This is a genomic window from Clostridium sp. ZS2-4 (assembly GCF_026719745.1).
Taxonomy (GTDB): domain Bacteria; phylum Bacillota; class Clostridia; order Clostridiales; family Clostridiaceae; genus Clostridium_H.
The window spans coordinates 1-57,671 of sequence record NZ_JAPPRQ010000135.1 but is presented as its reverse complement, the minus strand read 5'-3'; the positions used below and the strand labels follow the sequence as shown (position 1 = coordinate 57,671).

At 29.8% G+C, this 57,671-nt stretch carries 60 protein-coding genes and 1 riboswitch (1 of these 61 running past the window's edge); of the genes, 56 read left to right on the top strand and 4 right to left on the bottom strand.

Annotation, left to right across the window (positions count from 1 at the left end; all coding sequences use genetic code 11):
- From pnpS to spoVM, 29 genes are all read left to right on the top strand, one after another.
- Window positions 1–657, top strand: partial view of a two-component system histidine kinase PnpS gene (pnpS, locus tag OIO11_RS16445; RefSeq protein WP_268072589.1) — the final stretch only. 1,044 nt of this gene lie to the left of the window's left edge; only the last 657 of its 1,701 coding nucleotides appear in the window; its start codon lies off the left edge, out of view; the stop codon is at window positions 655–657.
- A gap of 306 nt (window positions 658–963) precedes the next feature.
- Complete coding sequence (locus OIO11_RS16440) at window positions 964–1,869, top strand: phosphate ABC transporter substrate-binding protein (protein WP_268072548.1); 906 nt, start codon at window positions 964–966, stop codon at window positions 1,867–1,869.
- A gap of 103 nt (window positions 1,870–1,972) precedes the next feature.
- Window positions 1,973–2,863 (top strand): phosphate ABC transporter permease subunit PstC, encoded by an 891-nt coding sequence (gene pstC / locus OIO11_RS16435; RefSeq protein WP_268072547.1) that lies wholly within the window; start codon window positions 1,973–1,975, stop codon window positions 2,861–2,863.
- On the top strand, window positions 2,864–3,730 hold the full coding sequence (gene pstA, locus OIO11_RS16430) for a phosphate ABC transporter permease PstA (protein WP_268072546.1): 867 nt from the start codon (window positions 2,864–2,866) through the stop codon (window positions 3,728–3,730).
- A 12-nt stretch (window positions 3,731–3,742) separates the two neighbouring features.
- Complete coding sequence (gene pstB, locus OIO11_RS16425) at window positions 3,743–4,495, top strand: phosphate ABC transporter ATP-binding protein PstB (RefSeq protein WP_268072545.1); 753 nt, start codon at window positions 3,743–3,745, stop codon at window positions 4,493–4,495.
- 42 nt (window positions 4,496–4,537) lie between these two features.
- A complete protein-coding gene (gene phoU / locus OIO11_RS16420) occupies window positions 4,538–5,197 on the top strand; it encodes a phosphate signaling complex protein PhoU (RefSeq protein WP_268072544.1) in 660 nt (219 codons plus the stop codon).
- A gap of 164 nt (window positions 5,198–5,361) precedes the next feature.
- A complete protein-coding gene (der, locus tag OIO11_RS16415) occupies window positions 5,362–6,678 on the top strand; it encodes a ribosome biogenesis GTPase Der (protein ID WP_268072543.1) in 1,317 nt (438 codons plus the stop codon).
- 1 nt (window position 6,679) lies between these two features.
- On the top strand, window positions 6,680–7,675 hold the full coding sequence (locus OIO11_RS16410) for an NAD(P)H-dependent glycerol-3-phosphate dehydrogenase (RefSeq protein WP_268072541.1): 996 nt from the start codon (window positions 6,680–6,682) through the stop codon (window positions 7,673–7,675).
- Between the two features lie 124 nt (window positions 7,676–7,799).
- Window positions 7,800–9,278 carry a stage IV sporulation protein A gene (spoIVA, locus tag OIO11_RS16405; RefSeq protein ID WP_268072540.1) on the top strand — a complete coding sequence of 493 codons (1,479 nt, stop codon included), beginning with the start codon at window positions 7,800–7,802 and terminating at the stop codon, window positions 9,276–9,278.
- Window positions 9,279–9,621: 343 nt separating this feature from the next.
- On the top strand, window positions 9,622–10,605 hold the full coding sequence (locus OIO11_RS16400) for an asparaginase (RefSeq protein WP_268072538.1): 984 nt from the start codon (window positions 9,622–9,624) through the stop codon (window positions 10,603–10,605).
- An 88-nt stretch (window positions 10,606–10,693) separates the two neighbouring features.
- Window positions 10,694–10,793, top strand: a riboswitch (purine riboswitch).
- Between the two features lie 103 nt (window positions 10,794–10,896).
- Window positions 10,897–12,258: an NCS2 family permease gene (locus OIO11_RS16395; protein WP_268072537.1), complete on the top strand. Its 1,362-nt coding sequence runs from the start codon at window positions 10,897–10,899 to the stop codon at window positions 12,256–12,258.
- A gap of 271 nt (window positions 12,259–12,529) precedes the next feature.
- A complete protein-coding gene (locus OIO11_RS16390) occupies window positions 12,530–13,681 on the top strand; it encodes an aminotransferase class I/II-fold pyridoxal phosphate-dependent enzyme (protein ID WP_268072535.1) in 1,152 nt (383 codons plus the stop codon).
- 131 nt (window positions 13,682–13,812) lie between these two features.
- Complete coding sequence (locus tag OIO11_RS16385; protein WP_268072534.1) at window positions 13,813–14,694, top strand: YicC/YloC family endoribonuclease; 882 nt, start codon at window positions 13,813–13,815, stop codon at window positions 14,692–14,694.
- Between the two features lie 15 nt (window positions 14,695–14,709).
- Entirely contained in the window at window positions 14,710–14,991 is a 282-nt protein-coding gene (remA, locus tag OIO11_RS16380; protein WP_268072533.1) for an extracellular matrix/biofilm regulator RemA, read from the top strand.
- On the top strand, window positions 14,981–15,616 hold the full coding sequence (gmk, locus tag OIO11_RS16375; RefSeq protein ID WP_268072532.1) for a guanylate kinase: 636 nt from the start codon (window positions 14,981–14,983) through the stop codon (window positions 15,614–15,616). The genes remA and gmk overlap by 11 nt, the downstream gene beginning before the upstream one ends.
- The gene (gene rpoZ, locus OIO11_RS16370; RefSeq protein WP_268072531.1) at window positions 15,597–15,818 is read left to right on the top strand and encodes a DNA-directed RNA polymerase subunit omega; all 222 of its coding nucleotides are present in this window, start codon (window positions 15,597–15,599) and stop codon (window positions 15,816–15,818) included. The genes gmk and rpoZ overlap by 20 nt, the downstream gene beginning before the upstream one ends.
- A 1-nt stretch (window position 15,819) precedes the next feature.
- Window positions 15,820–17,010, top strand: a complete 1,191-nt coding sequence (gene coaBC / locus OIO11_RS16365; protein WP_268072530.1) for a bifunctional phosphopantothenoylcysteine decarboxylase/phosphopantothenate--cysteine ligase CoaBC — start codon at window positions 15,820–15,822, stop codon at window positions 17,008–17,010.
- Window positions 17,011–17,068: 58 nt separating this feature from the next.
- Window positions 17,069–19,270, top strand: a complete 2,202-nt coding sequence (gene priA / locus OIO11_RS16360; RefSeq protein ID WP_268072529.1) for a primosomal protein N' — start codon at window positions 17,069–17,071, stop codon at window positions 19,268–19,270.
- Between the two features lie 75 nt (window positions 19,271–19,345).
- Window positions 19,346–19,801, top strand: coding sequence for a peptide deformylase (def, locus tag OIO11_RS16355; RefSeq protein ID WP_268072528.1), 456 nt, complete (start codon window positions 19,346–19,348; stop codon window positions 19,799–19,801).
- Window position 19,802: 1 nt separating this feature from the next.
- Complete coding sequence (fmt, locus tag OIO11_RS16350; RefSeq protein WP_268072527.1) at window positions 19,803–20,732, top strand: methionyl-tRNA formyltransferase; 930 nt, start codon at window positions 19,803–19,805, stop codon at window positions 20,730–20,732.
- Between the two features lie 34 nt (window positions 20,733–20,766).
- Complete coding sequence (locus tag OIO11_RS16345; protein ID WP_268072526.1) at window positions 20,767–21,444, top strand: zinc metallopeptidase; 678 nt, start codon at window positions 20,767–20,769, stop codon at window positions 21,442–21,444.
- A gap of 24 nt (window positions 21,445–21,468) precedes the next feature.
- Window positions 21,469–22,800: a 16S rRNA (cytosine(967)-C(5))-methyltransferase RsmB gene (gene rsmB, locus OIO11_RS16340; RefSeq protein WP_268072525.1), complete on the top strand. Its 1,332-nt coding sequence runs from the start codon at window positions 21,469–21,471 to the stop codon at window positions 22,798–22,800.
- Between the two features lie 8 nt (window positions 22,801–22,808).
- A complete protein-coding gene (gene rlmN, locus OIO11_RS16335; protein ID WP_268072524.1) occupies window positions 22,809–23,837 on the top strand; it encodes a 23S rRNA (adenine(2503)-C(2))-methyltransferase RlmN in 1,029 nt (342 codons plus the stop codon).
- Window positions 23,838–23,885: 48 nt separating this feature from the next.
- Window positions 23,886–24,647 (top strand): Stp1/IreP family PP2C-type Ser/Thr phosphatase, encoded by a 762-nt coding sequence (locus OIO11_RS16330; RefSeq protein ID WP_268072523.1) that lies wholly within the window; start codon window positions 23,886–23,888, stop codon window positions 24,645–24,647.
- Window positions 24,644–26,557, top strand: coding sequence for a Stk1 family PASTA domain-containing Ser/Thr kinase (gene pknB / locus OIO11_RS16325; RefSeq protein ID WP_268072522.1), 1,914 nt, complete (start codon window positions 24,644–24,646; stop codon window positions 26,555–26,557). Before OIO11_RS16330 ends, pknB begins: the two co-directional genes overlap by 4 nt.
- A gap of 19 nt (window positions 26,558–26,576) precedes the next feature.
- Window positions 26,577–27,446 carry a ribosome small subunit-dependent GTPase A gene (gene rsgA, locus OIO11_RS16320; protein ID WP_268072521.1) on the top strand — a complete coding sequence of 290 codons (870 nt, stop codon included), beginning with the start codon at window positions 26,577–26,579 and terminating at the stop codon, window positions 27,444–27,446.
- Entirely contained in the window at window positions 27,440–28,090 is a 651-nt protein-coding gene (rpe, locus tag OIO11_RS16315) for a ribulose-phosphate 3-epimerase (protein ID WP_268072520.1), read from the top strand. The genes rsgA and rpe overlap by 7 nt, the downstream gene beginning before the upstream one ends.
- A gap of 1 nt (window position 28,091) precedes the next feature.
- Complete coding sequence (locus tag OIO11_RS16310; RefSeq protein ID WP_268072519.1) at window positions 28,092–28,727, top strand: thiamine diphosphokinase; 636 nt, start codon at window positions 28,092–28,094, stop codon at window positions 28,725–28,727.
- A gap of 78 nt (window positions 28,728–28,805) precedes the next feature.
- On the top strand, window positions 28,806–28,919 hold the full coding sequence (gene spoVM, locus OIO11_RS17295; RefSeq protein WP_442781316.1) for a stage V sporulation protein SpoVM: 114 nt from the start codon (window positions 28,806–28,808) through the stop codon (window positions 28,917–28,919).
- Window positions 28,920–28,974: 55 nt separating this feature from the next.
- Here spoVM and rpmB read toward each other — a convergent pair whose 3' ends face one another.
- Window positions 28,975–29,166: a 50S ribosomal protein L28 gene (gene rpmB, locus OIO11_RS16305; RefSeq protein WP_268072517.1), complete on the bottom strand. Its 192-nt coding sequence runs from the start codon at window positions 29,164–29,166 to the stop codon at window positions 28,975–28,977.
- A 197-nt stretch (window positions 29,167–29,363) separates the two neighbouring features.
- Here rpmB and OIO11_RS16300 point away from each other — a divergent pair, with 197 nt between their 5' ends.
- From OIO11_RS16300 to OIO11_RS16275, 6 genes are all read left to right on the top strand, one after another.
- On the top strand, window positions 29,364–29,711 hold the full coding sequence (locus OIO11_RS16300; protein WP_268072515.1) for an Asp23/Gls24 family envelope stress response protein: 348 nt from the start codon (window positions 29,364–29,366) through the stop codon (window positions 29,709–29,711).
- Between the two features lie 13 nt (window positions 29,712–29,724).
- Window positions 29,725–31,392 (top strand): DAK2 domain-containing protein, encoded by a 1,668-nt coding sequence (locus OIO11_RS16295; protein WP_268072513.1) that lies wholly within the window; start codon window positions 29,725–29,727, stop codon window positions 31,390–31,392.
- A 50-nt stretch (window positions 31,393–31,442) separates the two neighbouring features.
- Window positions 31,443–33,467 (top strand): ATP-dependent DNA helicase RecG, encoded by a 2,025-nt coding sequence (gene recG / locus OIO11_RS16290; RefSeq protein ID WP_268072511.1) that lies wholly within the window; start codon window positions 31,443–31,445, stop codon window positions 33,465–33,467.
- Window positions 33,468–33,559: 92 nt separating this feature from the next.
- Window positions 33,560–34,117, top strand: coding sequence for a 16S rRNA (guanine(966)-N(2))-methyltransferase RsmD (gene rsmD, locus OIO11_RS16285; RefSeq protein ID WP_268072510.1), 558 nt, complete (start codon window positions 33,560–33,562; stop codon window positions 34,115–34,117).
- A 1-nt stretch (window position 34,118) separates the two neighbouring features.
- Window positions 34,119–34,601, top strand: coding sequence for a pantetheine-phosphate adenylyltransferase (gene coaD / locus OIO11_RS16280; RefSeq protein ID WP_268072509.1), 483 nt, complete (start codon window positions 34,119–34,121; stop codon window positions 34,599–34,601).
- 13 nt (window positions 34,602–34,614) lie between these two features.
- Window positions 34,615–35,142 carry an ATPase gene (locus OIO11_RS16275; protein ID WP_268072508.1) on the top strand — a complete coding sequence of 176 codons (528 nt, stop codon included), beginning with the start codon at window positions 34,615–34,617 and terminating at the stop codon, window positions 35,140–35,142.
- On the opposite strand, the gene ylbJ is transcribed toward OIO11_RS16275, so the two are convergent.
- Window positions 35,122–36,321 carry a sporulation integral membrane protein YlbJ gene (ylbJ, locus tag OIO11_RS16270; protein ID WP_268072507.1) on the bottom strand — a complete coding sequence of 400 codons (1,200 nt, stop codon included), beginning with the start codon at window positions 36,319–36,321 and terminating at the stop codon, window positions 35,122–35,124. The two genes, OIO11_RS16275 and ylbJ, sit on opposite strands and share 21 nt — an antisense overlap.
- 82 nt (window positions 36,322–36,403) lie before the next feature.
- Window positions 36,404–37,609, bottom strand: coding sequence for a nucleotidyltransferase (locus tag OIO11_RS16265; RefSeq protein ID WP_268072505.1), 1,206 nt, complete (start codon window positions 37,607–37,609; stop codon window positions 36,404–36,406).
- A 265-nt stretch (window positions 37,610–37,874) separates the two neighbouring features.
- On the opposite strand from OIO11_RS16265, the gene pta reads away from it, so the two are divergent.
- From pta to OIO11_RS16165, 20 genes are all read left to right on the top strand, one after another.
- Window positions 37,875–38,876, top strand: a complete 1,002-nt coding sequence (gene pta / locus OIO11_RS16260) for a phosphate acetyltransferase (protein ID WP_268072504.1) — start codon at window positions 37,875–37,877, stop codon at window positions 38,874–38,876.
- A 91-nt stretch (window positions 38,877–38,967) separates the two neighbouring features.
- Window positions 38,968–40,161: an acetate/propionate family kinase gene (locus tag OIO11_RS16255; protein ID WP_268072502.1), complete on the top strand. Its 1,194-nt coding sequence runs from the start codon at window positions 38,968–38,970 to the stop codon at window positions 40,159–40,161.
- Between the two features lie 130 nt (window positions 40,162–40,291).
- Window positions 40,292–40,789 (top strand): YceD family protein, encoded by a 498-nt coding sequence (locus tag OIO11_RS16250; protein WP_268072500.1) that lies wholly within the window; start codon window positions 40,292–40,294, stop codon window positions 40,787–40,789.
- An 18-nt stretch (window positions 40,790–40,807) separates the two neighbouring features.
- Window positions 40,808–40,990, top strand: coding sequence for a 50S ribosomal protein L32 (gene rpmF / locus OIO11_RS16245; protein WP_268072499.1), 183 nt, complete (start codon window positions 40,808–40,810; stop codon window positions 40,988–40,990).
- Between the two features lie 131 nt (window positions 40,991–41,121).
- Window positions 41,122–42,120 (top strand): phosphate acyltransferase PlsX, encoded by a 999-nt coding sequence (gene plsX / locus OIO11_RS16240; RefSeq protein WP_268072498.1) that lies wholly within the window; start codon window positions 41,122–41,124, stop codon window positions 42,118–42,120.
- Window positions 42,121–42,210: 90 nt separating this feature from the next.
- The gene (gene acpP, locus OIO11_RS16235) at window positions 42,211–42,444 is read left to right on the top strand and encodes an acyl carrier protein (protein ID WP_268072496.1); all 234 of its coding nucleotides are present in this window, start codon (window positions 42,211–42,213) and stop codon (window positions 42,442–42,444) included.
- A gap of 60 nt (window positions 42,445–42,504) precedes the next feature.
- Window positions 42,505–43,212 carry a ribonuclease III gene (rnc, locus tag OIO11_RS16230; RefSeq protein WP_268072494.1) on the top strand — a complete coding sequence of 236 codons (708 nt, stop codon included), beginning with the start codon at window positions 42,505–42,507 and terminating at the stop codon, window positions 43,210–43,212.
- Window positions 43,205–44,296, top strand: coding sequence for an elongator complex protein 3 (locus OIO11_RS16225; RefSeq protein WP_268072493.1), 1,092 nt, complete (start codon window positions 43,205–43,207; stop codon window positions 44,294–44,296). The genes rnc and OIO11_RS16225 overlap by 8 nt, the downstream gene beginning before the upstream one ends.
- Window positions 44,297–44,358: 62 nt before the next feature.
- Entirely contained in the window at window positions 44,359–44,619 is a 261-nt protein-coding gene (locus OIO11_RS16220; protein ID WP_268072492.1) for a stage V sporulation protein S, read from the top strand.
- A 155-nt stretch (window positions 44,620–44,774) separates the two neighbouring features.
- Window positions 44,775–48,338 (top strand): chromosome segregation protein SMC, encoded by a 3,564-nt coding sequence (smc, locus tag OIO11_RS16215; protein ID WP_268072490.1) that lies wholly within the window; start codon window positions 44,775–44,777, stop codon window positions 48,336–48,338.
- A gap of 35 nt (window positions 48,339–48,373) precedes the next feature.
- Window positions 48,374–49,291, top strand: coding sequence for a signal recognition particle-docking protein FtsY (ftsY, locus tag OIO11_RS16210; RefSeq protein WP_268072488.1), 918 nt, complete (start codon window positions 48,374–48,376; stop codon window positions 49,289–49,291).
- Window positions 49,292–49,372: 81 nt separating this feature from the next.
- Entirely contained in the window at window positions 49,373–49,720 is a 348-nt protein-coding gene (locus OIO11_RS16205; RefSeq protein WP_268072487.1) for a putative DNA-binding protein, read from the top strand.
- A gap of 10 nt (window positions 49,721–49,730) precedes the next feature.
- A complete protein-coding gene (gene ffh, locus OIO11_RS16200; RefSeq protein ID WP_268072486.1) occupies window positions 49,731–51,083 on the top strand; it encodes a signal recognition particle protein in 1,353 nt (450 codons plus the stop codon).
- Window positions 51,084–51,116: 33 nt separating this feature from the next.
- Window positions 51,117–51,374 (top strand): 30S ribosomal protein S16, encoded by a 258-nt coding sequence (gene rpsP / locus OIO11_RS16195; protein WP_268072484.1) that lies wholly within the window; start codon window positions 51,117–51,119, stop codon window positions 51,372–51,374.
- Window positions 51,375–51,393: 19 nt separating this feature from the next.
- Window positions 51,394–51,621, top strand: a complete 228-nt coding sequence (locus tag OIO11_RS16190; protein WP_268072483.1) for a KH domain-containing protein — start codon at window positions 51,394–51,396, stop codon at window positions 51,619–51,621.
- Window positions 51,622–51,705: 84 nt separating this feature from the next.
- The gene (rimM, locus tag OIO11_RS16185; protein WP_268072481.1) at window positions 51,706–52,194 is read left to right on the top strand and encodes a ribosome maturation factor RimM; all 489 of its coding nucleotides are present in this window, start codon (window positions 51,706–51,708) and stop codon (window positions 52,192–52,194) included.
- Window positions 52,191–52,907 carry a tRNA (guanosine(37)-N1)-methyltransferase TrmD gene (gene trmD, locus OIO11_RS16180; RefSeq protein WP_268072480.1) on the top strand — a complete coding sequence of 239 codons (717 nt, stop codon included), beginning with the start codon at window positions 52,191–52,193 and terminating at the stop codon, window positions 52,905–52,907. Before rimM ends, trmD begins: the two co-directional genes overlap by 4 nt.
- Window positions 52,908–53,049: 142 nt before the next feature.
- Complete coding sequence (gene rplS / locus OIO11_RS16175) at window positions 53,050–53,397, top strand: 50S ribosomal protein L19 (RefSeq protein WP_268072478.1); 348 nt, start codon at window positions 53,050–53,052, stop codon at window positions 53,395–53,397.
- A 96-nt stretch (window positions 53,398–53,493) separates the two neighbouring features.
- Window positions 53,494–54,336: a ribosome biogenesis GTPase YlqF gene (ylqF, locus tag OIO11_RS16170; protein WP_268072477.1), complete on the top strand. Its 843-nt coding sequence runs from the start codon at window positions 53,494–53,496 to the stop codon at window positions 54,334–54,336.
- A gap of 13 nt (window positions 54,337–54,349) precedes the next feature.
- Window positions 54,350–55,150, top strand: coding sequence for a ribonuclease HII (locus tag OIO11_RS16165; protein WP_268072588.1), 801 nt, complete (start codon window positions 54,350–54,352; stop codon window positions 55,148–55,150).
- 36 nt (window positions 55,151–55,186) lie between these two features.
- Here the strand turns inward: OIO11_RS16165 and OIO11_RS16160 are convergent, their stop codons facing one another.
- Window positions 55,187–55,555: a YraN family protein gene (locus OIO11_RS16160; protein WP_268072476.1), complete on the bottom strand. Its 369-nt coding sequence runs from the start codon at window positions 55,553–55,555 to the stop codon at window positions 55,187–55,189.
- Between the two features lie 245 nt (window positions 55,556–55,800).
- Between OIO11_RS16160 and OIO11_RS16155 the strand changes: the two genes are divergently transcribed.
- Window positions 55,801–57,321 (top strand): YifB family Mg chelatase-like AAA ATPase, encoded by a 1,521-nt coding sequence (locus OIO11_RS16155; protein WP_268072475.1) that lies wholly within the window; start codon window positions 55,801–55,803, stop codon window positions 57,319–57,321.
- Window positions 57,322–57,671 lie beyond the last annotated feature (350 nt).

Genomic DNA, 57,671 nt, shown 5'->3' with positions numbered 1-57,671 from the left:
GTTGCCAATGTTTCACATGAATTAAAAACACCATTGACATCTATAAAAGGGTTTGCAGAAACTTTAAGATATGTAGAAGATGTTAAAATACGTGAAAAATTTTTAGGAATAATTGATAATGAAACTGAAAGATTAACAAGACTAATAAGTGATATATTGACCTTATCGGATATTGAACAGAATAGAGAAGTAAAGGTTAAAGAGGTTATCAATGTAAATTCTGTAATAAAAGATGCATATAATCTTATGAAGAATACAGCAGATATGAAAGAGATTGATATTGAGCTTATTATTAAAAATTCTCCAAAGATTTGTGGTGATAAAGATAGATTTAAGCAAATGCTTATAAATCTTATTGATAATGCAATAAAATATTCAGAAAATGGAGATAAAGTTTATATTGGAACTGAAATTAAAGAAAAAAAATGCATTTTATGGATTGAAGATACAGGACCTGGTATACCCAAAGAACATATACCAAGATTATTTGAACGTTTCTATAGAGTTGATAAGGCTAGATCTAGAGCTAGAGGAGGTACTGGACTTGGTCTGGCTATAGTAAAGCATATAGTCCTCAATTTTGAAGGTGAAATATATGTGGAAAGTGAACTGGGAAGTGGAACTAAATTCATAGTTGAAATACCATTGCTGAGATAGAATATCTGTCTCAGCTTTTTTTATATGGAATATGTAACTTATGATACTTTTAAAACTTATGTATAAATTAAATTTTATGGCAGAAACTAAAAATGAAGGTAGAAATTTAACATTAGTATTAAAAATTATTAAGTAAAATATTAAGTTGTTTATTCTAAATTAAATAAATTTTTGAACAATTTATTTTACAAGTATTGTTTTGTTAATTTTAATTAACATTTATATAATATATGGTTAACCTTCCTAAGGTATTATATTACTTGTAAGAGCTAATTACGATTAAAACTTGAATGGAGGTTTTTCAAAATGAATAAAAAGTCATTAAAGGTAGTAGTAGCTGCTTTAGCAATAACTGTAATGGGAGGAATGTTTGCAGGATGCGGCAAATCAGGAAGTACAACTAACAAAGAAGCTGCAAAAACTGAAGGAACTAGTGGATCTATAACAGCTTCAGGTTCATCAGCCCTCCAACCTTTAGCTAAGGCAGCTGCAGATATGTTCATGAAAAAAAATACTAATGCACAAATCAATATTCAAGGTGGAGGTAGTGGTACTGGTCTATCACAAGTTGCACAAGGTGCGGTAGATATTGGTAATTCAGATCTTTTTGCTGAAGAAAAATTAACAGGAGATAAAGCGGAATTAGCTAAGTCTTTAGTAAACCATAAAGTTTGTGCAATAGGATTTGCTATTGTTGCAAATAAAGATGTTAAAGTTGATACTTTAACAAAAGCTCAAATTCAAGACATGTTCCAAGGCAAAATTACTAACTGGAAAGAAGTTGGTGGAGAAGACCTTAAAATAGAAATAGTTAACAGAGGTAAATCTTCGGGTACAAGATCTACATTTGTTAAAACAGTAATGGATGGTAAGGAAGAAGCAGAAGGAATAGGTACAACTCAGGATTCAAGTGGAGCTGTTCAAAAGACCATAGAAGCTACTAAAGGATCAATTTCTTATCTGGCATTATCATATTTTGTAAATGAAGAAGCAAAAGATAGTATGAAGTTAATAAAAATCGATGGAGTAGAAGCTACTAAAGAAAACATAACAACAGGAAAATATCCTTTCTGGTCATTTGAACATATGTATACTAAAGGAGAACCTTCAGGACTCGCAAAGGCGTTCCTTGATTATATGATTTCAGATGAAGTTAAACCAGTAATTGAAAGTAAAGGGTACATCCCAGTAAGTGATATGAAAGTTCAATGATCATAGTTACTTGAAAGCTTAGAAATCTGTGATGAAATTAGGACTGGTTGTATTTCAACTGGTCTTAATTTATGTAAAAAATATGAGTTTGGAGTATGATGATATGAATAAAAAGAATGTTTGGCAAAAATTGAAAAATGAATATTTGGGGAGAGGGTTTTCAATTTTTTGTGGCTATTTAATAGTTATATTAACCTTGACTATAATTGGTTTTGTAGCTTCAAAGGGTTTAAGCACATTTTTTAAAGATGGATATTCACTTAAAGAATTTTTATTTACTACTACTTGGAAACCTGATAGTGAAACACCTAAATTTGGAGCTTTAATATTTCTCCTAGGGTCTACACTTGTATCTATTGGAGCAGTAATTATTAGTGCTCCTATTAGTATAGCTTTAGCTATTTTCATGAATTTAATTTCACCTAAAATTGGAAATAAGGCACTGCAGCCAGCTATGGAATTATTTGTAGGAATTCCATCAGTAGTATACGGATGGATAGGGATTACTGTGTTGATTCCAATATTAAAAAAGAGTTTTGGTGGTGTAGGATTTAGCTTGCTTGCAGGTGTTTTGGTTTTAAGCATAATGATACTTCCCACAATTACAAGTATATCTTCTGATGCAATTAAAACTATTCCAAGAGAATATATACAAGGTTCTTATGGACTAGGAGCTACAAGATGGCAAACAATAGTAAAAGTAGTTATTCCTGCTTGCAAGAGTGGAATTTTAACTGGAATTGTTTTAGGGGTGGCAAGAGCTTTTGGAGAGGCACTAGCTGTACAAATGGTAATAGGTAACTCAATAAAAATACCAAATGGAGTGATAGATACTACAGCTACACTTACAAGTATAATTACAATGGATATGGCAAACACAATTTTTGGAACAGCGTGGAATAATGCATTATGGGCTTTATCATTCTTGTTACTAGTTATTTCCTTTATATTTATACTGATTATTAGAGCGATAGGAAAAAGAGGTGAAATATAATTGAACGCAAAAAAAGCTGATAAAATTGCTACTACAATATTATACATGATTTCGGCATTTATAGTATTGCTTCTTGTAGGACTTATTGGATATATTATTTATAATGGAAGACATTGTTTAAATCCACATTTTTTATTTGGACTTCCATCCATAGAGGCTGGAGGAGGAATAGGTCTTCATCTTTTCAATTCATTTTATATGCTTATTATATCTCTACTAATAACAGTGCCTTTAGGGGTAGGTGCAGGAATTTACTTATCTGAATATGCAAAAGAAGGACCACTACTAGACGGTATTAGATTATGTATAGAGACTATGGCATCTCTTCCATCTATAGTTGTAGGTTTATTTGGACTATTAGTATTTGTTAATATGACTGGCTGGGGATATTCTATTTTTGCAGGGGCTATGGCAATAACTATATTAAACTTACCAGCTATGACAAGAGTAAGTGAAAATGCAATTATTACTGCTTCAAAAAAAGTAAAACAGGCCAGTTTAGGATTAGGTGCAACTCAATGGCAAACAATAGTAAAAGTAATTTTGCCTTCAGCAATACCACAGATATTAACAGGTATAATCCTAGCTGCCGGTAGAATATTCGGAGAAGCCGCAGCGCTTTTATATACAGCAGGAATGAGTGCTCCAGGTGTACGTTTAAGTGACGGATCTGCATTCGATTTATTTAGACCTGCAGAAACTTTATCTGTTTATATATGGCAATTGAATTCGGAAGGTATGGTTCCTGATGCTTCAAAAATAGCAAATGGTGCATCAGCAGTGCTTATTATTATGGTACTTTTATTTAATGTACTTGCTAGAATAATAGGTAAAAAGATATACGAAAAGTATGCAGGAACTAAATAAGGGGGAAATTATATGAATATTATGGAAGTTAATGAATTGAATTTATTTTATGGAACCAAACAAGCATTAATAGATGTTAATTTAGCAATAAATAAAAATGCAGTTACTGCATTAATAGGACCTTCAGGATGCGGCAAATCAACTTTCCTAAGATGCTTGAACAGGATGAATGATTTGATTGAGGATGTTAAAATTGAGGGTAAAGTAATATACGAAGGGAAAAACATATTTGATTCTAATTATGATGTTATAGAACTTAGAAAAAAAGTAGGAATGGTATTTCAAAGTCCAAATCCATTTCCAATGAGTATATATGACAACATAGCTTATGGACCGAGAATACATGGAATAAAGAATAAAAGCAAATTGGATGAAATTGTTGAAAAAAGTTTAAAGGGTGCAGCTCTTTGGGATGAAGTTAAAGATAGACTTAAGAAAAGTGCTATTGGGCTTTCGGGGGGGCAACAGCAGCGACTTTGTATAGCGAGGACTCTTGCAGTAGAGCCGGAAGTTATTTTAATGGATGAACCTACTTCGGCGTTGGACCCAATTTCCACTTTAAAAGTAGAAGAACTTATGGATGTGCTAAAAAAAGATTATACTGTAGTAATTGTTACACACAATATGCAGCAAGCAGGAAGAATTTCAGATAATACTGCATTTTTCTATAATGGTATTGTTGTTGAATATGGTAAAACTGAAGATATTTTCTATAAACCAAAAGACAAAAGAACAGAAGATTATATTACAGGAAGATTTGGATGATGCGATTAATATAATTTTAAATATACGAAAAGAGGTGTAGTTATGGCTCCGAGAAAAGTTTTTGAAATGGAATTAAATCAATTACACAATGAGTTGTTAAGAATGGGAAGTATTGTTGAAAAACAGATTAATCAATGCATAAAAGCCTTAGCAGAACAGGATGTAAAATTAGCAGAGGAAGTTATAAAGAATGATGATATGGTAGATAAGTTAATGCGTGAAATAGAAGATAAGAGTATTAAGCTTATTGCCATGCAGCAGCCAATAGCCACTGATTTAAGATTTATATTTACATGTATAAATATTGTTACAGATTTAGAAAGAATGGCAGATCATGCAGTTGATATTGCTAAGATAGCTATTAGGTTAAAAGAACAAGCTTACATTAAGGATCTTATTGATATACCTAGAATGGGAAGTATTGTAATAGATATGATTAAAGAGGCTTTGGATGCATATGTTGAAAGAGATTTAGACAGGGCATATGAAATTTCTAAAAGAGATGATGTAATTGACAAAATTTACAAAGATGTGTTTGGTGAAATGTTTACTGTTATGGCACAGGACACAAGTAAAATTGAACAAGGAACTCAATTTTTGTTTGTATGCAAATTTTTAGAAAGAATTGCGGATCACGTAACTAACATATGTGAGTGGACTATTTATATAGTAACTGGTGAACAAGTAGATTTAAATGAATAATAAAATAGAAAAACAGCCTTCACTAGGCTGTTTTTGTTTCAAATAAATTATATTTCAAAATATAATTTTGCATAGCTTGTCAAATCTTGACTAGATTATTAAAGTAATGATAATATTATCTAATGAACTTATCTGAGTATAAGTAAAATAAGGAGGAATAAATAATGGCTAAACCAATAGTTGCAATAGTTGGAAGACCTAATGTAGGTAAATCTACTTTGTTTAATAAATTAGCAGGTAAAAGAATATCAATAGTTGAGGATACACCAGGAGTTACGAGAGATAGGATTTATGCAGAAGCTGAATGGTTAAATCATAAATTCACAATAATAGATACAGGTGGAATAGAACCTGAAAGTAGTGATATTATTGTATCTCAAATGAGAAGGCAGGCTGAATTGGCTATTGAAATGGCTGATGTTATAATGTTTATAGTTGATGGAAAACATGGGTTAACTGATACTGATAATGAAGTAGCTCATATGCTTCGTAAATCACAAAAACAAGTTCTACTAGTAGTAAATAAGATAGATAGAAATGCTTTAGAAGATAATATTTATGAATTTTATAATTTAGGAATAGGAGAACCAATTTCTATATCTGCATCACAAGGGTTAGGATTAGGAGATATGCTTGATGAAGTTGTAGCAAAATTTCCTACTAATGATAATGAGGAAGAAGAGAATGAATATGTAAGAATAGCAATAGTTGGAAGACCTAATGTAGGTAAGTCTTCGTTAATTAATAAAATTTTGGGAGAAGAAAAACATATAGTTAGTGAGATAGCTGGAACAACTAGAGATGCAGTAGATAGTTATGTAGAAAATGAAAATGGAAAATTTATTTTGGTGGACACTGCCGGTTTAAGAAGGAAGAGTAAAATTAAGGAACAAATTGAGAGATACAGTGCAGTTAGAACTTTAGCAGCTATAGAAAATGCAGATGTATGCATACTTATGATAGATGCAGTAGAAGGTGTAGCTGAGCAAGATGAAAAAATAATAGGATATGCCCATGAAATGAATAAGGCAATAATGATAATTGTAAACAAATGGGATTTGATTGAGAAAGATGATAAAACGATGAATAAATTCAAGAATGAATTAAGACAGAAGTTATCATTTTTAAGTTATGCGTCTTTCTTGTTTATTTCAGCTAAAACAGGCCAAAGAGTACATAAAGTGTTAAGTATGGCTAAAGAATGCTATGATAATTATACAAAAAGAGTAAAAACAGGTGTATTAAATGAAGTGATAAGTAAAGCAGTAATGATGAAAGAACCTCCAATTGTAGGCTTAAATCGAATGAAGATTTATTATGTTACCCAAGTTGGAATAAAACCTCCTACATTTGTATTTTTTGTAAATAATTCAGAATTGCTACATTTTTCTTATAGAAGATATCTTGAAAATAAGGTAAGAGAGAGTTTTGATTTCGGTGGAACTGGAATTAAATTTGAATTTAGAGAAAGGAAGGAATAGCATGGCAGATGTTACTTTTATAGGAGGAGGTAGTTTTGGTACAGCTTTGAGTGTTATGTTGGCTAAGAAGGGATACTCTATTAATATATGGGACAGAAGTGAAGATGTTGTTCTGGATATTAATGAAAAAAGAGAAAACATTAAGTATATACACAATATTGTTATACCCTCCAATGTTACTGCTTTTTCTGATTTAAAAGCTGCAATAGGTAATAGTAAGGTAGTAGTATTAGCAATTCCATCCCATGCAATAAGAGAAATATGTACTAAAATTAAGAATCTAATTCATAAAGAAGTTATAATAGTTAATATAGCAAAAGGAATTGAAGAAGGGTCTTCAAAAAGACTTTCACAGGTTATTGAAGAAGAAATATCAGATAATCCTATAGTTATTCTTTCTGGACCAAGTCATGCTGAGGAAGTAGCTTTAGACATTCCAACTACGGTGGTAGTTTCCTCTAAACGTATGGATGCAGCTAGAAAAATTCAGGATATTTTCATGACTAATAAATTCAGAGTGTACACAAATGATGATTTGACAGGTGTAGAAATAGGTGGTGCTGTTAAAAACATAATAGCGTTAGCAGCAGGAGTATCAGATGGTACAGGATATGGAGACAATACTAAAGCTGCTCTTATGACAAGAGGGATGAGTGAAATTATTAGGATTGGAGTAAGATTGGGAGCAAGACAAGATACTTTCTTTGGACTCACAGGAATGGGAGATCTTATAGTTACTTGTACTAGTATGCACAGTAGGAACAGAAAAGCAGGGATATTGATAGGAAAAGGATATTCCTTAGAAGAGGCGTGTACAGAAATAGGAATGGTAGTTGAAGGAGTTAAGGCATGTAGAGCATTTTATAAGTTAAAAGAAGAATTAGGAGTTTCGATGCCTATTACTGATATATTATACAAGGTGCTTTTTGAAAATATGGAAGCTAAATATGGTGTATACGAATTGATGTCAAGAGATAAGAAAGATGAGATATATTAAATAGAGAAGAATTAAATTAAGCCAGTTTATTATAAACTGGCTTAATTTAATTTTTGTAATATTTTTTTTATTTAATAATATATATATATTGTTAAAACTAAGTAAGTGCTGGGAGGGTAAATCTTTGGAAAACTTTAATATATACAAGGATATTGCTGATAGGACGCAAGGGGATATATATGTGGGAGTGGTTGGTCCGGTAAGAACAGGTAAATCTACTTTTATAAAAAGATTTATGGAGCTTATGGTTATACCTAATATAGAAAATACTTATAAAAAACAAAGAGCGCAGGATGAACTTCCTCAAAGTGCATCGGGAAAGTCTATCCATACTACAGAACCTAAATTTATTCCAAATGAAGCAATAGAAGTGGCTTTAAATGGAGAAACTAAATTTAAAGTTAGAATGGTTGATTGTGTTGGTTATATTGTAAAATCTGCTTTAGGTTATGTTGAAGAGGATCAGCCCAAGATGGTAACTACTCCATGGTATGATTATGAAATACCATTTGAAGAAGCGGCTGAAATTGGTACAAAAAAAGTTATTAATGAACATTCAACTATAGGATTACTTATAACTACTGACGGTTCCATAACTGGTTTAAAAAGACAGGATTATCTTGAAGCAGAAGAAAGAGTGGTCAATGAATTAAAATCAATCAATAAACCATTTATTATGATTTTAAATTCTAAAAATCCAAATTCTATGGAAACTTTGGAACTTAAAAGAGGTATGGAAGAAAAATATGATATTCCAGTTCAAGAAATGGATGTACTTAATATGAAAGAAGAAGATATTACAAATGTTTTTGAAAGAGTACTTAAGGAATTTCCTGTTAAAGAAATTAATATTGATATGCCTGAATGGATTGAAAAGTTAGACATAACACATTGGCTGAAGAAAGATTTTGCAGCATTAATTAAGGATATGTGCCAAAGTGTATATAAGGTTAGAGATGTAAAGAGTTTTGCAGATAGATTTGGAGAAATTGAATTCTTGCAGAATTCTAAACTGGATGAGATAAATATGGGAGAAGGAACTGCTAGGGTACAATTAAATCCTAAACGAGAATTATTCTACAAAGTATTGAGTGAAGTTTGTGATAGAAACATTAATAGTGAAAGTGAACTGTTGAGTATTATGAAGGCTTTAAGTGATGCTAAGATAGAGTTTGATAAGGTTGAAGATGCTCTGAGAGATGTAAGAGAAAGAGGTTATGGGCTAGTTTCTCCACAGTTAAATGAGATGAGATTAGAAGAACCGGAAATAGTTAAACAGGGTAATAGATATGGAGTTAAGTTAAAAGCCAGTGCACCATCGCTTCATTTTATTAAGGCAGATATACAAACTGAAATTTCACCAATAATGGGAACTGAAAGAGAGAGTGAAGAACTGGTAAAATCTCTTCTAGAGCAGTTTGAGAGTGATCCAGCTAAAATTTGGGAAAGTAATATGTTTGGAAAATCGTTGGAACTTTTGGTGAAAGATGGATTACGCAATAAACTTTATAAAATGCCAGATGATGTTCAAGTGAAAATTCAAAAGACATTAGAAAAAATTATAAATGAGGGTAATGGAGGATTAATTTGTATTATCTTGTAATAATATCAATATTTAGGCCGACAATACAGCAAGGCTGTATGTCGGCTTGTTTTAATTTATCAGCTTAAAGAGAATTCTAATGTTATTATTTTGATAAGATGGATATGTAATAATTGTAAAGTTACTGAAATTTAATTGAGTTTTATAAACTGCTGTCTCTATGAGATTTTAAGTTGCAAAATACTAATAAAAAATGTGACAAATATAAATTTTAGTAATGTATATTTTAATAATATATTGTAAAATAGTAAGGGTGTAAACGAGAGAAATACTATTTCAAATAATGTGCAGGTTTTTGGTAATTGGATTTGTTTTACAAATTGTTTTAGGAGGAAATTTTAATATGAGAAAAGTTGCGGTTGTTTTTAATGGTGGTACTATATCTATGAAGGTAGATCCGAGAATACAAGCAGCAGTACCAACATTAAGTGGTGAGGAAATGATATCTATGGTAACTGGAATTGAGAGGTATGCTGAAATTGAATGTTTCACATTTTCAAACTTACCTGGACCACACGTTACTACAAGAAAAATGATGGATTTATCTAAATATATTCAAGGAATTTTAGCAAGAGAAGATATAGTTGGAGTAGTTGTAACCCATGGTACCGATACTTTGGAGGAAACGGCATATTTATTGGATTTAACCATTAAAAGCGAAAAACCTGTAATAGTAACAGGGTCTATGAGAAATAGTTCAGAGTTGGGATATGATGGACCTGCAAATTTATCAGCTTCAATATGTACTGCTATTTCTGAAAAAGCTAAAAATAAAGGGGTTATGGTTTGTTTGAATGATGAGTTGAATTGTGCTAGCGAAGTAACAAAAGCTCATTCAATGAAGTTAAATACTTTTGAAAGTCCTGAGTTTGGTCCTATTGGAATCATTGATAATAATGAAGTTATTTTTTATAGAGATACTTTATCTAAAATTTATATACATACGGACAAAATAGAAGATAATGTTTATTTGATTAAATGTGCAGCTGGAATGGATTCAAGTTTGTTAGATTTTTGTGTAGGCAAAGGTGCAAAAGGAATAGTTATAGAAGCATTAGGCAGAGGAAATATTCCACCACAAATGGTTGCTGGAGTAAAAAGGGCAATTGATCAAGGTATTGCAGTAGTTATAGTTTCGAGATGTTTTGGGGGAAGAGTATTAGATAGCTATGGATATGAAGGTGGAGGTAAACAATTAAGAAATATGGGTGTTATATTTGGTGGTACTCTCCCAGGTCAAAAAGCTAGAATAAAACTTATGCTTTGTCTAGGAAAATATAGTGATTTGAATGAAACAAAAAAAGTGTTTGAGGAAGGAATTTATTAATTACGAATTTTGATATATAAAAATGCAATTAAAATTCGTCACGGGTTGACAAACAATAAAAAGCTTGATATTATTATTTTGATAAAAAATGAATAAAGATGCCACTACTCATATAATCCTAGAAATAAGGTCTAGGAGTTTCTACCAGACACCGTAAATTGATGACTATGAGTGTTCCATGTGTAATATATTATTTGTTATGCCAAATATAGACCACTTAGAATGCTCATATTCTATGTGGCTATTTTTATTCAGTATACATAATTAACATATGCATTTGGAGGGTACAACATGGAAAACTTTTTTAAACTGAAAGAAAATGGTACAGACGTAAGAAAAGAAATTATTGCAGGTATTACCACTTTTCTGGCTATGGCCTATATCATTGCAGTAAATCCTAATTTTTTAGAAATTGCAGGAATGCCTAAAGGTGCAGTTTTAACTGCTACATGTCTAACAGCAGGCCTTACTACAATATTAATGGGAGTTTATGCAAATCTACCTTTTGCATTGGCATCAGGAATGGGACTGAATGCTTTCTTTGCTTTTAGTGTTTGCAAAGGTATGGGAATTGATTATAGAGTAGCATTAACTGCTGTATTTTTTGAAGGAATTATATTTATTATTTTATCATTAACTAATGTAAGGGAAGCTGTTGTTAATGCGATACCAACCACATTGAAATTAGCAGTAACTGCAGGTATTGGTTTATTTATAGCTTTTATAGGATTTGTAAATTCAGGAATAGTTGTAAAAGATGAAGCAACCCTAGTTAAAATGGGAAATTTTACTACTCCACCTGTTATAATTGCTTTAATAGGGCTTATAGTTATAGTTGTTTTATCAAAGAAAAATGTTAAAGGTGCACTATTATGGGGTATAGTAGCAAGTACGGCAGTTGCATGGATATATGCTTTTAGGAATCCTAAATTGGCTGCTGATGTATATCATATATATTTACCTGATGGAGTTTTCAGATTCGAATCTATAAAGCCCATAGCATTTAAATTAGATTTTTCATATTTAAAAGACTCACAAAGAATTTGGTCCTTTATAACAGTTATTCTTACATTTTTATTTGTAGACTTCTTTGATACAGTAGGTACTTTGGTAGGAGTAGCATCTAAGGTTGGTATGATAGATGAAGAAGGAAAAGTTAAAAATGCAGGAAAAGCATTATTAGTAGATTCAATAGGTACAACTTTCGGAGCGATTATGGGAACATCTACTGTCACAACTTATGTGGAAAGTTCTGCTGGCGTTGCTGAAGGAGGAAGAACGGGATTAACTTCAGTTGTTACAGGAATATTATTCTTGATTGCAATGTTCTTTTCACCATTATTTATTGCGATTCCAGGATGTGCTACAGCTCCTGCACTTATAGTAGTAGGATTTTTTATGATAGAAAATGTTGTGAAAATTGATTTTACAGATTTTACAGAAGGAATACCAGCATTCTTAACTATTGCTCTTATGCCGCTAACATATAGTATAGGGGATGGATTGACGATTGGAATACTATCTTATGCAGTTTTGAATTTGGTAAATAATTTATTTTCTAAACAAGATAGTAAGAAAAAAATATCTCCAATAATATATATATTAGCAGTTTTGTTTATAATAAAATTAATTGCTACAGGGAAAAATAGCTAAGAAAATATAAGATAAAGAAGGAAAAATATTTAAATTAATATAAAAACATATATAAAAAGCCTAAAGTTAGACTTTATAAACTAACTTTAGGCTTTAATTATTGTATAGTCATAAAGTGAAATTTAATTTAATAGAGTTTTTATGTCATCTGAAAAATGAAGCTGAGTCTTTGGCTGAAAAGAGTATTAGAGTTGTTAATCATGAGATAAAGTAACAAGCACATAAAATATTGAATAGAATGAACTAAAATTACATAATGGGGGAAGTTTAAATGAAGACTAATAATAGGCTTGAGAATATTGCAGAATATCATTTTAAAAAAATTGATGAACTTAAAGAAAGATTAATATCTCAGGGGAAAAATATTATTGATTTTGGTATTGGGGACCCAGATATAAAAACTAATCCTAAAATAATTGAGGCACTTGTTAAAGCGTTAAATTATAAGGAGTTTAATAAATACCCATCTTATGATGGGATAAAAGAGCTTAAATTGAAAATAATCAATTATTATAAAGAGGTTTATTCGGTTGCTTTGGATATTGATGAAGTACTAATTCTTATAGGATCAAAAGAAGGATTGAGTAATATAATACCCGCTGTTTGTGATTTTGGAGATTATATAATAACTCCTGATCCAAGATATTCTGTATATGAAATATGCTCATATCTTTGGGGAAATACTCCATATACAGTACCATTGAAGGAGAGTAACAAGTATTTACTAGATCCTAGTGGTATTCCTGATAATATTCGAAGAAAAAGTAAGCTGATGATTATTAATTATCCTAATAATCCTACCGGTGCTGTTGCTAATAAGGAATTTTATTGTGAACTCATAAAATACTGTGAAAAAAGTGAAATAGTTTTATGCAATGATGCTGCTTATAATGAAATAATAAATAAAAATAAAAATCCTATAAGCCTTTTACAATACGATATAAAAAAGTCAAATGTTGAGTTCGGAACTTTATCAAAGACATATAATATGACGGGATTTAGAATTGGGTATATTGTTGGAAATAAGAATGTTTTAAAGGCTTTATTAAAAGTAAAGAGCAATATTGATTCAAGTCAGTTTAAGCCTATTCAATATGCAGCAGTAGAAGCACTTAGTATTTCAAGAGACTATATAAACAATATAAGGGAAATATATGATGAAAGAAGAAAAATTGCGCAAAAAATTTTAAGTAAAAAAAATATTGAGTTTTATCAAGGTGAAGGAACATTTTATATCTGGTGTAAAGTCCCTGGAAATTATGCAACTAATGAATTTTGTGAAGAATTACTTTTACATTATGGGATAGTTGTGACACCAGGATACGCTTTTGGAGTTGAAGGACAAGGACATTTCAGAATTTCCTTAACAGTAGAAAAAGAAAAAATTTATACGTCACTTAATAATTTAAAGGTATATAATTAGTGTATTTTAATATTGTAAAAAGTATGATATTATATTTATTGTCCTCTGCAAAGAAAATAAACTTGAAATTTTAATCGTTATTTATGTATAATTAAGATAAATTGACAACCTACTGCGAAAGGATGATAATAATGGTAAAAAGTATGACAGGCTTTGGTAGGGCGATTTCGGAAGAAGGTACTAGTCGCAGTTTTACTATTGAAATTAAAACAGTTAACCATAGGTATTTTGATATAAACGTTAGGATGCCTAGAAATTTACTGTCATTGGAGAATAAAGTCCGAGAAATTATTAAAAATAAAATCAATAGAGGAAAAATAGATGTATTTATTACTCAAAATTCCTATGGTAAAGAAGATTCGGATATTTATTTTAATGAAGAACTAAGTGATAGTTATATGAGTTGTTTAGAAAAGATAAGAGATAGATATGATGTCATTGATAATATATCTGTATCACTTATTGCTAGATTTCCTGAGATAATAACTTTACAGAAAAAAGAAGAAGATTTGGAAGAAATGTGGAAAGATTTGAAAGGCCCTTTGAATGATGCTGTGAATGCACTTGTTAACATGAGAGGAATAGAAGGGGAAAAATTGTGTGAAGATATTATATTAAAATGCCAAAACATTGAAGAATTAGTGAATAAGGTTGAGGAAAGAGCGCCATTTGTAGTAGAAGACTATAAAGATAGACTAGAAAATAGATTGCAGGAACTTTTAGAAAATGCTAATATTGAAGAAAATAGAATTGCATCAGAAGTTGCAGTGTTTGCAGATAAAGCTTCAATAGATGAAGAACTTGTAAGACTCAATAGCCACATAATACAGTTAAAAGAAACTCTGAAAAAGGAAGAACCTATTGGAAGGAAGCTTGATTTTATTATACAAGAGATGAATAGAGAAGCTAATACCATTTGTTCTAAAGCCAGTGATTTGCAGATTATAAATTTAGTTATAAATATTAAAAATTATATAGAAAAAATTAGAGAACAAACACAAAATATTGAGTAAAGTGGGAGGGCCACCATGGGCATAAAATTAATAAATATTGGATTTGGAAATATTGTCTCTGCAAACAGATTAGTTGCAATTGTTAGTCCGGAATCTGCACCGATTAAAAGAATAATACAAGAAGCTAGGGATAGAGGTATGCTTATTGATGCTACATATGGAAGAAGAACAAGAGCGGTGATTATCACGGATAGTGATCATGTAATATTATCGGCTGTTCAACCAGAAACCGTAGCTCATAGATTATCATCTAAAGGCGAAGTGAGCATAGACGAGGCTGAAAATAATGACCATTAATAAAAACAAAGGTCTTTTAGTTGTAATATCAGGACCATCAGGTGCAGGTAAAGGAACTATATGCAAAGAACTTATAAAGAAAAATTGTTTTTGGTTATCAGTGTCAGCAACAACTAGAAATCCAAGAGAAGGGGAAATTGAAGGAAAAAATTACTATTTTTTAACAAAAGATCAATTTAGGAATAAAATTGATGAAAAAGATTTCCTTGAATATGCTGAGGTCTATGGAAATTATTATGGAACTCCTAAGTCAAAGGTTATAGAAAAGCTTGATGAAGGGAAAGATGTAATATTAGAGATAGATATTCAAGGTGCATTAAAAGTTAAAGAAGCTTATCACGAAGGCGTATTCATTTTTATACTTCCACCATCTATGGAAGAATTAAAAAATAGAATAATTAAACGTGGAAGTGAAACTCAAGAGTCATTGATGACAAGATTTAAATCCGCATATAAAGAGATTAATTATGTGTCTAAATATAATTATGCAGTTGTTAATGATGAAGTGAGTATAGCCGTTGAAAAAATTAAAAGTATAATAACTGCTGAAAAATGCAGTGTAGAGAGAATGGAAAAAAATATTTTATCTAAGGAGGGATTTATTCATGAACAATTCTATGATTAATCCATCGATTGTTGATTTATTAACTAAAGTAGATAACAGATATTCTTTAGTTACTGTAACATCTAAAAGAGCAAGACAATTAATTGATGGAAATGAGGCTTTAGTAAGAATAAGTGATGCTTTTAAACCACTTACCATAGCAATAAATGAAATTAATGAAGGAAAAGTTTCTTATGAATCATTGCTGGAAGGAATAAAGTAAAATGGAAAATAAGAAAACGGTAGTTATAGGAGTAACAGGAGGAATTGCAGTTTACAAAGCTTTAGATGTAATAAGTAGATTAAAAAAAGAAGATATTAATGTACATGTAATTATGACTGAACATGCAGCAAAGTTTGTTAATCCTATTTCCTTTCAATCGTTAAGTCAAAATATGGTTATAGTAGATATGTTTGCTGAACCGAAGGCATGGGAAATACAGCACATATCTCTTGCTAAAAAAGCTGATTTAATGCTTATAGTTCCGGCTACAGTTAATATATTAGGAAAAGTTGCTTGTGGAATTGCAGATGATATGCTTTCAACCACTATAATGGCTACAAAAGCACCGGTGATTTTTGCTCCAGCAGCTAATACAAATATGTTTTTAAATCCTATTGTTCAAGGTAATATTAAAAAATTAAAACAATATGGATATAAGTTTATTGAACCAGAAAGTGGAAGACTTGCTTGTGGAGATGTAGGTTCAGGCAAGCTTGCAGATACTAAATTAATTACTGATGTTACCATGAGTATGTTATATGATACTAAAGACTTAATTGGAAAAAAGGTATTAGTAACAGCTGGACCGACTATTGCTGCACTTGATCCAGTTAGATATATAACCAACAGATCTTCTGGAAAGATGGGATATGCCATTGCGGAAGAAGCAAGGGATAGGGGAGCAGAAGTAATTCTGATTTCAGGTCCATCTAATATTGAAAAACCTTGGGGTATGAAGGTTATAAATATTTCCACAAACGAAGAAATGTTAAATGCTGTTGAAGAAAATTTTGAAGGGTCTGATATTATTATTAAGGCTGCGGCAGTAGCTGATTATAAACCTAGAACTTACTCAGAAAAAAAGATAAAAAAGAGTGTAGATGAATTTTCTCTCCAGTTACATAAGGATACTGACATTTTAAAGAAATTAGGTTCCATGAAAAAAAATCAAATTTTAGTTGGCTTCGCAGCTGAAAGTAATGATTTAATTCAAAATGCAAAAGCTAAACTGGAGAAAAAGAACTTGGATTATATTGTTGCAAATGATATAACTGGTAAAGATACTGGATTTGCAACTAATGATAACAGAGTTAATATTTTATGTAAAGATGGTAATTGCATACCTTTAGAAAAGATGAGTAAGAAAAAGGTAGCAAGAGAACTATTTAACTTGATCAATAAAAAGCGCTAATGCGCTTTTTTCTTGTAATTAGGAAAGTTAACTTTTAACTAGATAAAGGGTGAATTTAGTGTATCGATATGCAGGAATAATAGTTAATAATGATTCTGTTCAAGTGGATAGAATTTTTACATATAAGATTCCAGAAAATTTATTAGGAAAGCTAAAAATAGGTCATAGAGTGAAAGTGCCATTTGGAAAAGGTAATAGAAATGTTGATGGATTTGTGGTTGAACTATATAAAAATTGTGAAAATATATGTAGAATAAAAGCAATAAATCACATATGTGATGAATTTACGGTTATAAGAGAAAAGGATATTGAGCTTATAAAAAAAATGAGGGAAAAATATTTATGTACATATTTAGAATGTATTAAAATGTTTATACCTACTGGTATAATAAAAGGCGTTAAAAATAAGGTGAAAGATACTATTATTGCAGGTAATAAACTAGAAGGCAAATTTTTAAAGGAGCCCTATAATCTAATTTATGATATTGTAGAAAAGAATAATGGTATTTATTCTAAGACAGAAATAAGTAAAAAATTTGATGTTTCTTTATCTTCTATAAATACAATGATAAAATATGGTTTTCTAAAGAGTAATAGAACTATTGTTAACAGATATAACTTAAGAGAATATTCCAAATATGAGAAGAAAGTTTTAAATGAAGAGCAGCAGAATGCAGTGTATAATATATTAAGCTCAGATAAAAAAAAGTTTTTGATTCATGGTGTTACAGGTAGTGGGAAAACAGAGATATATATGAGTCTAGTGGAACATATGATAAGGGAAAACAAGGAATCCATAATGCTAGTTCCAGAGATATCTCTTACACCACAGATGGTTGAAAGATTCAAAGGAAGATTTGGTAGAAATATAGCTGTATTCCATAGTAGATTGTCAGATGGTGAAAGATATGATGAATGGTTAAGGGTAAAAAATAAAGATGTAAAAGTAGCTATAGGAGCCAGATCTGCAATATTTTTACCTTTTGATAATTTAGGAGTTATCGTTATTGATGAAGAGCATGAGGGAAGCTATAAATCTGATAGTAATCCTAAGTATAATGCACGTGAAATAGGAGAACTAAAATGTGAAATTGAAGACTGTAAAATGGTTTTGGGTTCTGCAACACCTTCAATTGAAACTTATTATAGATGCATGAAGGATGAAATAGAATTATTCACTTTAAATAAAAGAGCGGATAATGCATTGATGCCTGAAATTCATATTGTTGATATGAGAGAAGAACTAATAAAAAATAATAAATCTATTTTTAGTGAAAAATTGCATAAAGGAATAAGCAGAGCATTAGATAATAAAGAACAAATTATTTTGTTCTTAAATAGAAGAGGTTTTTCAACATTTGTTTCTTGTAGAAAGTGTGGATATGTATTTAAATGTGATAGCTGTGACATAGCATTAACTTATCATAGCCATGATAATTATTTAAGCTGTCATTATTGCGGTAAAAACTATCAAATAAGTAAGACATGTCCTCAATGTGGAAGCAGATATGTTAAACATTTTGGAGTAGGAACTGAAAAAATTCAAGAAGAAATTAGGCGAGTATTTCCAGAAGCTAGAGTTATGAGAATGGACTTCGATACTACCAGAAAAAAGAATTCTCATGAACTTATATATAATGCTTTTAAAAACGGAGAAGCTGATATATTGATAGGAACTCAGATGGTTACAAAAGGACTGGATTTTAAAAACGTTACATTAGTGGGAGTTATTGCGGCAGATATGTCTCTGAACTTACCAGACTTTCGTTCAGCAGAAAGGACATTTCAGTTGATGACTCAAGTTGCCGGAAGGGCTGGTAGAGGTAAGAAAGAGGGAAAGGTTATTATTCAGACATATAATCCTGAACATTATAGTATAAAGCATGCTGCACTAAATAATTTTGAAGACTTTTACAAAGAAGAGATAGGAATTAGATATAGTATGAATTATCCTCCTTTTTCTAAAATTTTATGTATTAATATGAGCAGCAAAAATGAAAATCTGTTAATAAAAAGTATACAAAATATTGGTATAATATTAAAGAATATTTTGAAAAATAGTGATAAAATAGAAATGTTAGGACCCTGTCCATGCATTTTGTCAAAGATAAAAGAGTATTATAGATGGCAAATAATTATAAAAGGCAATTTTGACAGTCCTTTAGCATTAAACATAAAAAAAATTATATATAATGAGTTAAAAGATATTTATAATGAAGTTAAAGTAAGTATTGATATTAATCCTAATAGTCTACTATAAATTAATTTTAAAATAATACTTAATAATAATTTATATACAATAGTGTAATATTAAAAATATATTGGAGGTTTTAAAATGGCATTAAGAAATATTAGAGTTGAAGGTGACCAAATATTAAGAAAGACATCAAGAGAAGTTTCTGAAATTAATGATAGAATTTTAACATTGATTGAAGATATGAAGGATACTATGTATCATGCTAATGGGGTAGGCTTAGCAGCACCACAAATTGGTATTCTTAAGAGAATAGTTGTAATAGATGTAGGAAGTGGTCCAATAGTATTGATAAATCCAGAAATAGTAAAAGAAGAAGGAAGTCAAATTGATTTTGAAGGATGTTTAAGTATTCCAGGAGTACAAAGAAAAGTTGAAAGAGCAGAGAAAGTTACTGTAAAAGCACTAAATGAAAATGGAGAAATATTTGAATTAGAAGGGTCTGGGTTGCTTGCAAGAGCATTTTGTCATGAAATTGATCATTTGAATGGTACACTTTTTATAGATAAGGCAATAGAAGAAAGTGAGGAAAAATAAGATGAAAATTGTATTTATGGGAACTCCTGAATTTTCTGTCCCATCATTTCAAGCATTAATTGATGAGTTTGGAGTAAAAGCAGTTTTTACTCAGCCGGATAAACCTAAAGGAAGAGGTAAGAAATTAGGTATGTCTCCTGTGAAAGAGCTTGCTTTAAAATATGATATACCTGTTTATCAACCAATAAAATTGAAAAAAGAACCAGAGATGATACAGGAATTGAAAAATATGGAGCCGGACTTTATTATAGTTGTTGCTTATGGACAAATACTTCCAAAAGAAGTTATAGATATTCCTAAGTATGCTTGTATAAATTTGCATGCATCTTTACTTCCTAAATATAGAGGGGCAGCGCCTATAAATTGGGCTATCATTAAAGGTGAAAAGAAAAGTGGAAATACTACAATGCTAATGGATGTGGGGCTTGATACTGGAGACATGTTATTAAAGCAAGAAGTAGCTATTACTGAAAGTATGACGGCAGGAGACTTGCATGATATTTTAATGAAAGATGGAGCAGGTCTTCTTGTAAAAACTATAAAAAGAATGGTTAATGGAGATATAGAGAGAATAAAACAAAGTGAATCTGAAACATGCTATGCATCCATGTTAGATAAGAAGATAGGAAACATAGACTGGAATATGAGTGCAGTAGACATAAATAATCTGATTAGAGGACTAAATCCATGGCCTGTGGCATATACAGAATATGATGGAAAAGTAATGAAAATTCATAAAGCTAAAGTTTTAGAAGAAGAGTTTAATACTTCTCCAGGAACTATAATAAGTGCTTCAGAAAAAGGTATTATGGTTGCTTGTGGAAGTGGAAGTTTATTGGTAGAGGAAATACAGTTCCCGGGTAAAAAGGTTTTAAAAGTGGAACAATATATCAGAGGAAATGATATTAAAAAGGGAACTGCTTTGAAGTAGTGTAGTCAAAGTATTTGTTTAAGGAGGGGTATAAATGTTTTTTTATGATAGTACAATGCTTATTCTTATACCTGCATTAATAATATCTGCGTGGGCACAAATGAAGGTTAAATCTACTTTTGATAGATATTCCAGAGTAAGAAGTATTAATGGATATACAGGAGCCCAAGTAGCTAGGATGATGTTAGATGCTGAGGGACTTTATGATGTACCAGTGCAGCAAATTTCAGGGAGGCTTACAGATCATTATGATCCAAAAGCCAGGGTTATGAGATTATCGACAGGAGTATTTGATAGTACTTCTGTTGCAGCCATAGGTGTTGCAGCTCATGAAACCGGTCATGCAATTCAACATCAGAGGCATTATGCACCATTGCAAATAAGGAGTGCTATAGTACCAGTAGTTAATTTAAGTTCTAATGCTTCTTGGATAATATTTTTATTAGGTTTTATTTTAGGATTACCATCATTGGTTAGCTTAGGAGTGTATTTATTTGGTGCTGTTGTTATATTTCAGCTAATTACTTTACCAGTAGAATTTGATGCATCAAATAGAGCTCTTAAAATAATAGGTGAAAGAGGAATACTGTATGGTGATGAAATTAAAGGAGCAAAATCAGTACTTAGTGCAGCAGCTTTAACCTATGTTGCAGCAGCGTTAATGGCTATATCACAGCTTATAAGGCTTTTGGCTATAAGTAGAGACAGATAAAAGACGAAAGATTGGAGTAATATAATGGAAAACAGCAGAAAAATATGTGTTGACATAGTAGAGCAGGTGTTAACCAAAAACGCTTACTCGAATATTGTTTTAAGACATGAATTAAACAAGTGCAAATTAAATGATAAGGATAAAGGACTAATTACTGAGATTGTATATGGAACAATAAAATATAAATATACAATTGATGTAATACTCAATAGTTTTTTGAAAACTGGTATTAAAAAATTAGATTCTTATGTATTAAACATTCTAAGAACGTCTATATATCAAATAAAATTTTTAGATAAAGTTCCTAATTTTGCTGTAGTAAATGAAGCGGTAGAACTAACCAAGAAAAAGAAGTCTATTGGTGCTTCCAAATTAGTTAATGGAGTACTAAGAAATTATATAAGAAATCTGAATAAAATATTTTATAATAAAAATGATATAGTTGAGGCTTTATGTTTTAACTATTCCTTTAATAAGTGGTTAGTTGATATGTTTATCAATCAATATGGCGTAGAAATAGCTGAAAAAATTTTAAAAGGTTTAAATGAAAGACCAGCTGTAACTGTAAGGGTAAATAATCTAAAATACAGTTATGATCAGGTCTATGAAAGACTTAGTGAAGCTGGTTATGATATTGAAGAAGGGTATGTTTGTCCTGAAGCTATAGTAATAAATAAGGGTAAGAGCATAGAAAACAATCCATTGTTTTTAGAGGGGTTAATAACTGTTCAGGATGAAAGTGCAATGCTTGTAGCGCCTTCTATGAACCTTAAAGAGAATTTTGAAGTATTAGATTTATGCAGTGCACCAGGTGGAAAAACTACGCATATATCAGAAGTTATGAATAATACAGGTACAGTAAAAGCCTTTGATGTTCACAGTAATAAGTTATCTCTAGTTAAAGACAATGCTATACGTTTAGGCATTAACAATATTAAATGTGAAGAAGGGGATGCTAGTAAATTTAATGAAAAATTAAAAGATACAGCTGACTGTGTTTTAATAGATGTACCTTGTTCTGGACTTGGAATTATAAGAAAAAAGCCAGAAATAAAATATACAAAAAATATGAAAGGATTAAAAGAATTAATTAATGTACAAAGAGAAATCATGCAGAATGCTTCAAAGTATGTAAAACCTAATGGGATTTTACTTTATTCTACGTGTACAGTAAATAAAAAAGAAAATGAAGATAACATAAAATGGTTCTTGAATAATAATCCTGAATTTTCTATTGAACCTGTATATTATGGAAACTTAGATAATTTTATTTATACTCAAGAAAAGTGTTTGACTATTTTACCGAATAAATATATGGATGGATTCTTTATTGCAAAACTTAGAAGACAGTGGTAGGTGTTTATATGAATAATATTTTAGATTTAAATTTAAGTGAATTGACAAAATGGATGGAGCATAATGGTGAAAGCAAATTCAGGGGAAAACAAATTTTTGATTGGATATACAAAAAAGGAATATTTAATTTTGAATCTATGACAAATATACCTAAAAAAACAATTGAGAAATTAAAAGAAAGCTTTTACATAGGTATACCTGAAGTATTAGAAGTACATAATTCAAGGATAGATAATACAAAAAAGTTCCTTTTTGAATACAGTGACGGAAATATAATTGAATCTGTGGTTATGAAATATAAATATGGAAATTCTATCTGTGTATCAACGCAAGTAGGGTGCAGAATGGGATGTAAATTTTGTGCATCAACAGTTGATGGAATGATAAGAAATTTGACTTCAGGAGAAATTATTGCACAGATTTTAAAAGCTCAAGCTGAAATTGGAGAAAGGATTTCAAATGTTGTTTTAATGGGAAGTGGTGAACCATTAGATAATTTTGAAAATGTATTAAAGTTTATTGAATTAGTTAATTCCGATGAAACCTTAAATATTGGTCAAAGACACATAACTGTATCAACTTGTGGCATAGTTCCTAAAATTGAAGAACTTGCAGATAAGAATTTGCAGATAACATTAGCTATTTCTCTTCATGCACCAAATGATGAAATAAGAAAAACTATGATGCCTGTTGCAAATAAATATTCTATTAAAGAATTGATGAAAGCATGTAGATATTATTTTAATAAAACAAATAGAAGGATTTCTTTTGAATATGCACTTGTAAAAGGGGTTAATGATAAAAAAGAAAATGCTGAAGAGTTATGTACAATATTAAAGGGAATGAGCTGTCATGTGAATCTAATACCTATAAATGAAATAAAAGAAAATTCTTTTAAAAAATCAAGAATGGAAGATATAAATAGGTTTAAAGATACTTTGATAAAAAGCGGTATAGAAACAACAATAAGGAGAGAAATGGGTTCAGATATTAATGCAGCATGCGGTCAATTAAGGAGAAAGTATGTTAAAAAGTAATAGTGAATTATTGAAGTGATTGTTATGTGTGATGGAGGGAATATTTTTATGGATTTTAATAAAATATATGAGGTAAGTTCTTCGGTTGGATATTTATCTGATAGAGGAAATATAAGAGAGATTAATGAAGATTATCTAGATTTTTATGAAGATGATAATGTTCAGGTATATGTAATTGCAGATGGCATGGGTGGACACAATGCTGGCGATGTTGCTAGTAAAACTGCAGTGGATTCATGTATAAATTACATAAAAAGTTTAGAAAAAATTCATGAGGATGATCTTGAGAAAGTACTAAGAGATGCTGTTGCTTATGCAAATGGAATTATTTATGAAAAATCAAAAGTTAGTGAAAACTTAAATGGGATGGGGACAACTATTACTGTTTGTTTAATAAAACAAAATGAAGTAGCAATTGCTAATGTTGGGGATAGTAGTTGCTTTTCTATTGATAATAGAGGTATTGAGAAGATAACAAAGGATCACTCTTTGGTACAAGAATTAATTGATGATGGAAGTATTACTGAACAAGAAGCACTTCGACATCCAAATAAAAATATCATTACTAGAGCATTAGGCACTAGGAAAACTGTGGATATAGATATTTTTCAAAGAAAAAAATATGAAATACAAAAAATTATCTTATGCACAGATGGACTCACAAATGAAGTTAATAAAAATGAAATGTATGATATAATATTAAAGAATAATAATAAAGAGTCATGCAAAATGCTAGTGCAAGCGGCAAAAAACAAAGGCGGAAGAGATAACATTTCAGTTATTGTAGTTGGAGGAGTGTGCAAAAAATGATAGGAACAATGCTTGGAAATAGATATGAATTGTTAGAGAAAATAGGGGAAGGCGGCATGGCTGAGGTTTATAAAGCCAAATGTCACTTGCTAAATAGGTTCGTTGCAGTTAAAATTTTAAAAAATCAGTATTCTGACAATGAAGAATTTGTAAATAAGTTTAAGCAGGAAGCATCCTCAGCGGCAAGTTTAACTCATAACAATATTGTAGGAATTTACGATATTGGTTCTGAGAATAGTATAAACTATATAGTGATGGAATATGTAGAAGGAAAAACTTTAAAGGAGATTATAACTGAAAATAAGGTTTTAAAGTATGATGAAGCTATTATTATAGCAATACAAATTGCTAAAGCTTTGGAATGTGCACATAATAATAATATTATTCATAGAGATGTTAAACCGCATAATATTTTAGTTACAAAAGATGGGATAATTAAAGTTACTGATTTCGGAATTGCAAAGGCTACTTCTTCTGTAACCATAACTAATTCAGACAGAATTATCGGATCGGCTCATTATTTTTCGCCAGAGCAGGCAAAGGGAAATTATGTAGATTGTAAAACAGACATTTATTCTTTAGGAATAGTATTGTATGAAATGGTTACCGGTAAAGTTCCGTATGATGCAGAAAGTCCAGTTTCAGTTGCGCTAAAGCATATACAAGAACCAGTTATACCACCTAAGCAAATTAATCCCGGTATTCCAGAAGGTTTAAATATGTTAATATTAAAAGCTGTTGAAAAAGAACAATATAAAAGATATCAGAGTGCTAAGGATGTCTTATCAGATTTGCAAAAAATAAAAAGTAATCCAGAAACAGAATTTTTTATTGATAGTAGAGAAAATGAATATACAATGATTATGAAACCAATAAATGATTCAATGAATATAAATGATTCAATGAATATAAATGATAAATATGATAAAATGGAAGATGCTGAAGAAGACGAAGATTTAGAAGGTGGCATAAAACTTAGTGACAAAACAAAAAAAATAATAATTGGAAGTTTGATAGCCTTGGCAGTAGTAATTATTGGTTTTGTATCTGCATTTGTTGTTTCGCAGAAAAAACTAAATTCAGGTACTCACAAAACCGGAAAGGTTACTGTTCCTAATATTCTTGGATTAAGTAAGGAAGAAGCTGAAAAACAAATAAAAGAATTAGGATTAAGATTTGTTCCTACTACTGAAAGTAGTGATAAACCTAAAGGTGTAGTTATTAAATGTTACCCAGTAGAGGGGACTGAAATTGATATGAGTCAGCAAGATGAGATAAGAGCTATAATAAGTTCGGGTCCAAGAGTATCTGCTATACCAAGTTTATTCGAAATAGAATTAGAAGCTGCTAAGGAATATTTAAAGGCGTATAATTTGAAGTTGGGTAAAGTTACTTATGAATATAGTAATATTGAAAAAGGACGTGTATGTAGACAATCACCTGAAGCTGCTACAGAAATTGGAGATAATAATACAGTTGATTTAGTGGTTAGTAAGGGACCGGAAGTTAGATACATAAAAGTTCCTAATTTAGTTAACAAAAATTTTGATGAGGTATCAGATATACTTGTGAGATCTAAATTAAGACTTGGTTCAGTAACTAAAATCAAAACTCCTGATGAAAGCTTGGATGGAATAGTATCTGTACAGAGCATTGAGCCTAATACTGAAGTGAAAGAAAATACTCGAATTAATATAAGCTACTATGCATATAGTGATAAAGATTTTGTCAGTGTACCTAACTTTGTAAACAAAACAGTGAGAGAAGCTAAAACAATTGCTGGAGAATATAATTTAAATATAAGTGTTAGTGGAAAAGGTGATTTTATTGTAACTTCTCAGGATATAAATCCAGGAAAAAAAGTATTAGAGGGAACAACTATAAAGCTTAAGAGTGAACCAAATCCATAAAATATTTTTAGGAGGAAATATGGAAGGTACAATTATAAAAGGAATAGGTGGCTTTTATTATGTTAAGGTAAAAGACCAAATCATTGAATGTAAAGCAAGAGGTAAATTTAGAAACAAAGGTATGTCACCTATTGTTGGAGATAAAGTATTGCTAACTGTTGATAATAATAAGGGAGCCATAGAAAAAATATTCGAAAGACAAAACGAATTAATAAGGCCTTTAGTTTCAAATATTACTCAAGCTTTTGTGATTTTTGCTTTAAGAAAGCCTGATATTAATTTGGATCTATTAAATAAATTCTTAGTTCAGTGTGAATTGAAAAATATAAAAGCTGTAGTATGTTTTAACAAAATTGATTTATCAGAAAACTATAAAGAAGACGAAGCGGTAAAAATGATTGAAAGTGCAGGATATGAATATGTTTTTTTAAATGCTAAAAATGGAGTAGGACTAGAAATTATAAAAAATAAATTAAAAGATAATGTTACAGTCTTTTGTGGTCCTTCTGGAGTTGGTAAATCTACTATTCTGAATAGTATTGTAGGAAAAAACGTTATGGAAACAGGAGAAATTAGTGAAAAATTAAAAAGAGGAAAACATACTACTAGACACAGTGAGTTAGTGGAAATAGGTGAAGGGTTTGTAGTAGATACACCTGGATTTTCAACACTAACTTTAAGTGTTGAAGAAAAGGAAGATCTTAAAAATTATTTCCCAGAGTTTTGGGAATATGATCAAGAATGTAAATTTACTGGATGTATGCATTATAAGGAACCTGGATGCACAGTAAAAAAAGCAGTTGATGATAATATAATTAATAAGAATAGATATGAATTTTATATTAAAACTTTAGAAGAAATTATCAGAGGAGGAAAAAATAAATGGTAAAATTAGCACCGTCTATACTATCAGCTGATTTCACGAAGCTGGGAGAAGAAATAATTAATTTGGAAAAATTTGGAGCCGATATGGTACATATTGATGTAATGGATGGTATGTTTGTTCCTAACATATCCTTTGGAGTGCCCATAGTAAAAAGCATCAGACCAATTACAAAGCTTACCTTTGATGTTCATTTGATGATTGAAGAACCATCAAGATATGTTGAGGACTTTGCTAAAGCAGGGGCGGATATTATTACAGTTCATTATGAAGCAGACAAACATTTGGATAGAACAATAAATTATATTAAAAGCTTGGGTGTAAAAGCTGGAATTTCATTAAATCCGGCTACGCCTGTAGATACTATAAAACATCTTATAGGTTTAGTAGATTTAGTACTGATAATGTCGGTTAATCCAGGATTTGGAGGACAAAAGTATATAAAGTATTGTTCTGAAAAGATAAAAGAAGTTAAAGAACTTTCTGAAAAGTATAATAAGGATTTGCTAATTGAAGTTGATGGTGGAGTTGGGGTAGAGAATGTTAAAGAAATAGTTGATTGTGGCGCTAATCTAATTGTAGCTGGATCAGCTGTATTTAAAAATGGTGAGATTGAAAAAAATATAAGAGAAATTAAAGAAAGGTTTTAAGATGAAAATAGTTATTGCTTCAGGAGGAGTGCCACCTTCTCTTGATTTAATTCAGAAGGAATTAGAAGATGCAGATTACATAATTTGTGCAGATGGTGGAGCTAATTATTTATACAAATATAATATATGCCCAGATATTTTAATTGGTGATTTTGATTCAATAAATGAAGAAATATTGATTTGTTTTAAAGCTCGGGGTACTGATATAGTACAGTATCCTCCAGAAAAGGATTATACAGATTCTGAGATAGCTGTAAATAAAGCAATGGAACTTAATGCTGATGAAATAATTTTATTGGGATGCACAGGAACGCGAATAGATCATTTTTTAGGCAATCTTGGTTTGCTTTTAAACTGTTTGCGTAAAGGGATTACAGCATATATTAAAGATGATCATAATACTATTTTAATAGCTGACAAATCTTTAAGTATATTTGGAAAAGAGAGAGAGATTTTTTCTTTAGCGGCATATTATGAAAATGTTGAAAATTTGACTATTAGTGGAGCAAAATATCCTCTAAACAATTTTTATCTTGAAATTGGTAACCCCTTAACCATATCAAATGAATTCTTAGATAAAGAGGTGAAAATAAAATTCGATAAAGGGATTTTGTTGATAATTTATCCTAGAGATTAGATTTAGCATATAGGCATTTATGTCTATATGCTTTTTGTAACGCAAATGAAATAGTCACATATAATAAAGTGAAGAGTTATGATTGGTTTAATAAAGATATATTTTAAGGGGGTTATTATGAAGATTATAGCTATTAAACTTCCAAAATTTTTATCGAGAATAGTAAGAATATTTACTAAAAACAAAAATTAAAGATCAAAAAATAAAAAATGCAATTGCTATAACAATTGCATTTTTTATTGAAAAACTATATAGCACGTTGTACTTTGCCTGAACGCAAACATCTTGTACATACGCTTATAGTTTTAGGTGTTCCACCAACTATAGCTTTAACACTTTTTATATTTGGAGCCCATTTTCTCTTAGATTGACGATGAGAATGGCTGTATTGTACACCTGATATAACGCCTTTTCCACATACTTCACATCTTTTTGCCATTACTAAACACCTCCTATATTGAAGATAAAAATTCCATACAATAGAACGTCTTATATTGTAGCATACATAGTATGTTTTTGGCAAGTAAAATATAAAGCTAAAAGTAAGAATAAGTATTTAAATGATTAATTTTCTTGATTAAATTATATATATATTATAAAATAAATAGTATGTAAGAGGAGTAAGGAGGAATATATATGTTAGGAATAACCAGTGAACATGGTGCTATAAATTACTCAGATGAAGTTATAGCTAATATTGTTGGATTATCAACAATGGAATGTTATGGTGTTGTGGGAATGGCTTCAAAGAATGCCACTGATGGATTTTGGGAATTATTGAAGCGTGAAAGTTTAAATAAGGGTGTTAAAATTCATAATAAAGATAATAAATTATTTATAGAATTATATATAATAGTAGAATATGGAACAAAGATATCAGTTATAGCAAATAATATAATTCAAAAAATAAAATATAATATTGAAAAATATACTGGATTGAAAGTTGCAAGTATAACTGTTAATGTTCAAGGTGTAAGAGTCTAAGGAGGTACTAGAATTGGAACATTTTAAGATAGATGGATACGATTTGCGAAATATGATGATAAATGCATCAAATAACCTTGAAAACAAAAAAGAGTTTGTAAATTCTCTGAATGTATTTCCTGTTCCAGATGGTGATACAGGAACAAATATGTCAATGACCTTTAGAAGTGCAGTAGCTGAGATTGAAAAACTAGATAATAATTCTATTTCAGAAGCAACCCAAAAAATTGCTAGAGGAGCGTTAATGGGAGCTAGAGGTAATTCGGGAGTTATACTTTCTCAAATTTTAAGAGGTATTGCTAAAGGGTTAGATGGCAAATGTGAAGTTGATGCAGTAACTTTTGCAAATAGTATACAAGAAGGCTCAAAATATGCTTACAAAGCAGTTATGCGTCCAACAGAGGGAACAATTTTAACTATAATCAAAGCAGCGTCAGAAAGTGCTGCCAATGCAAATGAAAGCGATATTGTAAAAATGCTAAATAAAGTATGTGAATTTAGTAAAAGTGTTCTTGATAAAACACCGGATATGCTACCAGCGCTAAAAGAAGCAAAAGTTGTTGATGCAGGAGGCATGGGATTATTAATTATTTTAGAAGGAATGTATGAAGCTTTAAACAGGAATATTGAGGCCAGAATGGATGACGTTAAAGTTATAAGTAATAAAGATAATATAAATAGACCTGCTCAAGCAAGCATACAAGTTGAAGATATTAAATTTGGATATTGCACAGAGTTTTTTATACATACTAATGAAGCAGCAGAAAAATCTTTAGGTTTAAAAAGAAGATTTGAGTCTGTAGGAGATTCTATGATTGTTATTGGTGTTGATGATATAATAAAGGTTCATATTCACACAAATGATCCTGGATTTGTATTGTCTGAAGCAGGAAAATTAGGTGAATTATCTAAAATTAAAATTGATAATATGAGAGAAGAACATAGAAAAATTCTTGAATTAGAATATGCAACAACTGAAGAAGATACTGATTCTGAAGATTACGACAATGAAGTGATAGAAGAAGTAGAATATGGATTTGTTTCTGTAACAATGGGAAATGGTCTAAAAAATATTTTTAAGGACCTTGGAGTTGATTGGATCATTGAAGGCGGTCAAACTATGAATCCTAGCACTCAGGATATAATAGAATGTATAAATAAGATTAATGCAAAGAACATATTCGTATTACCTAATAATAAAAATATTATTATGGCTGCTGAGCAGGCAGCGGAAATTTCAGAAAAAAATGTAATTGTTATACCTACAAAGACGATTCCACAAGGGATAACAGCAGTAACTGTATTTAATCCTGATAGTACTATAAATGAAAATATTGATGCAATGAAGTCCGTAATTGAAAGTGTTCGTACTGGTTCAGTAACTTATGCTGTGCGTGATACTGAAATAGATGGAAAAGGTATAAAAGAAGGAAACATTTTAGGGTTAGTTGAAGGAAAAATAAGTGAAGTTGGAAAAGATATTTTTGAAGTGTGTGATATTGTTATTTCTAATATGATAATGGAAGAAAGTGAACTTGTTACAATTTTTTATGGTAAAGATTGTCATACGGAAAAAGTTGAGGAGTTTGTTGTAAAATTAGAAGAAAAGTATCCTGAAATAGATATTCAATGTTATAGTGGTGAACAACCATTATACTACTTTATAGTGTCTGTTGAATAAAAAAAGCCTAAGGGCTTTTTTTATTACTAAAAAAGATGGAGAATTGTATTATGAATATTAATGATGATATTGGTGTGTTAAAAGGAATAGGACCTAAGACAAAAGAATTGATAAATCAATGTGGTATATTTACAATATTAGATTTTATATTATATTTTCCTAGAGATTACGAAGAAAATGAGTGCTGTAGCAGTATAGATGAAGTAAAAGAAGATAAAAAGATAAAAATAAAGGCTAAGGTTAAGGAAATAAAAAAAGATATACGGATAAGGAATAACATGGTTATTACTACTGTTATATTTAATGATGGAGAAACAGATTTTCAAGGTAAATGGTTTAATCAACCCTATATAAAGAATAACTTCAGGATAAATGGAAGTTATTTTTTATTAGGAAAGGTAGAGGTGAAAAATAATAAAAAAGTTTTAATTGGTTCCACTATATTAAAACAAGATGAAATGGGACGGGTACTCCCTAAATATTCATTAAAAGGCAAGCTTAATAATAATTTTTTTGTTAAAACTAATCTTTGGATACTTAATAATATAAAGATTAAAGAAAATTTGCCCGATAAAAGTTTAAAGAAATATAATCTATGCTCTTTGGATAATGCAATAAGGAATATTCATAAGCCAATTGGAAAAAAGGAATTAGAGGAAGCTAAAAAAAGATTGAAATTTCAAGAACTTTTTACATATTCTTTAAAACTGCTAATGTTAAAAAAAATGAAAAAATCTAATGGCATTGCATTCAAAATTGCAAAAGAGCTGAAAGATTTAAAAGAAAAGCTTCCATTTGAACTTACAATGGCACAGAATAGAGCAATAAGAGAAATATTAATTGATGAAAAAAAAGATGTACCAATGAACAGATTAGTTCAAGGCGATGTTGGCAGTGGCAAGACTATTGTTGCTATAATTGTTCTTTTTAATGTAATCAAAAATGGTTATCAAGGAGTTCTTATGGCACCTACTGAAATACTTGCTGTGCAGCATTATATTGAAGCACAAAATTTACTGAAAGATTTTGATGTAAATATAGAACTTATATCGGGAAGCACTACTAATAAAAATAAAAAAAGAATAAAAGAAGACTTAAAGAATGGAAATATAGATATAATAGTAGGAACCCATGCTTTATTGGAAGAAGATGTGGTTTTCAAAAATCTAGGAATGGTTGTTACTGATGAGCAGCATAGATTTGGTGTAAGGCAAAGAAGTAAATTATTTAATAAAGAAAATAAGATTGATATTTTAGTTATGACTGCAACACCTATTCCTAGAACTTTGGCGTTAACTCTGTACGGAGATTTGGATATATCTTGTATTGATGAGCTGCCGCCAGGTAGAAAAAAAATAGATACTTATTATACAGGTAAAGGCACTAGAAAAAGAGTCTATAATTTTGCTTTCAATCAGGTTAAAGATGGAAGACAGGTATATGTGGTTTGCCCTTTGGTTGAAGAAAATGAGAAAATTAAAATATCATCAGTAGAAAAATTGTATTTAGAACTAAAGGAAACGATTTTTAAGGATATAGAAATAGGAATTCTTCATGGAAAAATGGCTTCTAAGGACAAGGAAGAAATTATGAATGAATTCAAAAGTGGAAAAATTAAAGTATTAGTATCAACAACAGTAATAGAAGTAGGGGTTAATGTTCCTAATGCTACTCTTATGATAATTGAGAATGCTGAAAGATTTGGACTTTCTCAATTACATCAATTAAGAGGAAGAGTTGGGAGAGGCGATAAAAAATCTTATTGTATATTGATTGCCGATATAAAAAGTGAGACAACAAAAAAGAGAATGGAAATCATGACTAAAAGTAATGATGGATTTTATATTGCAGAAGAGGATTTGAAATTAAGAGGGAGTGGAGAAATATTTGGTGTAAGCCAGCATGGAGAAGATAGTTTTTTATTAGCTAATTTATTGGAAGATATTCATTTGTTTAAACTTGCAAATAATGAGGCTAAGTGCATAGCTAATAGTAATTTAAAACAAGATATGTTACTTAAAAATCAAATTTTAAGTAAGCTTGAACAAACTTATAAATATATTTGCTTTAACTAAAGTAAAGTTATAAAATGTTTTTGTATAATTAATGGATGTATGTTAAAATATGAAATAAGATTCACAAAAGTGGCAAATGAAGGAGGAAAAACATGAGAATAATTTCAGGGAGTGCAAAAGGTAGAAAGATTTTGCCGCCCGATGGTATGCAAACAAGACCTACACTTGATAGGATAAAAGAAAGTATTTTTAATATAATTCAAAATAAAGTTAGAGATTCAATAGTAATAGATGTATTTGCGGGGACAGGAAGCTTAGGGTTAGAAGCTGCTAGCAGGGGTGCAGCCGAATGTTACTTAGTAGATAAACATCCAACTACATTCAGTAGGTTAAAACAAAATGTTGAAAACTTAAAATTTGAGAATGTGTGCAGATGTTTAAATATGGATTCATATGATGCACTAAGAGAAGTATCAAGAAAGAATAAAGTATTCGATTTAATATTTATAGACCCTCCTTATGCTAAAGAAATGATTCCACCAGCTGTGGATATAGTTACTAAGGAAGGGTTACTAAAAATAGATGGATTAATAGTAACAAAGATTGATTCTTCGGAGGAAATCTATGAAGGAAACAATAACATAATCCTTATTGACCATAGAAAATATGGTAATACAACTGTATGTTTTTATGCATTTAAGGAGGAATAACATGAGAAAAGCAGTTTTCCCAGGAAGTTTTGATCCTATTACGAAAGGACATTTGGATATAATTAAAAGAGCTTCAAAAATTTTTGATGAAGTTACAGTGGCTGTTTTAATCAACCCAGATAAAAAAGGACTTTTTCACATAGAAGAAAGAGTAGAATTAATAGAAAAAACAACAGAAAATATAGGAAATGTACGAGTAGAAAGTTTTCATGGCCTTCTGGTAGATTATATGAAGGAAAAAGATGCTCAAGTAATCATTAAAGGATTAAGAGCTGTTACAGATTTTGAATATGAATTACAAATGGCACTTATGAACAAAAAATTGAATCCAACCATTGAAACAATGTTTATGATGACAAGTGCTAAATACTCTTATGTAAGCTCATCTTCTATTAAGCAGATTCTTAGATTTGGTGGGTGTATTGATGAGTTAGTACCTGATGAAATTATACCCAATATTATGGAAAAAATTAGTAAAAGATAAGGTGATGAGTTAAATGGAGGTTATGAAATTATTGGAATATCTTCAAGAAATAATTGAAACATCACACAATGTACCTATTTTAGGTAAGACAATGATAAATAAAAAAGAATCAATAGATATTGTGGAACGAATCATAAACTATCTTCCGGATGAATTTAAAAAAGCTCAGTGGATATGTGAAGAAAAAGAAAGAATTTTAAGTGATGCTCATAAACAAGCAGAAGTAGTAAAAAAAGAAAGTTATCAAAGGTTAAAAAAAGAAATTGAAAATCATAGTGTTATGAAAGAAGCAAAAAATAAAGCTGAAGAAATTATAACTTCAGCTAAAAGGGATGCAAAATTAATTCGAATAGGTGCAAAAGAGTATGCAGATGAAATATTATGTTGTTTAGAAAAAGAAATTAATGATATGGGCAAGAAAACTCTTTTAAGTGTCAAAAACCAAACAGAAGAGTATTTAAAATCTATGGAATCTAATATTACTAATACAACTAATACTATTAGACAAAATATTAAAGAATTAAGAGATACGGTGAAGTAGCTTGTGAAATTTTGTTATAGCAAATGGAGTTATTAATACTAGTAAGGAAAATATAAATATATTGTTCAAGTTAAACATTGAAATGTTTTTTGTGGGGATATTAAATACCGAACTTGACAAGTAAATTATATCTATTTTATAAAGTAGTAAAGTTAATATGCTGGATATTATTCCTTGAATGAACTTTAGTTTTATATATTTGTTTATTGAAAATTTGAATTTATAAATAATAGAATATACTTGGCTAATTATTGATAGACCACTAAAACCCAAGAGGAAGCTTAGAAGCATAATCTTAAATAAAATACTAAAGTCATTACTGGAGGATACTAAGTTGCATCCATTGGTCATTTCAAGTAGACCAAGTAAAAAACCTTCCAAAGATTTTTGAGATATACTTAGAATATCAGAAAGTTTTGTGAAAACAATATCAAATAAGATATTGTTTTTTACTATTGTGGTGATAACAGAGAAAAATATAACAAATCCACCTATTGAAATTGAAGTTTTAAGTGCATTGTTTATGCTTTTATTTAATACATCACCTATATTTCTATTTTCACAAACATAATCAATTGCAATGTGTTTTGAAGAAGGATTATTGTGAGATGCCGGTAAAATAATTCCTATAATAAAACAGGATAAATAGCATGATATTAGAAGTATAAAGCCTAAAGAATGATTATTTAACATATAAGTTCCAACAGAACCTATTACAAACAAAGGACTTGGATTGGAAGCAATACTTATAAGTCTCTCGCAAGTCTTAAAATCTATTAAATTTTTTTCGTATAAATCGCACGCATATTTTGCGCCTAAGGGATAGCCACATAATATACTTATGATTAGAACAAGAGAACAGTTTTGGGGTAATCTTAATGGTTTACATAGAATATTACCAAAACATTTTGAGTAAATGTTTACTGCGTTATAAGATATCATTATATTGATTAATACTAAAAAAGGGAATAAAGATACAAAGACAGATTTAATGAATAATTTTGAACCATCTAATGCTGATTTTAAACAAAGTTCAGGATTAAATATTATGTAAATAATAAGTATACTGCAGATAAAAGTAGAAAAAATGCTTTTATAGAAGTTACTTGAAATTGTATTAAATAACTTGAAAATCATAAATACAATTGTGAATATTAAAAATAAAAGAAATATTTTCATGAAAAAATCCCCTTAAAATATATTGATTAGTGATAATTGGACTAATATAAATATATTTCAAGAGGGATAAATAATATTACTATTAAAATAATGTAATAGGACTAATTAAATAATCAGAATTAGGAGATACTGATTTATTTATTAGACTATATGCTTTAGTAGCTAGTATATCTAATTCTAATGAATTACTTAAATCTTTAGGTAATTTAATATATATAGGTATTAAAGAAGTGCTTTTTAATTCTTTTAAAATTTCTCTACCTCGCTTATTGAAACCTAAAACTCTAGCATAAGGACAAGACAAAGTTCTTAAAAGCTTAGTATTATAATTGTCAAAGCCAACAAAGTATTGACATAGAATTCTATTTATGCGCGTTTCTGTGTACCTTTTGCTTTTTATTTTGGATATTAATTCTTCATAGGTATTGGATTGGTTTAATGCTTTATAAATTTTGTTATGCAGGCCTTCTGAAACATCAGGAAGATTTTCAAGTTTGTTTTCATATGTAAATATCTTGAATTTCAAAAAGCTTAATATTGAATCTTCAAAAGTCAATGAATTTTTATTATACATATTTTTTATTACATTAAAGGAATTAATGGGTACTTTTTCTATCAAAAGATCAATGCTATTGTCTTTTTCCTTTAAATGTTTTCTGATTGATGTAGCACTGCAAAATTTTTTCTCAATATTTATGCTATTGTAAGCAGAACCTTCTCTTTGAATTGTATAAGGCTTTATATCACTATTTAATTTTATCAAACTTTTACAGTATTCAATTCCTAATATATTATTTGATGAAAATAGAACATCTGTTATAGAAGAATTATTTTCAAAGAAACTACTAAGAGCTTTGCTGCGAGCAACAGGGTAAGAAAGACCTTTATCTAAATATGACTTCAATTGTAATTTGAAATTTTCAGGTTCCTTTATAAGGATGTCTGCTATTTGTTTTATAAGATTAATATCTCCGCTTTCGCTGCCAAAGCATAGGTTATTTACAATTCCTAAATTATTCAATAAGCTAACAGCTCCAAAGGCAAAAAATTCTGCCGAGGATAAACTGTATATGGCAGGAAGTTCTATAACAAGATCAATACCGTTTTTTAAGGCTGTTTCAGCTCTACTCCATTTGTCAATTAAAGAAGGAGTACCCCTTTGTACAAAATTTCCACTCATTACACAAATAAGTCCATCACAATTTGTTTGTTTTTTAGATTCTTTTATATGATATAAATGGCCATTATGCAAAGGATTATATTCGGTTATTATTCCAGTAAGATTCATTGAATCACCACCTGTAAATAAGTATAATACAGTAATGTAAATATAAAAATAGTATATGAAAACAAGTTATAAATTATAAATAAATGTTACATAATAAGGATATATTATATAGTACAAAATTTAATACAGATAAAAAAAAATAATAATACAGATAAAAAATATTGTTTTTTTTGTTGAAAAATACATAAGAAAAGGTGTATAGTATATTATAGAATATGTTATACAGTATACATTATTGTTAGATAAATTGAAAGGAGAATTTAACATGGGATTTATTAAAAAGATGTGGGAACTTGCACAATCAGATTTGAAAACTATAGTGCTTCCAGAAGGGGAGGAAGAAAGAACTCTTATTGCGGCAGGGGAAATTAATGAAAATTCATTAGCTAAATTAATTTTAGTAGGCAATGAAAGTATAATAAGAAGTAAAGCTAAGCAGTTAGGATCAAATATTGAAGGAGTTGAAATAATCAATCCAGAGATGTCTGATAAGCTTGAGGTATATGCTGATGAATTATATAGAATGAGAAAAAATAAGGGCATGACTTTTGAAAAAGCTTTAAAAGTTGTAAAAGATCCTTTGTATTTTGGAACTATGATGCTTCATATGGATGATGTTGAAGGAATGGTTTCAGGTGCTATACATACTACTGGAGATTTATTAAGACCAGGATTACAAATAATAAAAACAGCACCAGGTTCTTCAATAGTTTCTGGATTCTTTGTTATGATGGTACCAAATTGTGAATATGGTGAGAATGGCTTGTTGATTTTTGCTGATTGTGCTGTAAATCCTAATCCAACAGCAGATCAATTAGCTTCAATTGCGGTAACTACTGCAGATACTGCTAAAAGATTATGTGATATGGATCCAAAAGTTGCAATGTTATCATTCTCAACTATGGGGAGTGCTGATCATGAACTTGTTGATAAGGTTAGAAAAGGTACTGAAATAGCTAAAAAGTTCAGACCAGACTTAAAAATAGACGGAGAAATGCAGTTAGATGCTTCAATAGATCCAACTGTTGCTGCATTAAAAGCTCCAAACAGTCTTGTAGCTGGAAAGGCTAATGTGCTTGTTTTCCCAGACTTACAAACTGGAAATATAGGGTACAAATTAGTTGAAAGATTTGCTAAGGCTGAAGCTATAGGGCCTATTTGCCAAGGATTTGCAAAACCAATAAACGATTTATCAAGAGGATGTAGTGCAACTGATATAGTAAATGTTGTAGCTATTACTGCGGTTCAAGCTCAGAGAGGAATATAGATATATAGCATATAAATAATCTGTATTTTCAAATGTTGCAATTATAAAAACGTTTAAATAGTCTAAATAAATGTAAATGGAGGAGAAATTCATGAAAATATTAGTAATAAATTGTGGAAGTTCATCTTTAAAATACCAACTTATCGATATGACTACAGAAGAAGTTTTAGCACAAGGTTTAGTTGAAAGAATAGGAATAGAAGGATCAATATTAACTCAAAAAGCAGATGGGAAAAAATATATTATTGAAGAACCTATGGAAGATCACAAAAAAGCTATTGAATTAGTTTTAGGAGCTTTAGTTGATGAAAAAGAAGGCGTTATAAAAAATATGTCAGAAATATTTGCTGTAGGACATAGAGTTGTTCACGGCGGTGAAAAATATGCAGGTTCTGTACTTATAGATGAAGATGTTATGAAGACTTTAGAAGAGTGTGTAAAACTTGCACCACTTCATAACCCACCAAATATAATTGGAATTAATGCATGTAAAGAATTAATGCCAAATACTCCTATGGTTGGTGTATTTGACACAGCTTTCCACCAAACAATGCCAGAAAAAGCTTATATGTATTCTCTTCCATATGAATTGTATGAGAAGCATGGAGTAAGAAGATATGGTTTCCATGGAACATCTCATAAATATGTTTCTTCAGTTGCAGCTGAAATGATGGGAAAAAATATTGAAGACTTAAGAATTATTACTTGTCATTTAGGTAATGGTGCTAGTTTAGCTGCTATTAAAGGTGGCAAATGTGTTGATACAAGTATGGGATTCACTCCACTTGCAGGTTTAACAATGGGTACTAGATCAGGAGATATAGATCCTGCTATACCTACATTCTTAATGAAAGAATTAAATATATCAGAATCAGAAGTAGATAATATAATGAATAAGCAATCAGGTGTTTTAGGAATTTCAGGAGTAAGTAGTGACTTTAGAGATATTGAAGGAGCTGCTGCTGAAGGTAATAAAAGAGCTCAATTAGCTTTAGAAGTATTTAAGTATAAAGTAATGCAATACATAGGCTCTTATACTGCTGTTATGGGTGGAGTAGATTGTATCGTATTTACAGCAGGACTTGGAGAAAATGGAATAGAAACTAGAGAAGAAATAGTTAATGAATTAGAATTCTTAGGAGCAAAAATCGATAAAGAAAGAAATAATGTTAGAGGAGAAGCAAGATTAATCAGTGCTGATGACTCTAAGGTTAAAATCTTTATCATACCAACAAATGAAGAATTAATGATTGCGAGAGATACAAAAGAAATAGTTGAAAAATAAAGCATAATATAACAAAGTATAATAAAAATACTTGACTTTTTATCTTCGTGTTTATATAATAAGTTGTGGCTAATAGATTCTATGTAAACATAGGTTTTATTAGCCCATTTATGATAATAGAGGTGTAATTATGCTAATTGATATTTCTGATTTAATTGGGAAAAAAGTTAAAGAAAAAGAAATTAGTGTGTCTTTTGAAGGTAAAGGATTTACTTTCGATGAAGAAGAAATTAAGTTTGTTAAACCTGTTAATTTAGAAGGCATTTTTACAATATCAGGTGACATAATTAACTTTGACGGAACAATGAAAACAACTTTAAAACTTGTATGTTCTAGATGTCTTGAGGATTTTGATTACCCTTTAGAAATTGAAATTCATGAAAAATTTTCAAAGATTGAACATGATGGAGGCAATGATATTATCATTATAAATAATGATAAGGTTGATTTTCCGCCAATCATTGAAACAAGTATAATTTTGTCACTACCAATGAAGAAACTTTGCAGTGAAAACTGTTTAGGACTATGCACGGTATGTGGCGTGAATTTAAATCATTCTACATGTAATTGTGGTAAGGATGATATTGATCCAAGACTGGCAAAGTTAAGAGATTTTTTCCCGAACTAACTAAGGAGGTGAAAATAGATGGCACATCCAAAAAGTAAAACATCAAAAGCTAGAAGAGATTCAAGAAGAGCTCAAACATTTAAATTAAGTGTACCAGGAATGGTTGAATGTCCACAATGCCATGAAATGAAACTTGCTCATAGAGTTTGTAAGGAATGTGGATACTACAATGGAAAAGAAATAGTTTCTAAAGAAGCTTAAAAAAAGAAAGTCGTATGACTTTCTTTTTTTAAATGTTTTAATAATGATTTATCTTTGTTTAGAATTATATTATAATTAGATATATGTAAGCTAATGGAAAATAATATGACATATAAAGTGAGGGATGAATTATGAAGATAGCTATTGACGGTATGGGGGGAGATCATTCACCTTATTCAGTAGTACAAGGATGCATTGAAGCAGTAAAAGAGTATAAAAATATTGAAATAATCATTACTGGACCTGAAGCTTTAATAAGCAGAGAATTGAGTAAGTATAAAGAGCAGTACGATAATATATCTATACTAGATGCTAAAGAAATAATTAGTAATAATGAGCATCCTGTAATGGCTTTACGAAGAAAAAAAGATTCAAGTATATATAGAGCTTTAGAGTTAGTAAAAAAAGGAGAGGCAGATGCAGTTATATCTGCTGGAAGTACTGGAGCTTTTTTAGCTGGAGCTACACTAGTCATAGGCAGAATAAAGGGAGTTAACAGACCTGCTCTTGCACCTGTTATGCCAGGCAAAAATGGCCCATTTATGGTAATCGATTGTGGTGCTAATGCTGAATGCAAACCCAATAATTTAGTGCAATTTGCTCAAATGGGGGAAATTTATTTTAAAAACATATTAAACGTTAAAAATCCTACTGTTGGGCTTATAAACATAGGATCTGAGGAAGAAAAAGGAAATGAACTCACTAAAGAAGCTCATAAACTATTAAAAGAATATGATTTTAACTTTATAGGTAATGTAGAACCAAGAGAAATACCAACAGGTGACGTAAACGTTTTGGTTTGTGATGGGTTTGTTGGTAATACGGTGTTGAAAATGTATGAAGGAGTAGCACAAACTATTTTCTCTACACTAAAAGAAGAAATAATGTTTTCCTTCAGAACAAAGCTAGGAGGAGCCTTATTAAAGCCACTATTTACAAAATTTAAAAAAGATTTTGATTATAAAGAGTATGGTGGAGCTGCTTTTTTGGGAGTTAATGGAATATGTATTAAGGCCCATGGGAGTTCTGACGGTAAAGCTATTAAAAATGCAATAAGGCAGGCTATTAATTTTAATGAAAATGATATTATTGGTAAAATAAAAGTACATATTGAAGAGAAAATGGTATAAAATATATTGTAAAAGTAACATTATCTTATTGACGATGTATAAGTTATGTAATATTATCATATTGTAGAATTTTGATGGGAGGTGAAATAAATGGTTTTTGATAGAGTAAAGAAGATAATAGCAGACCAACTCGGTCTTGATGAAAATACAGTTACAATGGATTCATTATTTGTAGACGACTTGGGAGCTGACTCACTTGATGTAGTAGAATTAATAATGGCTTTAGAAGAAGAGTTTGATATTGAAATACCAGATGACGATGCTGAAAAAGCAACTAAAGTTGGCGATGTAGTAGAATATATAAATTCTCATGTTGAGGAATAATTTAAAGTCCCGTAATTTGCGGGACTTTAAATTTCTATTTGAATAGGGGAGCTGTTTTTGATGGAAAAAAATAGAAAGTATGTCCTGAAAGAATTAGAAGATATACTTTATGTTAAATTTAATGATGTATACTTATTAAATAATGCACTTACTCATAGTTCGTGTGTAAATGAAAATAAAAATATAGAACATAATGAACGTCTGGAATTTTTAGGTGATTCTATACTTCAATTGTGTATATCTGAACTTTTATTTAATAAGTACAAGGGTATGCCAGAAGGGTTTTTAACAAAAAAGAGAGCTCTTATAGTATGTGGTAACTCATTGTACAATGTAGCTCAAAAATGGAATATTGGAAAATATATAAACATGAGTAAAGGGGAAGAACTAACTGGTGGAAGAACAAGAATATCGATATTAGCTGACTGTGTTGAAGCGATAATTGCTGCTATATATTTAGATCAGGGGTATGAAAGTGCCGAAAATTTCATAATACAAAATTTTAAAGAAATAATTGAAAAAGCGGATAGTGATGAAATTATAATTGATTATAAAACAAGATTACAAGAAATTATTCAAAAATATGGTGAGTACACCATAGAGTATAATTTAACTGGATATGAGGGGCCACCGCATAGGAGAAAGTTTTTCACAGAGGTTTTAATTGATTCAATAGTAGAAGGTGTAGGGGAAGGGTATAGTAAAAAAGAATCCGAACAGAATGCGGCTAAAGAAGCTCTTGAGAATATAGGTAATAAATATGAGTAAGGCACATTATATCATACCTATTTTTGTACCGCATGAAGGATGTCCTCATAGTTGTGTTTTTTGTAATCAAAATAGTATAACTGGTGAGTTTAGTGATGATGTTACACCGAAGTTTGTTGAAAATACCATAGAACAATATTTAAAAACTATAAATAGAGAAAATGCTGTTGTAGAAGTTTCATTTTTTGGGGGAACTTTTACAGCAATAAACATAAATAAACAAAAAGAATTATTAGCTGTTGCAAAAAAATATAAAGATAAAGGATATGTTGACTATATACATTTATCTACTAGACCGGACTATATAGACGAAAATATACTAGACAATTTAAAAAAGTATTCTGCTGATATAATTGAATTAGGAGTTCAATCCTTAGATAATGAAGTACTTTTAAAAGCTGGTAGAGGACATAATGCAGCAGATGTTATAAAAGCCTCTAAACTTATAAAAGAGAGAGGATTCATTTTAGGACATCAAATTATGTTAGGGCTTCCAGGAGATAACTTTAAAAAGGATATTGAAACGGCTAAAAAGGTGATTGATTTAAAACCAGATATCGCAAGAATTTATCCTGCGCTAGTAATTAAAGATACTCCTATGGAAAAAATGTATAATAGTAATAATTATGATCCTTATACCTTAGAAGAAGCTGTGGAGATTAGTAAAATAATTTATTCTATGTTTATGGCTAATAATATCAAAGTTATAAGAGTTGGACTTCAACCTACTGAAGAAATAAATGTAGGAAAAGATATTGTAGTAGGACCGTTTCATCCTGCCTTTAGAGAATTGGTCGAGGGTAAGATATATAATGAAATAATTTTAGATGAAATGAAGAATAGTAATTGTGATGAATGTATAATTTACATAAATAATAAAGATATATCAAAGTTATATGCACATAGAAAAAAATTTTTTAATGACACAAAAGCTCAGACAAAAACAAAAAAACTTAAAATTTTGCAAAAATGTGATATCGAAAGAGGAAAAATTTTGTTGCAAATTGAAGAAAAGTGTAAAGAAATATCAATTAAAGAATATTTGAAAAAAAAGTATGAAGAAGGAAAAATCGAAGATTTATAGAATATATTCCCTATAAAGGATGCAAAAATATGTAATAATAAATTTTGTAGGGAGGATTTAAAATGGATGTATTAAAAGTATCAGCTCAATCTCAACCAAAATCAGTAGCAGGCGCACTTGCAGCCGTACTTAGAGAATGTGGAAGCGTTGAAGTTCAAGCAGTAGGAGCAGGAGCAGTAAATCAGGCTGTTAAAGCGTTAGCCATAACAAGAGGATTTGTTGCACCTAATGGAATAGATTTAATTGTTATTCCTGCATTTTCTCAAATATCTATAGATGGAGAAGAAAGAACAGCTATAAAATTTATTGTAGAACCTAGATAAAATAAACCGTGCTTTGCACGGTTTTTTATTTTGACTAATAATTGATATTTCAAGCTATATGCTATAAAATTATATAGGTAAAAGTTACTTAGACAATGCAGCACCAGTATGCAACTGAGTTTTTGCAAAATTATTTACAAATGGGAGAGATAAATATGTTTTTGAAGTCACTTGAGATAAGAGGCTTTAAATCCTTTGCAGATAAAACTGAATTAGCTTTTAAGACAGGGATTACAGCAGTAGTTGGTCCAAATGGAAGCGGTAAAAGTAATATATCTGATGCAGTTAAGTGGGTACTTGGAGAACAGAGTGTTAAAAATCTGAGAGGGGGTAAGATGCAGGATGTGATTTTTGCAGGAACAGAATATAGAAAACCTGTGGGTCTTGCTCAAGTAACTCTTGTTTTGGATAACAGTGATAGTCAACTACCCATAGAATATACTGATGTTACTATAATGCGAAGGCTTTTTAGATCAGGAGAAAGTGAATATTATTTAAATAATACTAAATGTAGATTAAAAGATATTCAAGAGCTTTTTATGGATACAGGTATAGGAAAAGAAGGATACTCCATAATAGGTCAAGGTAAAATTGAAGCTGTTTTAAGTGGGAAACCAGAAGAAAGAAGAAGCCTTTTAGAAGAAGCGGCAGGTATTGTGAAATTTAAAACGAGAAAAGAAGAAGCTGAAAAAAAGCTTCACAATACAGAACAAAATATTCAGAGAATAAATGATATTTTTAGTACTTATGAAGAAAGATTAGATCCGTTAAAGAAAGAAAATGAAAAAGCAAAAGAATTCCTTGAGATTTCACAAAGGTTGAAAAGTAAAGAGGTAACCTTGATTATTTATAATATAGAAAGTTTCGAAGAAAAAATTAATTCTCTGAAAAGAGAATTACAAGAAAATCATAATAAATTGAAAGAGATATTAGAAGAAAAAATCAAAATCAAAGAAAAGCTTTTGCAGGCAAATGAAGAATTAGAGTACTTCGAGATGGAGAATAACGATGAAAGAAGAAAATATTATGAAAGCAAAACTTTAAGTCAAAACCTATTATCCGAAATTGATCTTTTAAATGAAAGAATGAATAATTTACAAAGTACCATAGAAAAAAACTTTAAATCTATAAAACAGTTAGAAGAGAAAATTATTTCTTTAAAAAATCAAAGGAATATTCAAAATACAATCCTAAAAGAACTTAAGGATGATCAAAGTTTAACAGAAGAGGAAATAGCAACTTTAGAAAAAGAAATAATTAAAATAAATAATTATATTAAAAGCAATGATAAATTAATAAAAGATGCAAAGGCAGATCAAGTTCACTTAATTAGTGAAATTACTAAAAATAAAAATGACTTGGCAATTTTAAAAAATGATATGAATGCATTAGAGAATAAATTAGAAGAACGCAAAGATGCTAGTGAAACATATATTAATTCAATTAAGATAAACTATACTACAAAAGATATGCTGAAAAAAGAAATTTTTGATATACATAATAAAATATCCAAGTATGAAGAAGAAATAAAGGGATATAAAAAAGAAATTTCTATTGAAAATAGAAATTTAGCAAAGGATGAAAATAAGCTTAAAGAAATTACAATTGAGCATAATAAGATGGAAGCTAATTGTAATGCTTTAATAAATTTTGAAAAACTACATGAAGGATATAATAAATCTGTTAAAAATTTAATGCAACATATAGATAAGGATAAAATTCCTAAGGCTAAAAACAGAGCATGTATACTTGGAGAAATAATAAAAGTGGAAAAAAAATTTGAGACTGCTGTAGAGGTAACTTTAGGTGCTTCTATATCTAATGTTATTACAGAGGATGAAGAAATTGCCAAAACACTTATTAACTATTTAAAGAATCATAAATTAGGTAGAGCTACATTTTTGCCTATAAATATAATAAAAGGAAGAACAGTGCAAATTCCACAAAAGCTAAAAAATATAAAAGGATATATAGGAATAGCCAGTGAACTTATAGAGTATAAAGCTAAGTTTACAAGCGTTATTGAATATGTTTTGGGAAGAACAGTCATTGCATCAGATATGGATAGTGCACTTTTAATTGCAAAGGCAAGTGACTATAGTTATAAAATAGTTACTTTACAAGGAGAAGTAATAAATACAGGTGGAGCACTTACTGGTGGGAGTATTTATCACAAAAATACAGGGATAATCAGTAGAAAAAGAGAAATAGAAGAATTATCTTTAAAATTAAAGGATTTAAATAAAGATATAGTAGGGTTAACTGAAAAAATTAATTCTAGAAAAGATAACATAAAAAATATGGATGAGTATTGTTTGAATCTGAGAGAAGAAATTCATTATGAAAACATAGAAAAAACTAAGATAAATGGTAAAATTAGTGCTATAGATAATGAAACTGAAAAATTAAAAAGAGATTTGGATGTATCAAAAAATGAAATTGCTTTTATGGAAGAAACATTAAACCACAGTCATGTAACTTTTCAAGATAAGCAGGATAAAATTCAAGAGATAATTGTAAGAGAAGAAGAAAATAATCTAAATATATTAACTATGGAATCAAATTTAGACACTCAAAAAGAAAAACTTGAAGAAAACAATGAAAAGCTTACAGAACTAAGAATAAAAAATGCTCAGCTTGATGGAAATATATCAAATAGATACCTTGATGTAAAAAGAATAGAAGGTGAAATACAATCAGGGGAAAAAGAAATTTATATTTTAGAAAATGAAAATAAAGAATGTATAAAAAATGTAGATAATTCAAAAGAAAAAATAATTAGTAATGAAAGAAAAATTGGGGAAATCAAGGCAGTAATATGTGAGCAGGAAGAAAAATTTAAGGATAGTGAAATTAAAAGAGTAAGGATAAAAGAAAGTATAAAAAGCTTTACGGAAAATTTAGAGAAAATTACTTTATATAGTGATAAAAATGAACGTATTAAAAGTAATATGCAAATATCTCTTGCAAGACATGAGGCTGAAAAAGATTCTTTTTACAAAAAATTAAATGAAGAAATGGAATTAACCTATGCTGAAGCCTTGGAACTGAAGATAGATAATATAAATATAGAGAAGTGCAAGAATGATATTGCAGTTTATAAGAGTCAAATTTCTAAATTAGGAGTAGTAAATTTAGGGGCTATTGAAGAATATGCAGATCTTGTGGAAAAATACAATTTTATGAGTTCTCAAAAGGAAGATTTGGTTAAGGCTAAAGAGGAATTAAGAAATGTTGTATTTGAAATGACTGACAAAATGAAGATGGTTTTTCGTGAAAATTTTTTAAAGTTAAAAAATAATTTTAATGAAACATTTCGAGAATTATTTAAAGGAGGACATGCAGATTTAATATTAGAGGATGGAGATGAGTTGACTGCTAACATTGAAATAAATGTTCAACCTCCAGGAAAAAAGTTGCAGAATATAAATCTAATGTCAGGAGGAGAAAAAGGATTATCAGCTATTGCATTATTGTTTGCAATTTTAAAGATGAAGCCAACTCCTTTTTGCATATTAGATGAAATAGAAGCAGCTTTAGATGATGCAAATGTAGCAAGATATTCAGAGTTTTTAAGAAAATTCTCAAATAATACTCAATTTATAATAATAACCCATAGAAAAGGTAGTATGGAGGCAGGGGATGTTTTATACGGGGTAACAATGGAGGAAAAAGGAATATCTAAAGTAGTGTCAGTTGATTTAAGTAAATCAACTTAAAAATACTAAAGCAAAATATTAAAGGAGTTGGAAATATGTTAGGGAATTTATTTGAAAAATTAAAGAGTGGACTTTCAAAAACTAAGGATAATTTAACAGATAAGGTTTCAGAAGTATTAAATTTAGCTGTGAAAATTGATGAGGAGTTGTATGAGGAATTAGAAGAGATTCTTATAACTGCGGATATAGGAGTAGACACATCCTTAGAGATTATTGAAAGAGTGAAAAACAAGGTTAAAGAAAAGAAAATCAAAGATCCAAAAGAAGTATATACTTGCTTAAAAGAAGTATTAGTTGAAGTTCTTTGTGAGGGCAATAATGAAGAGGGTATTACTCCTAAAATTACACCTCATGTTATGTTAATCATAGGTGTAAATGGAGCAGGGAAGACAACATCTATAGGAAAAATATCTGCAAAATTGAAAGGTGATGGACATAAAGTTGTAATGGCTGCCGCAGATACTTTTAGAGCGGCGGCAATAGATCAATTAGAGGTGTGGAGCAACAGAGCAGGAGTTGATATAATAAGACATCAAGAGGGAGCCGATCCAGGAGCAGTAGTTTTTGATGCCATACAAGCTGCAAAAGCGAGAAATGTAGATATTCTTATTTGTGATACAGCAGGTAGATTGCATAATAAAAAGAATTTGATGAATGAACTTGAAAAAATAAACAGAATAATAGATAGGGAATATAGTGAAGCAAATAAGGAAACATTATTAGTTTTAGATGCTACTACAGGACAAAATGCTCTTCAACAAGCTAAACAGTTTACGGAAGTTTGTCCTATCGATGGTATTATATTAACAAAGCTTGATGGTACTGCTAAAGGTGGAGTTGTAATAGCAATTAAGCATCAATTAAATATTCCTGTAAAACTTATAGGTGTTGGAGAAGGAATTGAAGATCTTCAAGAATTTAATGCTGAAAGTTTTGTAGAAGCACTTTTCTAAAAAAAAACTAAGGTGTTAAGTAAAAATACTTGACACCTATATGAGTTTTTGATATTATCTTAATTGTGAGTTGGTGATTACATGGAAGATAGAATAAAAACTTCTATATTATTAGATTACTATAAAGAACTGTTAACTGAAAAGCAGAAGGATATTATGGAGCTTTATTTTAATCAGGATTTATCTTTGTCAGAAATATCAGAACTTACAAATACTAGCAGACAGGCTATATATGATATAATAAAGCGCTGTAATAAGCTACTTATTGATTATGAAGATAAATTGAAGTTAATGAAAAAAAATGACAAAATAAAGAGTGAGAAGGAATTTATCATAAAAAAAATTAATAGACTCCAAGAAGAAAATAATGATAATCAGATAGAAACAGCTTTGCAGGAGTTAAAAGATTATATTAGTGAGTCTATCTAGGAGGTTTAAGATGGCATTTGAAGGATTAGCATCAAAACTTCAAGAAACTTTGAAAAAACTAAAGGGCAAAGGTAAGCTATCTGAAAAAGATATAAAGGAAGCTATGAGAGAGGTTAAATTAGCTTTGCTTGAAGCTGATGTTAACTATAAAATAGTAAAAGATTTTGTGAAAACTGCAAGTGAAAAGTGTCTTGGAAAAGAGGTAATGGAAAGTCTGACACCTGCTCAGCAAGTTATAAAAATAGTTAATGAAGAGTTAAAAGAACTTATGGGAAATACAGAGAGTAAAATTGAATTTTCTCAAAAGGGCATAACTATTATTATGTTAGCAGGTCTTCAAGGTGCAGGTAAAACTACTATGGGCGGTAAATTAGCTCTTCAGCTAAGAAAGAAAAACAAAAAACCTTTGTTAGTTGCTTGTGATATATACAGACCAGCGGCAATAAAGCAACTTCAAGTAGTTGGAAAGCAAATTGATGTTCCAGTATTTTCCATGGGGGATAAGGTGAACCCAGTTGATATTGCTAAGGCAGGAATAGAACATGCACAAAATAATGATTTAAATGTAGTTATAATAGATACAGCAGGAAGACTTCATATAGATGAAAATTTAATGGAAGAACTGGAAAACATTAAGAGCGATGTAACTCCAAATGAGATATTACTTGTTGTTGATTCAATGACTGGTCAGGATGCTGTTAATGTTGCAAAAAGTTTTAATGAAAGACTAGATATTACTGGCGTTGTTCTTACAAAGTTAGATGGAGATACAAGGGGTGGTGCTGCACTATCAATTAAGGCAGTTACTGGTAAGCCTATAAAATTTGTGGGTCTTGGAGAAAAAATGAATGACCTTGAAGTATTTCATCCAGATAGAATGGCTTCAAGAATATTGGGAATGGGAGATGTTTTATCTTTAATTGAGAAAGCTCAAGAAGCTATTGATGAGCAAAAAGCTAAAGAGCTTGGAAGTAAAATGATGAGTTTGGAATTCAATTTAGAGGATTTCAAAGAGTCTATGGCTCAAATTAAAAAAATGGGTCCCATGACTAAACTACTTGAAATGATGCCTGGAGTTAATAGTAAACAGCTTGAAGGAATTGATCTTAGTCAAAGTGAAAAAGATATGGGAAGAATTGAATCTATAATTGATTCAATGACTATAAAGGAAAGAAGAAATCCAGAATTGGTAACTAGTTCTCCATCAAGAAAAAGGAGAATTGCAAAAGGTTCAGGTACGACTGTTCAACAGGTTAATAAACTGTTGAAAGATTTTCAAATGATGAAAAAGATGATGAAACAGATGAAAGGTCAACAGAAAGCTTTAAAAAAAGGTATGTTTGGGAAATTTCCATTCATGTAAATAGATATGTATATTTTTAAGGAGGTGAAACACATGGCAGTAAAAATTAGATTAAGAAGAATGGGTGCAAAAAAAGCTCCGTTTTATAGAGTTGTTGTTGCTGATTCAAGATCTCCAAGAGATGGAAGATTCATTGAGGAAATAGGTTACTACAATCCAGTTTCAGAACCAAAGACTATAAAAATAGATGAAGAAAAAGCTAGTCAATGGATAAAAAATGGTGCACAACCTACAGATGTCGTTAAAAAGCTTTTTGTTAAAGCTGGAATAAGCGAAAAACTTTCTAAATAGTAACCTGGGGGTGTAGTAGATGAAAGATTTACTAGAAGTAATTGCTAAAGCATTAGTTGATAACCCAGAAATGGTTAGTGTTAATGAAATTGTTGGTGAGCAATCAATAATTCTTGAATTGAAAGTAGCTCCAGATGATATGGGAAAAGTGATTGGTAAACAAGGAAGAATAGCAAAAGCTATTAGAACTGTTGTTAAAGCAGCGGCTATTAAGGAAAATAAAAGAGTTGTTGTAGAAATAATTTAGTTACATACTAAGTTTACCCTAAAAGAGTTAGGTTTTCCTAACTCTTTTAAAATATATAAATATAATAAAAGGAGTATGAAGTTTATGGAACAGTTTTTAACTGTAGGTAAAATAATAAATACTCATGGTATTAGAGGAGAAGTAAAGGTAAAACCAACCACTGATGATGTAAATAGATTTAAAAGTTTAAAAGAAGCATATATTGATGAAAAAGAAATCGTAGTTAGTGGATGCAAATTTCAACCAGGAAAGGTTATTCTAAAAATAGAAGGAATAGAATCTATTGAAGAAGCTGAAAGATTAAAAAATAAGCTAATAAAAGTTAAGAGAGAAAAAGCAGTGCAACTTCCTGAAGATACTTATTTTGCTATGGATATTATAGGCTGTGAGGTTTATGAAGAAACAGGAAATAAAATAGGTACAGTAGATGATATAATATATACTGGTAGTAATGATGTATATTGGGTAAAGGGTGAAAATGAGGTTTTAATTCCAGCTCTTAAGGATATTGTACTTAAAATAGATATAAATAACAAAAAAATTATAATAAAACCTTTGGATATATGGCAATGAGAATAGATATTTTAACCCTTTTTCCAGAAATGTTTGAAATCTTTAAACACAGTATAATAGGTAGAGCGGTAGAAAATGATATAATAGATATTAATTCTCACAATATAAGAGATTATTCTATAAGTAAGCATAAAAAAGTAGATGATTATCCTTATGGTGGGGGAGCTGGGATGGTTATGACACCTCAACCAGTGGTTGATTCAATAAAAGCAATGAAAAAAGAGAATAGTGGTAAAGTTATCTTTTTAGGACCTAGAGGTAAAACCTTTAATCAAGATATGGCCAAAGAATTGTCAAAAGAAAAAGAATTAATATTTTTATGTGGACATTATGAAGGAATTGATGAGAGAATATATAAACATGTTGATATGGAAACTTCTCTTGGTGATTTTGTGCTTACAGGAGGAGAAATGGCATGTATTCCTATTATTGATAGTATTTGCAGGTTGATACCCGGGGTACTATCAAATAATGAGAGCTTTATGGAAGAATCCTTTTATGAAGGAGTTTTAGAATATCCACAATATACAAGACCTTCATATTTTGAGAATGAAAGCGTTCCAGAAATTTTGCTCTCAGGACATCATGAAAACATTAGAAAATGGAGAAGAAAGAAATCTCTTTTAATTACACGTGAAAGAAGGCCAGATTTATTTAAAAAGCTAATTTTATCAAAAGAAGATAAAAAGATTTTAAATGATGAAAGATTTTAAGAATTTATTGCTAAAATATCAAATTTATATTGAAGAAAGTATTTATTTGTGGTAAAATAAGCATCGTGCTAGTACGGGCGGTCCTCTGTCTATAAAATACATAGAGAAAGAACGTCAAAAAAATTTCAAGGAGGGAATGCACATGTTAGATATAATAAAAGCGATAGAAGCTGAACAAATTAAAAAAGAACTACCTCAATTCAATGTTGGAGATACAGTTAGAGTTGATGTAAGAATTAAAGAAGGAAACAAAGAAAGAATTCAAGCTTTTGAAGGAACAGTAATTAAGAAACAAAATGGTGGAATAAGAGAAACTTTTACTGTAAGAAGAGTAGCTTATGGTAGTGGTGTTGAAAGAACATTCCCTATAAACTCCCCAATGGTTGAAAAAGTAACTGTTGTAAGAAAAGGTAAAGTTAGAAGAGCTAAATTATTCTACTTAAGAGATAGAGTAGGTAAGGCTGCAAAAGTTAAAGAATTAAGAAGATAGGAAAAATGGGACTTAACAGTCCCTTTTTTTTATATTTAAACCATCGTAAAATTTTTATACAAATTTATAAATTATATAAGGGAGGTTTTGTATAGTATGGCAATCAACTGGTTCCCAGGGCATATGGCAAAAACCCGAAGAGAAATTAAAGAAAATCTTAAATTTGTTGATGCAGTAATAGAGATAAGAGATGCAAGAATTGTTAAATCCAGTAAAAATCCAGATATTGATGATATATGCAAGGATAAACCAAGAATTATTTTATTAAATAAAAGTGATTTAGCAGAGGAAAAAATAACTAAAAAATGGATAGAAACATTATCAAATGACTTTATAAAAGTTACAACAGTAAATAGTATTACTGGTAAAGGATTAAATGGTATTAAACCTTTATTAGATGAGCTTTTAAAGGAAAAGCATGAAAAACTTAAAGCAAAAGGATTAGTTAACATAACTACAAGAGTAATGGTAGTAGGTATACCTAATGTTGGTAAATCATCTTTTATTAATAAAATGGCTAAAAATAATAGAGCAAAAGTTGGAGATAAACCAGGTGTTACGAGAAGTAAGCAATGGATAAAGACTAAAATAGGTATAGAACTTATGGATACTCCAGGAGTATTATGGCCAAAATTTGAAGACGAAGAAGTAGGATTAAATTTAGCTTTTACAGGGGCTATCAAAGATGAAATTATGGATATAGAAACTTTAGCTCTTAGATTAATTGAGAGAGTGCAACAACATTACCCAGAAAGATTACTAGAAAGATATAAATTAGATTCTCTAAGTGATGAAGCACTAGAAAATATGGATAATATAGCCAGAAAAAGAGGAGCTATAATTTCTAGAGGAAATATTGACTATAATAGAGTAGCAGTACTTATATTAGATGAATTTAGAGGTGGTAAGCTTGGATCTATATCCCTTGAAAGGCCATGATAATATATTAGAGATAGATTTTAGTAATATGAAATCTGCAGAGGTAAAAAAATATATTACATCAATATTAAATGATAATGAATGTGATTATAACTTTATTATAGAATTGTTAGAAAAGGATAATAGAAAAACTGTTCAGAAGTTAAGTGAAAATGTACGCAAATATGTGAAAAACAAAGAAAAAGAAATTAATAGAGTAAAGAATATGTATAGATTTGATAGAAAGTTTTTAGCAAATGGATATATTGCTGGAGTTGATGAGGTTGGAAGAGGCCCTCTAGCTGGGCCCATAGTAGCTGCTGCAGTTATTTTAGATTTAGATTATAAAATGGATCAAGAGTTGATACTGCATATTAATGATTCAAAAAAATTATCTTTAAAAATGAGAGAAGAACTTGATTCAATAATTAAACAAAAAGCTATTAGCTATTCTATAGCTGAAATAGACAATAGTGAAATTGATAATAAGGGAATAGCATGGGGAAATAATGAGGTTTTAAAAAAGGCATATGAAGGCTTAATTATAGAACCAAATTTTATTTTATCTGATGGATATGCAATAAAAAATTGCAAGTACAATAATGAATTTGTGATAAAAGGAGATGCTCAAAGTGCAAGTATAGCCTGTGCTTCTATTATAGCTAAGGTTTATAGAGATAATCTTATGAAGGAATATGCAGATATATATCCACAATATGATTTTGACAAAAATGTAGGATATGGTACAAAAAATCATATAGAGGCAATAAAGCAATATGGTTTTAGTCCAATACACAGAAAAAGCTTTTTAAAAAATATATTAAATATATTTTAGCACAAAAGAACTAACTTACAAGTTAGTTCTTTTGTGCTAAAATGCATTCTTAATATGTTCTACTAGATAATCGTTATCATGATGATTAAATATGATTTCTATTACATCAAATCTAAAATTATGTTTATATAGCTTATTTATCATTATGTAAAATTCAGCGGTACGACGCAAGGTAAGTGTTTTTTTAAAGGTTATTGAATCACAAGGTCGTCCATAGGAGTCTGTAAATCTACTTTTCACCTCTACAAAACATATACAATTATTACGAGGAAGAGAAGCTATAATATCTATTTCACCTAGTGTACATCGAAAATTTTTTTTAAGGACTATATATCCTAAGTTCTCTAAATAAGATTTTGCTAGATATTCTCCGTAGTTACCTATCTTTTTATTATAGTGAATCATATAAAACACCCCTAAATTTAAAATAATTATTTTAATTATAGTCAAAAAATAATTATTTATTCAGGAGACACGAAATGTTTACATAAAAATTATTATGTAAATGAAAACAAAATGTAAATAAAAAACACAAAATAAAAAACTTAACATAAAAAATATTATGTAAATTACATTCTAAAGTAAACTAAATAATTTAAAATATGATTATATAAACAATAAATGGCAATAATTTTACTTGAGGTGATTATATGGCATTAAAAATTAATTCTGCAACGTTTACAGGGATAAACGGAACTATTGTTGATGTAGAAATAGATATAGCACAAGGTCTTCCTGCTTTTAATATTGTTGGATTGGGAGATGTTTCAGTAAAAGAGTCAAAAGAAAGAGTTAGGTCAGCAATTATAAATTCAGGTTTTGAGTTTCCAATGGGTAGAATAACTATCAATCTTGCTCCAGCTGATTTTAAAAAAGAAGGTTCATTATTTGATTTACCCATAGCATTGGGAATTTTAATGTTAACTCAACAAGTTAATATGGAGGACAAAGAAAATTTTATTTTTATGGGAGAATTATCATTATTAGGAGAATTAAAAAAAGTTAGAGGTACATTGCCTATTGTAATTGAAGGAATAAATAATAATATTAATCAATTTATTGTGCCAGTAGGTAATGCAGAAGAATGTTCAGTTATTAGTAAAGCTAAAATATATCCCTTTAGTAACTTAAAACAAATAGTGAATTTTATGAAGTATAGAGATTTATTACCTTTTGAAAATTTAAAAACCAAACAGAAAAAACATTTTTCGGATGATTTTAGTGAGGTTATTGGGCAGGAAAGTTGTAAAAGAGCTGTTGAAGTGGCTGCGGTAGGTGGACATAACATTATCTTATATGGTCCACCAGGATGTGGTAAAACTATGATTGCAAAGCGAATTCCTACAATATTGCCTCAGTTAAGCTATGAAGAATCTTTAGAAGTTACAAAGATATATAGTATTTCTGGCAATTTAGAAAATGAAAAAGGATTAATTACAGAAAGACCGTTTAGAAATCCTCATCATACCTGTTCACAGGTATCTTTAGTTGGAGGAGGGAGTAAACTTAAACCTGGTGAAATATCTTTAGCACATAATGGAGTGCTATTTTTAGATGAAATATTAGAATTTAATAAAAAAGTTTTGGAAGTTTTAAGACAGCCTTTAGAGGATAGGGTTATAAAAGTCACAAGAATTAATGGAAGTATTAATTATCCAGCTAATTTTATGCTCGTCGGATCAATGAATCCTTGTCCATGTGGGTTTTATGGTAGTGGAATAAAACAATGCACATGTGCAGAGTATGAAAGAAGAAGATATATTAATAAGATTTCAGGACCTCTTTTAGACAGGATTGATATATTTTCACCTGTAAATGCGTTATCTTATAAACAGATTAATAATAAGAGCAGAGTGGAAACTTCAGAAAATATAAGAAGACGGGTTGAAAAATCAAGACAAATACAGAAAGAAAGATTTTTAAATGAAGGAATCTACTGTAATGCACAAATGAATGAAAGACTTATTAAAAAATATTGCAAACTGAATTCAAAATCGAAAAAGTTTATAGAGAAAATTTACGAAAAATTTAATTTAAGTACCAGGAGTTATAGTAGGATATTAAAAGTTGCCAGAAGTATAGCAGATTTAAATTTTAGAGAAACAATTGGAGAAGACGATGTAATTGAAGCATTACAATACAGAAACTATATAGAACAAAATATTATATGATTTAGGAGCATTACTAAATTATTAACACTGGCTGTGAAGTGATTTTTAACGTGTGGAAAACTGAAATTCTATACCCCTTCCATTATCAAATACAGTATATATCTATGAATTTGTTTTGTTAATTATGAAAGTTTAAAAATAAGTTAGTATATATAAGTTCCAATTAATAAAATTCATTCATAAATTTATTACAAAAACAATATTAGTACCTTGTATATTAAGTTCTCAACTTTCGCACTACGAAAAAGCTAGTTTTTCCTTGATAAAACTAGGTAATGTAGATATAAAATAGTCTAAAAAATCGTTGATTTGAGTTTTTGTAAGCGATAGCTTTTCATATAGTGCAGACT

What these genes read in the sequence shown, in the direction of transcription:
- pstC (WP_268072547.1), top strand. Translation starts at nt 1,973, where the DNA reads ATGAATAAAAAGAATGTTTGGCAAAAATTGAAAAATGAATATTTGGGG.
- OIO11_RS16205 (WP_268072487.1), top strand. Translation starts at nt 49,373, where the DNA reads ATGGAAGATAGAATAAAAACTTCTATATTATTAGATTACTATAAAGAA.
- OIO11_RS16250 (WP_268072500.1), top strand. Translation starts at nt 40,292, where the DNA reads ATGCTAATTGATATTTCTGATTTAATTGGGAAAAAAGTTAAAGAAAAA.
- rpmF (WP_268072499.1), top strand. Translation starts at nt 40,808, where the DNA reads ATGGCACATCCAAAAAGTAAAACATCAAAAGCTAGAAGAGATTCAAGA.
- rpsP (WP_268072484.1), top strand. Translation starts at nt 51,117, where the DNA reads ATGGCAGTAAAAATTAGATTAAGAAGAATGGGTGCAAAAAAAGCTCCG.
- rimM (WP_268072481.1), top strand. Translation starts at nt 51,706, where the DNA reads ATGGAACAGTTTTTAACTGTAGGTAAAATAATAAATACTCATGGTATT.
- spoVM (WP_442781316.1), top strand. Translation starts at nt 28,806, where the DNA reads ATGATTGGTTTAATAAAGATATATTTTAAGGGGGTTATTATGAAGATT.
- rpe (WP_268072520.1), top strand. Translation starts at nt 27,440, where the DNA reads ATGGTAAAATTAGCACCGTCTATACTATCAGCTGATTTCACGAAGCTG.
- OIO11_RS16275 (WP_268072508.1), top strand. Translation starts at nt 34,615, where the DNA reads ATGGAGGTTATGAAATTATTGGAATATCTTCAAGAAATAATTGAAACA.
- OIO11_RS16410 (WP_268072541.1), top strand. Translation starts at nt 6,680, where the DNA reads ATGGCAGATGTTACTTTTATAGGAGGAGGTAGTTTTGGTACAGCTTTG.
- OIO11_RS16390 (WP_268072535.1), top strand. Translation starts at nt 12,530, where the DNA reads ATGAAGACTAATAATAGGCTTGAGAATATTGCAGAATATCATTTTAAA.
- trmD (WP_268072480.1), top strand. Translation starts at nt 52,191, where the DNA reads ATGAGAATAGATATTTTAACCCTTTTTCCAGAAATGTTTGAAATCTTT.
- rsgA (WP_268072521.1), top strand. Translation starts at nt 26,577, where the DNA reads ATGGAAGGTACAATTATAAAAGGAATAGGTGGCTTTTATTATGTTAAG.
- plsX (WP_268072498.1), top strand. Translation starts at nt 41,122, where the DNA reads ATGAAGATAGCTATTGACGGTATGGGGGGAGATCATTCACCTTATTCA.
- coaD (WP_268072509.1), top strand. Translation starts at nt 34,119, where the DNA reads ATGAGAAAAGCAGTTTTCCCAGGAAGTTTTGATCCTATTACGAAAGGA.
- ylqF (WP_268072477.1), top strand. Translation starts at nt 53,494, where the DNA reads ATGGCAATCAACTGGTTCCCAGGGCATATGGCAAAAACCCGAAGAGAA.
- rsmB (WP_268072525.1), top strand. Translation starts at nt 21,469, where the DNA reads ATGGAAAACAGCAGAAAAATATGTGTTGACATAGTAGAGCAGGTGTTA.
- rsmD (WP_268072510.1), top strand. Translation starts at nt 33,560, where the DNA reads ATGAGAATAATTTCAGGGAGTGCAAAAGGTAGAAAGATTTTGCCGCCC.
- OIO11_RS16400 (WP_268072538.1), top strand. Translation starts at nt 9,622, where the DNA reads ATGAGAAAAGTTGCGGTTGTTTTTAATGGTGGTACTATATCTATGAAG.
- rpoZ (WP_268072531.1), top strand. Translation starts at nt 15,597, where the DNA reads ATGAACAATTCTATGATTAATCCATCGATTGTTGATTTATTAACTAAA.
- gmk (WP_268072532.1), top strand. Translation starts at nt 14,981, where the DNA reads ATGACCATTAATAAAAACAAAGGTCTTTTAGTTGTAATATCAGGACCA.
- OIO11_RS16190 (WP_268072483.1), top strand. Translation starts at nt 51,394, where the DNA reads ATGAAAGATTTACTAGAAGTAATTGCTAAAGCATTAGTTGATAACCCA.
- OIO11_RS16265 (WP_268072505.1), bottom strand. Translation starts at nt 37,609, where the DNA reads ATGAATCTTACTGGAATAATAACCGAATATAATCCTTTGCATAATGGC.
- OIO11_RS16225 (WP_268072493.1), top strand. Translation starts at nt 43,205, where the DNA reads ATGAGTAAGGCACATTATATCATACCTATTTTTGTACCGCATGAAGGA.
- ftsY (WP_268072488.1), top strand. Translation starts at nt 48,374, where the DNA reads ATGTTAGGGAATTTATTTGAAAAATTAAAGAGTGGACTTTCAAAAACT.
- OIO11_RS16385 (WP_268072534.1), top strand. Translation starts at nt 13,813, where the DNA reads ATGGTAAAAAGTATGACAGGCTTTGGTAGGGCGATTTCGGAAGAAGGT.
- def (WP_268072528.1), top strand. Translation starts at nt 19,346, where the DNA reads ATGGCATTAAGAAATATTAGAGTTGAAGGTGACCAAATATTAAGAAAG.
- OIO11_RS16160 (WP_268072476.1), bottom strand. Translation starts at nt 55,555, where the DNA reads ATGATTCACTATAATAAAAAGATAGGTAACTACGGAGAATATCTAGCA.
- pta (WP_268072504.1), top strand. Translation starts at nt 37,875, where the DNA reads ATGGGATTTATTAAAAAGATGTGGGAACTTGCACAATCAGATTTGAAA.
- OIO11_RS16220 (WP_268072492.1), top strand. Translation starts at nt 44,359, where the DNA reads ATGGATGTATTAAAAGTATCAGCTCAATCTCAACCAAAATCAGTAGCA.
- der (WP_268072543.1), top strand. Translation starts at nt 5,362, where the DNA reads ATGGCTAAACCAATAGTTGCAATAGTTGGAAGACCTAATGTAGGTAAA.
- smc (WP_268072490.1), top strand. Translation starts at nt 44,775, where the DNA reads ATGTTTTTGAAGTCACTTGAGATAAGAGGCTTTAAATCCTTTGCAGAT.
- ylbJ (WP_268072507.1), bottom strand. Translation starts at nt 36,321, where the DNA reads ATGAAAATATTTCTTTTATTTTTAATATTCACAATTGTATTTATGATT.
- rpmB (WP_268072517.1), bottom strand. Translation starts at nt 29,166, where the DNA reads ATGGCAAAAAGATGTGAAGTATGTGGAAAAGGCGTTATATCAGGTGTA.
- pknB (WP_268072522.1), top strand. Translation starts at nt 24,644, where the DNA reads ATGATAGGAACAATGCTTGGAAATAGATATGAATTGTTAGAGAAAATA.
- coaBC (WP_268072530.1), top strand. Translation starts at nt 15,820, where the DNA reads ATGGAAAATAAGAAAACGGTAGTTATAGGAGTAACAGGAGGAATTGCA.
- OIO11_RS16300 (WP_268072515.1), top strand. Translation starts at nt 29,364, where the DNA reads ATGTTAGGAATAACCAGTGAACATGGTGCTATAAATTACTCAGATGAA.
- phoU (WP_268072544.1), top strand. Translation starts at nt 4,538, where the DNA reads ATGGCTCCGAGAAAAGTTTTTGAAATGGAATTAAATCAATTACACAAT.
- remA (WP_268072533.1), top strand. Translation starts at nt 14,710, where the DNA reads ATGGGCATAAAATTAATAAATATTGGATTTGGAAATATTGTCTCTGCA.
- OIO11_RS16395 (WP_268072537.1), top strand. Translation starts at nt 10,897, where the DNA reads ATGGAAAACTTTTTTAAACTGAAAGAAAATGGTACAGACGTAAGAAAA.
- recG (WP_268072511.1), top strand. Translation starts at nt 31,443, where the DNA reads ATGAATATTAATGATGATATTGGTGTGTTAAAAGGAATAGGACCTAAG.
- acpP (WP_268072496.1), top strand. Translation starts at nt 42,211, where the DNA reads ATGGTTTTTGATAGAGTAAAGAAGATAATAGCAGACCAACTCGGTCTT.
- OIO11_RS16255 (WP_268072502.1), top strand. Translation starts at nt 38,968, where the DNA reads ATGAAAATATTAGTAATAAATTGTGGAAGTTCATCTTTAAAATACCAA.
- OIO11_RS16310 (WP_268072519.1), top strand. Translation starts at nt 28,092, where the DNA reads ATGAAAATAGTTATTGCTTCAGGAGGAGTGCCACCTTCTCTTGATTTA.
- rlmN (WP_268072524.1), top strand. Translation starts at nt 22,809, where the DNA reads ATGAATAATATTTTAGATTTAAATTTAAGTGAATTGACAAAATGGATG.
- OIO11_RS16155 (WP_268072475.1), top strand. Translation starts at nt 55,801, where the DNA reads ATGGCATTAAAAATTAATTCTGCAACGTTTACAGGGATAAACGGAACT.
- rplS (WP_268072478.1), top strand. Translation starts at nt 53,050, where the DNA reads ATGTTAGATATAATAAAAGCGATAGAAGCTGAACAAATTAAAAAAGAA.
- pstB (WP_268072545.1), top strand. Translation starts at nt 3,743, where the DNA reads ATGAATATTATGGAAGTTAATGAATTGAATTTATTTTATGGAACCAAA.
- ffh (WP_268072486.1), top strand. Translation starts at nt 49,731, where the DNA reads ATGGCATTTGAAGGATTAGCATCAAAACTTCAAGAAACTTTGAAAAAA.
- rnc (WP_268072494.1), top strand. Translation starts at nt 42,505, where the DNA reads ATGGAAAAAAATAGAAAGTATGTCCTGAAAGAATTAGAAGATATACTT.
- OIO11_RS16330 (WP_268072523.1), top strand. Translation starts at nt 23,886, where the DNA reads ATGGATTTTAATAAAATATATGAGGTAAGTTCTTCGGTTGGATATTTA.
- fmt (WP_268072527.1), top strand. Translation starts at nt 19,803, where the DNA reads ATGAAAATTGTATTTATGGGAACTCCTGAATTTTCTGTCCCATCATTT.
- OIO11_RS16345 (WP_268072526.1), top strand. Translation starts at nt 20,767, where the DNA reads ATGTTTTTTTATGATAGTACAATGCTTATTCTTATACCTGCATTAATA.
- OIO11_RS16440 (WP_268072548.1), top strand. Translation starts at nt 964, where the DNA reads ATGAATAAAAAGTCATTAAAGGTAGTAGTAGCTGCTTTAGCAATAACT.